A 55,583-nucleotide genomic window follows, 5' to 3' on the forward strand; every position below is an offset into this window, starting at 1 on the left:
GGCGCGGCCCGCCGCCTCCGTCGTCACCGGCCTCGCGCGGAAGGACCTCCGGGTTGCCTCAGCACAAGAACACGCATACGTCACCCGACGCGCCGGGGGGTGGACCCGACGGCGGGGCGGTGGGTACCGAGACTCCGGGGGCGAAGGGTCATGGGACGGACTCGGAGGGCGGGGTGGGTACTGGTAGTGGTACCAGTACCGCCGATGCCAGTGTCGGTACTAGTACTGGGAGCACCGACGCCACTGCCGATGCCAGTACCAGTACTGGGCGCGCCGATACCAGGACCGTAACCCCATCGGCCCCTGACAGGGGCGCCGGAGAGAAGGCCGGCCCTGAGGACACCCCCGCCAAGCCCTCCCGCTTCGCCCGCCTGACCCGCTGGCAGGCGGAACACCCCCAGGCTGCCCGCGTCCTCTCCCGGACCATCACCGTCCTCGCCGCGATCCTGGTCGTCTGCAGCCTGGTGATGCCCGCGACCATCGTCGACCTCGGCCCCGCCAAGTTCTTCCGGCTGCCCGGGGAGGCGATCGTCGGCGCGGCCATCCTGCTGGCGCTGCCCAGGAAGCCAAGGGTCGTGCTCGCCGCGGCCAGCGGTGTCGCGCTCGCCGCGCTGACGGTGCTGAACTGGCTCGACATGGGCTTCAAGCAGTACCTCGGCCGGACCTTCAACCTGGTGCTGGACTGGAGCCTGTTGGGCGACGCCCAGTCGTACCTGGAGGACTCGCTCGGCCGGACGGCCACCCTCGCCGCGACCGCCGGGGTGATCGTCCTCGTACTGCTGTTGTTCGCCGCGTCGGCCTACGCCGTCGTACGCCTGAGCAACGTCCTCGCCCGGCACTCGGCCACCGCGACCCGGGGGACCCTGATCGCGGGCGTCGTCTGGATCACCTGCTCCTCCTTCGGTGTGCAGCTCGCGGGTGTGCCGCTCGCCGCCGACAGCGCCGCCGTCACCCTGCAGAGCCAGACCGAGCGGGTGTCGGACACGCTGAAGGACGAGGCCGAGTTCCAGAAGGTCGCCAAGGTGGACGCGTTCGGCGCGACCCCGCCCGACCAGCTCGTGCCGGACCTGCGCGGCAAGGACATGATCTTCACGTTCATCGAGAGCTACGGCCGCAGCGCGATCGAGGATCCGATCATGGCGCCCGGCGTGGACAAGACCCTCGCCGTCCGCACCGAGGCGCTGAAGAAGGCGGGTTACCACGCCAAGAGCGGCTGGCTGACCTCCGCGACGTACGGCGGCAGCAGTTGGCTCGGCCACTCCACCAGCCTGTCCGGCCTGTGGGTGAGCAACCAGCAGCGCTACCGCACGGTGATGGCGAGCGACCACCTCAGCCTGACCAAGGTGTTCAAGAAGTCCGGCGCCTGGAACACGGTCGGCGTGATGCCGGGCGTGCAGAAGGCGTGGCCCGAACAGAGCTTCTTCGGGCTGGACAAGGTCTACAACGCCTTCGAACTCGGCTACAAGGGACCGAAGTTCAGTTGGTCCACGATGCCGGACCAGTACACCCTGGAGCAGTTCCAGCAGCGGGTGCACGGCAAGAAGCACGACAAGCCGATGATGTCGGAGGTCATCCTGACCTCCAGCCACCAGCCCTGGGGCCCGATCCCGAAGATGGTCGGCTGGGACGAGCTGGGCGACGGCTCGGTCTTCAAGGGCATCGAGGCGGCGGGCAACAAGCCGGCCGACGTGATCGCGGACACCACCAAGTCCCGCCAGGAGTACGGCAAGTCGATCCAGTACTCGGTCACCGCGCTCACCGAGTGGCTGGAGCGCTACGGCACCAAGGACACTGTGCTGGTCTTCCTCGGCGACCACCAGCCCATCGCCCGCGTCAGCGGCAACCACGCCAGCAGGGACGTACCGGTCTCGATCGTCGCCAAGGACCCGAAGGTGCTGGACAAGATCGGTGACTGGGGCTGGTCGGACGGCCTGCGGCCCGCGCACGACGCGCCGGTGTGGAAGATGAACCTCTTCCGCGACCGCTTCCTGACCGCGTACGGCTCGACTCCGCACCCGAAGAAGGGCTGACCCCTAGGGGTCTCAAAAGCACAGGGCCGGTCCCTTAGGGGCCGGCCCTGGTGCCTGTTCAGCCGCCGGAGGTGTCCAGCTCGGCGTCCTCGCTGACGCCCGCGCAGTCGTACGGGTCCTTCAGCCAGCCGTCCGGCAGGACCACCCGGTTGTTGCCGGAGGTGCGCCCGCGCGGGCCGTCGGCGCCGATGGGCCACGCCTGGTCGAGGTCCAGCTCGTCCAGGCCGGCGCGCAGCTCCTCCAGCGAGGAGGTGATGGCGAGCCGCTTGCGCATCTCGGAGCCGACCGCGAAGCCCTTGAGGTACCAGGCGACGTGCTTGCGGAAGTCGATGACACCGCGCGCCTCGTCGCCGAGCCACTCGCCCAGCAGCGTGGCGTGCCGGACCATCACGTCGGCGACCTGGCGCAGCACCGGCCGCTGGAAGTCGTCGCGGCCCTCGAAGGCGGCGACCAGGTCGGCGAAGAGCCAGGGCCGGCCGAGGCAGCCGCGGCCGACGACCACGCCGTCGCAGCCGGTCTCGCGGACCATGCGCAGCGCGTCGTCGGCGGACCAGATGTCGCCGTTGCCGAGCACCGGGATCTCCGGGACGTGCTCCTTCAGCCGGGCGATGGCGCTCCAGTCGGCGGTGCCGCCGTAGTGCTGGGCGGCGGTGCGGCCGTGCAGGGCGATGGCGGTGACGCCCTCCTCGACGGCGATGCGGCCGGCGTCGAGGTAGGTGATGTGGTCGTCGTCGATGCCCTTGCGCATCTTCATGGTGACCGGCAGGTCGCCCGCGCCGGAGACGGCCTCGCGCAGGATGGCCCGCAGCAGATTCCGCTTGTACGGCAGCGCGGAGCCGCCTCCCTTACGGGTCACCTTGGGGACCGGGCAGCCGAAGTTCAGGTCGATGTGGTCGGCCAGGCCCTCTTCCGCGATCATGCGGACGGCCTTGCCGACGGTCGCCGGGTCGACGCCGTACAACTGGATCGAGCGCGGCTTCTCGGTCTCGTCGAATCGGATGAGCTGCATGGTCTTCTCGTTGCGCTCGACCAGCGCCCGGGTGGTGATCATCTCGCTGACGAACAGCCCCTTGCCCCCGCTGAACTCCCGGCACAGGGTGCGGAAGGGGGCGTTGGTGATCCCGGCCATGGGTGCGAGCACGACGGGCGGCACCACGGCGTGCGGGCCGATGGACAGCGGCTGGGTCATCAGGGGGCTCCGGGACGGATGTACGGCAAGGGCGTCGTCCATTGTCCCTCACCTCACCGGTGCCCCTCCCCCTACGGGACAGATCTTGTACGGGTACGGGTACGGGTAAGGATCATGTAGGGGTCATTAGTTAGCCGCACTATCGAAGCGCGTACGATGGGACGCATGCCCGAGCTGAGTCACCGGCGGCGGATGCTGGTGCTCTCGATCTGCTGCATGAGCCTGCTGATCGTGAGCCTGGACAACACCGCCCTGAACGTCGCGCTGCCCTCGATGCAGCGCGAGCTGCACGCCACCACCTCCGGTCTCCAGTGGGCGATCGACGCCTACACGCTGGTGCTGGCCTCGCTGCTGATGCTGGCCGGGTCCACGGCGGACCGGATCGGCCGCAAACGGGTCTTCATGGCAGGACTGGTGATCTTCACCGCCGGTTCCCTGCTGTGCTCGCTCGCGCCGAACCTGGAACTCCTCGTGGTGTTCCGCATGGTCCAGGCGGTCGGCGGCTCGATGCTCAACCCGGTCGCCATGTCGATCATCACCAACACCTTCACCGACCCGCGCGAACGGGCGCGGGCGATCGGCGTCTGGGGCGCGGTGGTCGGCATCTCCATGGCCGCCGGTCCGCTGGCGGGCGGGCTGCTGGTGGAGTCGGTCGGCTGGCGCTCGATCTTCTGGGTCAACCTGCCGGTCGGCCTCGCCGCGCTGCTGCTCACCCTGCGCTTCGTCCCCGAGTCCCGCGCGCCCCGGCCGCGCCGCCCGGACCCGGTCGGCCAGGTGCTGGTGATCGCCCTCTTCGGCTCGCTGACCTACGCGATCATCGAGGCGCCGGACGCGAGCCTCGCCCAGGTGCTCCCCTTCGCCGCCGTGGCCGTCGCCGCCCTGCTGGCCCTCCTGATCTACGAGCCCCGGCGCGCCGAACCCCTCATCGACCTGCGCTTCTTCCATTCGGCGCCGTTCAGCGGGGCGACCGGGATAGCGGTGAGCGCCTTTGCCGCGCTGGGCGGGTTCCTCTTCCTGTCCACGCTGTACCTGCAGAACGTACGCGGTCTCGACGCCCTGCACGCCGGCCTGTGGATGCTGCCCATGGCGGTGCCGACCCTGCTGTGCGCCCCGCTGTCCGGACGGCTGGTCGGCAGCCGGGGGCCGCGACTGCCCCTGCTGATCGCGGGCGCGGCGATGACCGTGAGCGGTCTGCTCTTCGCCCTCTTCGAGGCCGAGACCTCCAACGTCACCCTCTTCCTCGGCTACGTCCTCTTCGGCATCGGCTTCGGCTTCGTCAACGCCCCCATCACCAACACCGCCGTCTCCGGCATGCCCCGCGCCCAGGCGGGCGTCGCGGCGGCGGTCGCCTCCACCAGCCGCCAGCTCGGCCAGACCCTCGGCGTCGCCGTCATCGGCGCGGTCCTGGCCGCGGGCATCGGCTCCTCTCCCTATCGCGACACCTTCGTCTCCGCCGCCCGCCCCGGCTGGTGGATTCTCGCCGCCTGCGGCGCCGCCGTCCTGATCCTCGGCCTCCTGACCAGCGGCCGCTGGGCCCACCGGACAGCGGAGCGGACGGCCGAGCGGCTGGAGACGGCGGAGGTCCGGCAGCCCGTGGGTACGTCCGGCTGATCGCCCCGACTCAGCCCTCCAGCGCCATCGCGTGCAGCTTCTCCAGGCGTTCTCGGGACTCCTCGTTCTTGGGCGGGTAGATCACCATGCGGGGGCCCTGGTCCGGGGAGAGCCAGAGGTCGGTGTGTTCCAGGGTGAGGTGGCCCACGTGGCGGTTGAGGAACTCCTTGGTCTTGGAGCGGCTGCCGACCACCTCGTAGCGCTCCCAGTGTTCGCGGAACTCGGGGTATGCCTGGAGGCGTTTGAGGAGCATCTTCCAGGCGGGTTCGCCGAGGTGACCGGCGAGCGAGGCGCGCAGGCGGGCCGCCATCAGCCGCAGGGCCTCGTCGAGGTGGACGATGGAGGAACGCCACTCGGGATTCGAGTAGGCGAGGAGGACGCAGTTGCGGTCCTCGGGCGGGATCGCGTCCATGTCGCACAGCAGCCGGGCGTAGGTGCGGTTGTAGGCCAGGATGTCGTACCGGCTGTTCTGCACCGCCGCCGGGAACGGCTCCATCTGGCGCAGGGTCGCGCGCAGCGCCGGGGTGATGCTGGGGCAGATCGCGGCGGGCGTCGGGTCGGCGGCCCCGGCCAGTTGGAAGAGGTGGGCGCGCTCGCTGGGGTCCAGCATCAGGGTGCGCGCGAGGGCGTCGAGGACCTGTACGGACACCTGGATGTTGCGGGCCTGTTCGAGCCAGGTGTACCAGGTCACGCCCACCGCGGAGAGCTGCGCGACCTCCTCCCGGCGCAGACCCGGCGTACGCCGCCGGGCCCCGCGCGGCATCCCCACCTGCTCGGGGGTGATCCGCTCACGGCGGCTGCGCAGGAACGCGGCCAGCTCGTGGCGCCGGATCTCCGCGCCCTTCACCTCGGGGGCGGCGCTTTCCTGGGCCAAGGTCGTCATGGTTCCAGGGTGCCTCCGCCCGGACACCGTTGCCAGGTACTCCTGCCACCAGGATGAGCGCCCGCCACTACCAGGCTCCGGGCGGGCCAAGGGCCGTCCCAGGGCATTGGCGGGTACTTCCGGTACCAGGATCGGCACACTCTGGTACCCGTCTGAGGGCGGGCGCACGCTCGGTGGCATGACCGAGACCACCCTCTCCACCGCGCCGTCCGTACGCGCTCCGGCGGCGGCGCCCTCCCTGAGCGGGGCGGGCCTGGTGACCGTCCTGCTGGCCGCCTCGCTCCCCCTGGTCGACTTCTTCATCGTCAACGTCGCCCTCCCCGCCATCGGCAGCGACCTCTCCGCGAGCGAGGCGCTGCTGGAGCTGGTCGTGGCCGGATACGGCGTCACGTACGCCGTCCTGCTCGTGCTCGGCGGACGCCTCGGTGACCTGTTCGGTCGGCGCCGGCTGTTCATCGGCGGCATGGCCGCCTTCGGGCTGACCTCGCTGGCGTGCGGGCTCGCCCCGGACGCGTGGACCCTGGTCGCGGCGCGGGCCGCGCAGGGCGCGTCGGCCGCGCTGATGCTGCCGCAGGTGCTCGCCACCATCCAGTCCACGACCACCGGTGGCCGCCGTGCCCACGCGATGAGCCTGTACGGGGCGACGGCCGGCCTGTCCATGGTGGTCGGCCAGATACTCGGCGGTGTCCTGGTCGCTGCGGACATCGCCGGCACCGGCTGGCGCTCCATCTTCCTGGTGAACGTGCCCGTGGTCGTGCTCGGCCTGATCCTCGCCGTCCGCCACGTCCCCGACACCCGCGCCCGGCACCCCGAGCCGGTCGACGTCCCCGGCACCGTGCTGCTGGCCGTGGCCCTGCTGGCGCTGCTCGCCCCGCTGACCGAGGGCCGCGCGACGGGCTGGCCGCTGTGGACGTGGGTCTCGCTCGCCGTGTTCCCGGTGGCGGGATGGGCGTTCTGGAGGGTGGAACGGCGCCTGGACCGGCTGGGCCGCACCCCGCTGCTGCCGCCGAGTCTGTTCGCCACCCCGTCGCTGCGACGGGGGCTGCTGATCGTGGTGCCGTTCTGCCTGGGATTCAGTGGGTTCATGTTCGTCATCGCGCTGGGCCTCCAACAGGGCGCGGGTCTGGGTCCGGTACGTGCGGGTCTGGCGCTGGCGCCGATGGCGGTCTCCTTCCTCCTCGTCTCGCTGGCCGGACCCCGGCTGATCGCCCGCTTCGGTACGCGGGTGGTGGGCGCCGGGGCGGTGCTCCAGGGGGTGGGCGTACTGCTGATCGTGCTGGCGGTGTGGCGGGACTGGCCCGGCCTGGGGCTCGCCGGCCTGCTGCCCGGCGCCGCCGTCGCCGGAGCGGGCCAGGCGCTCCAGCTCCCCAATGTGCTGCGGATCGTGCTCTCCGAGGTCCCGGCCGCCCGTGCCGGGGTGGGCAGCGGGGTACTGACGACGACCCAGCAGGCGTCGTTCGCCCTGGGCGTGGCCACCTTGGGCGCCCTCTTCCTCACCCTGGTCCCGCACCTCGGGATGCGGGACGCCCTGCTGATCGCCCTGGCCACCCAGCTCACGGCGATCCTCGCCACCGGTCTGCTGAGCCTCCGGCTGCCCCGCGAGGTGGGTTGAGCCGGGACCCTGTGATAGTTCCCACCCGGACTTCCGCCCCTCGCCCCGCCCCGCGTGCCGCACACTCCGGGCATGACCGACAACAGAATCGGCACCAGCGTGCGCCGATGGGACCGGCACGGCCGGGAACACGTCGTACGGGTGGAGCGGGCCGGACTCCAGCGGACCTTCGGCTGCGGCACCTGCGGCTGGAGCCGGGGCACCCGGCACCTGCCCTGGACACCGACGGACGAGCAACCGGCGACGGAGCACCTGGCCGAGGCCCATCAGGCGACCCTGGACCCCGCCCGGCGATGAATTCACGGCGCCATGGGAGTCGTACCCCATGACACCCGCGCCGACCGGAAGGCGAGCCCCATGACCGCACTGCACGACACCCTGCGCCGGCACGTGGACGACGGGAGCCTGCCCGGCGTGGTCGGCCTCGTCGCCCGGGGGGACGAGGTGGAGGCGGTGGCCGTCGGGCACACGGACACCGGCCGGACCGTGCCGCTGGAGCGGGACTCGCTGTTCCGGCTCGCCTCCGTCACCAAGCCCGTGACCGCCGCCGCGCTGCTGATGCTCGTCGACGAGGGGCTGGTCGGGCTGGACGACCCGGTGTCGCGCTGGCTGCCCGAGCTGGCCGCGCCGATGGTGGTGCGGACGCCCGCGTCGCCGGTGGACGACCTGGTGCCGGTCGAGCGGCCCATCACCGTGGAACACGTGCTCAGTTCCCGGTGCGGGTGGGGGTTCCCGTCGGACTTCTCGCTGCCCGCCGTGGCCCCGCTGTTCGAGCTGCAGCGCGGCGGGTTCGCCCCGCACGCGGTGCCCGCCATGGACGAGCTGCTGGCCGAGTTCGCCAAGGTGCCGCTCCTCCACCAGCCCGGTGAATCCTGGCTCTACAACACCTCCTCCGATCTTCAGGGCGCCCTGATCGCACGGGCGACGGGCCAGTCACTGCCGGATTTCCTGGCCGAGCGGATCTTCGAGCCACTCGATATGAAGGACACGGGCTTCTCGGTACCGGAACGGGATCTGCACCGGCTGCCCACCGCCTACCAGCCCGACCCCGACGGCACCTTGAAGGTGGCCGAGACCTTCAACGACGGCTGGGACCGGCTGCCCGCCTTCCCCTCCGGCGCCGGCGGCCTGGTCTCCACCGCCGACGACTATCTGGCCTTCGCACGCATGCTGCTGGCCGGAGGTGAAGCGGCCGGTGAGGGCGGTGGCCGCAGGCTGCTCTCGCCGGAGTCCGTCGCCCGGATGACCAGCGACCAGCTCACCCCGGCCCAGCGGGAGAGCAGCCCGCTCTTCCTGGAGGGCCAGGGCTGGGGCTATGGCGGCTCGGTCGACATCGACCGCACCGAACCGTGGCACGTGCCCGGCCGCTACGGCTGGGTCGGCGGCACCGGCACCGCGGCCCATCTGGTCCCGGCAACCGGCAAGGTGACCGTCCTGCTCACGCAGGTCGCCATGACCGGCCCGACCCCGCCCGCGGTGGTGCGCGACTTCTGGCGGGTCACCGCCTGACCGGAATCACGGGCCGAAGCCGGTCACCGCCTGACCCGGCTCACGGCCTGGCGGGTGCGCCCAGCCCGCGTATCAGCAGGTCGACGATCATCTTGAAGTCCTCCTCGATACCGGGCTGCTGCCACTCACGTGCGTAACAGGGGTCGTGGAAACGGGCGGTGGCCTGGAAGACGGCGCGGGCCTCGGCGGCCGGGTCCGCGGCGCGGAAGGTGCCGGACTCGGCGCCGTCCTCGATGATCCGGGCGAGCTGAGCGGTGAGGTCGGTGATGTGCTCGCCGACCGTCGCCCCGCTCTCCTCGGCCAGCACGCTGTAGGTGGCGAAGAGTTCGGGATCGTCACCCGCCTTGTGCCGCTTGGCCTCGAACAGGGTGGCGAGCCAGTCCCGCAGCCGCTCCTCGACGGGGGTCTCCTCCCCGGCGATGACCGCGAGCCGCTCCGAGGTGCGGTCCAGCCAGCGCTTGGTGACCGCCTCGCGCAGTGCTGCCTTGGTGCGGAAGTGGCGGTAGACGCTGCCGTGGCTGACGCCGAGAGCGCGGGCCACGTCGACCACGGTGGCCTTGGCCGGGCCGTGGCGGCGCAGCACCTCCTCCGTTGCCTCGAGGATGCGCTCGGCGGTCAGGGTCTCGGTCGCTGCCATGCCTAGACCGTACCCGGCGCGCCGGTCACCGGTTCCTGCTCATCGCTCGCTGTCCAGCATGGCCATCTGCGCGGGGGCGTACCGCTCGCCGGCCGCCGCGTCGGCCGGGACGGCCTCCTCGATGGCGGCGAGGTCGGCCGCGTCCAGGGTGATGTCCAGCGCACCCAGCGCCTCGGACAGCCGCTCGCGGGTCCGGGAGCCGATGACCGGCACGATGTCGGAGCCCTGGGCGAGGACCCAGGCGATGGCGATCTGGGCGACCGTGGCCCCCTTCTGTTCCGCGATCTTGCGGAGGGAGTCGACCAGGCTCAGGTTGTGCCGGAAGTTCTCACCCTGGAAGCGGGGCGAGAAGGCGCGGAAGTCGGTGGCGGCGAAGTCGCGGTCGGCGGAGATGTGGTTGGAGAGCAGGCCGCGGGAGAGCACGCCGTACGCCGTGACGCCGATGCCCAGCTCGCGCAGGGTGGGGAGGATCTCCCGCTCGATGCCGCGCGAGATCAGCGCGTACTCGATCTGGAGGTCGGAGATCGGTGCGGTGGCGGCGGCCCGGCGGATGGTCTCGGGGCCGACCTCGCTGAGGCCGATGTGCTTCACCCATCCCTTCTCCACCAGTTCCGCCACCGCGCCGACCGTCTCCTCGATCGGGACGTCCGGGTCGAGGCGGGAGGGGCGGTAGATGTCGATGTGGTCCACGCCGAGGCGCTGGAGGGAGTAGGCGGCGAAGGTCTTCACCGCGGCGGGCCGGCCGTCGAAGCCGAGCCAGGCGCCGTCCGGGTCGCGCAGGGCGCCGAACTTCACGCTCAGCACCGCGTTGTCACGGAGGTGGGCCGGGGCGGTGCGCAGGGCTTCGCCGACCAGCATTTCGTTGTGACCCATGGCGTAGAAGTCGCCGGTGTCGATGAGGGTGACGCCTGCTTCCAGAGCGGCGTGCACCGTGTGAATGGCCTCCGGGCGGTCCGCTTCTCCGTACATGCCCGACATACCCATGCAGCCGAGACCGAGGGCGGAGACCTGGGGGCCGGTGGTTCCGAGATTTCGCGTAGGGATCGTCATGCGTCCAGCCTGGCACGTGGACTGACAGAATTCAATATCTGTCAGTTGTTAGTTGTCAGCGGATTGCGGGTAGACCCCCTCCAGACACGAAAAAGCCCACCCTCCGACCCGGGGGACCGGGCAGGAGGGTGGGGGGGAATGCGAAGGTCAGGCGCCGATCAGACGGGCGGCGAGGTAGCCCTCGATCTGGTCGAGGGAAACCCGCTCCTGCTTCATGGTGTCGCGCTCGCGCACGGTCACCGCGTTGTCCTCGAGCGTGTCGAAGTCGACCGTCACGCAGAAGGGGGTACCGATCTCGTCCTGACGGCGGTAGCGGCGGCCGATGGCGCCGGCGTCGTCGAAGTCGATGTTCCAGTTCTGGCGCAGCGCCTGGGCGAGACCCTTGGCCTTCGGAGACAGCTCGGGGTTGCGGGAGAGCGGGAGCACCGCGACCTTGACCGGCGCGAGGCGGTGGTCGAGGCGGAGCACGACGCGCTTCTCCATCTTGCCCTTGGCGTTGGGCGCCTCGTCCTCGGTGTAGGCGTCCAGGAGGAAGGCCAGCATGGTGCGGCCGACACCGGCGGCGGGCTCGATGACGTAGGGGGTCCAGCGCTCGCCGGCCTCCTGGTCGAAGTAGGAGAGGTCCTGGCCGGACGCCTTGGCGTGCGCGCCGAGGTCGTAGTCCGTGCGGTTGGCGACACCCTCCAGCTCGCCCCACTCCGAGCCGCCGAACGAGAAGCGGTACTCGATGTCGGCGGTGCGCTTGGAGTAGTGGGAGAGCTTCTCCTTCGGGTGCTCGAACCAGCGCATGTTCTCCTCGCGCAGGCCGAGGTTGGTGTACCAGTTCCAGCGCTGCTGCATCCAGTACTCCTGCCACTCCTCGTCCTCGCCCGGCTTGACGAAGAACTCCATCTCCATCTGCTCGAACTCGCGGGTCCGGAAGATGAAGTTGCCGGGCGTGATCTCGTTGCGGAAGGACTTGCCCATCTGGGCGATGCCGAAGGGCGGCTTGCGGCGCGAAGTGGTCTGCACCTGGGCGAAGTTGGTGAAGATGCCCTGGGCGGTCTCGGGACGCAGGTAGGCGACGGAGCCGGAGTCCTGGGTCGGGCCGAGGTGGGTGGAGAGCAGGCCGGAGAACTGCTTGGGCTCGGTGAAGGTGCCCTTGTTGCCGCAGTTCGGGCAGTTGAGGTCGGCCAGGCCGTTCGCCGGGGCGTGGCCCTTCTTCTCCTCGTACGCCTCTTCCAGGTGGTCCGCGCGGAACCGCTTGTGACACGAGGTGCACTCGGTCAGCGGGTCCGTGAAGGTGGCGACGTGACCGGAGGCGACCCAGACCTCGGGGGCCAGGATGACGGACGAGTCGATACCGACCACGTCCTCGCGCGACGTCACCATGTAGCGCCACCACTGACGCTTGATGTTCTCCTTGAGCTCGACACCCAGCGGTCCGTAGTCCCAGGCGGCACGCTGTCCGCCGTAGATCTCACTGCAGGGGAAAACGAAGCCACGGCGCTTGCTCAGGCTGACGATGGTGTCGATCTTGTCGGCGGCCACGGTGCTCTCTTCATTACGACGACGGGCGTTGAAGCGAGATGCTTCCAGCGAATGATTCAGGTTACCGGCGCATGCTCCCCCACGGCCAAATCGGCCCCCGTCGGCCCCCCTCCCGAAGCCGTCGAAGCCCGCCCTAACCCTTACCAAGCCGACCCGGAGACTCCGCGTCGCGAGCTCCGGACGGTCAGCTTGTTGACAATCGTTTCCAACTTTGTTGAAAATGACTGTCATGAACGTACGACGACGCCTCATATCCGGGTCCGCGATAGCGGCCGTCACCGCGCTGGGCCTGGGGACGCTGTCCGCCTGCTCGGACAGCAGCGCCGCATCGGGGGGCACGGGGAAGTTCGACGTCGTCGCCTCCTTCTATCCGATGACCTACCTCGCGGAGCGGATCGGCGGGGACCACGTGCACGTGACCACCCTCACCTCGCCCGGCCAGGAGCCGCACGACCTGGAGATCAGCCCGCAGCAGATAGGCGGCCTGGAGCGGTCCGACGCCGTCCTCTATCTGAAGGGGCTCCAGCCGTCGGTGGACAAGGCGGTGGACCAGTCGCCGGTGCGGACGAAGATCGACGCGGCCACGCTGACCACGCTGGAGGAGCACGGCACCGAGGTCGGGGGCCATGCCGCCGAGCACGAGGACGAGCACGAGGGCCACGACCACGAGGGGGAGGACGGCAAGGACCCGCACATCTGGCTCGACCCGGTGCGGTACGCCGAGGTCGCCCAGGGGGTCGGCCGGGCCTTCGAGAAGGCGGACCCGGACCACGCGGCGGACTACAAGAAGAACACCGCGGCCCTGGTGAAGCAGTTGGACGAGCTGAACACGGACTTCAAGGAGGGGCTGGCGCACACCCGGTCCAAGGTCTTCATCACGACCCACGCGGCCTTCGGTTACCTCGCGGAGCGGTACGGGCTCACCGAGGAGGCGATCAGCGGGCTGGACCCCGAGTCCGAGCCGAGCGGGGCCCGGGTGCGGGAGCTGCAGAAGCTGGCCAAGGCCGACGGGGTGTCCACGGTGTTCTACGAGACGCTGGTCAGCGACAAGACGGCGAAGACCGTCGCCGGGGACGCGGGCCTCAAGACGGACGTGCTCGATCCGATCGAGGGCATCACGAAGAAGTCGCGCGGGCAGGACTACCTCGCCGTCCAGCGGGCCAACTTCAAGGCCCTGCAGAGCGCGCTGGGGTCCAAGTGACCAGCGTGGAGCGGGAGTCGGCGCCTGTGCTGACCCTGCGGGACGTGCGGGCCGAGCTGGGCGGGCGGCCGGTGCTGCGGGGCATCGACCTGAGCGTGCGGCCCGGTGAGGTCGTGGCGCTGCTGGGGGCCAACGGTTCGGGTAAGTCCACGGCCGTGCGGACCGCGATCGGGCAGGTGCCGGCCACCTCCGGTGCCATCGAGCTGTTCGGGACGCCGTTGCGGTCCTTCCGGGAGTGGGCCCGCGTCGGCTACGTCCCGCAGCGCACCTCGGCCGCAGGGGGCGTGCCGGCCACGGTGTCCGAGATCGTGTCGTCGGGGCGGCTGGCGCGGACCCGCTTCGGGTTCTTCCGCAAGGCGGACCGGGAGGCGGTGGAGCGGGCGCTGGAGCTGGTCGGCATGGCGGACCGGGCCAAGGACTCGGTGACGGCGCTCTCGGGAGGCCAGCACCAGCGGGTGCTGATCGCCCGGGCGCTGGTGTCCGAGCCGGAGCTTTTGATCATGGATGAGCCGATGGCGGGCGTCGACCTCGCCAGCCAGGAGGTGCTGGCGGCGACCCTGCGCGAGCAGGTGGGCGCCGGGGCGACCGTTCTGCTGGTGCTGCATGAACTCGGGCCGCTGGAGCCGTTGATCGACCGTGCGGTGGTGCTGCGGGACGGCTGTGTGCTGCACGACGGGCCGCCGCCGAAGGCCGTAGGCCAGCACGCCCTGCCCGGCCACGACCACGTGCATCCGCACGAGGGCGCCGAACCGATCCGTACGGGACTGCTGAGCTGATGGACTTCCTGAACTACGCCTTCATGCAGCGGGCGCTGCTCGCGGCCGTCCTGGTCGGCGTCATCGCGCCGGCGATCGGCATCTACCTCGTGCAGCGCCGCCAGCCTCTGATGGGTGACGGCATCGGGCACGTGGCGATGACCGGTGTCGGGCTCGGCTTCCTGCTGAACTCGTCGCCGGTGTGGATGGCGACGCTCGTCTCCGTGGCGGGGTCGGTGCTGATGGAGCTGATCCGGTGGTACGGCAGGACGCGGGGTGACATCGCGCTGGCCATGCTGTTCTACGGCGGTATGGCGGGCGGGGTGCTCTTCGTCAACCTCGCGCCGGGTGGGTCCAATGCCAACCTCACGTCGTATCTCTTCGGCTCGCTGTCCACGGTGGCGCCGGCCGACGTGACCGCGATCCTCGTGCTCGGGGCGGCGGTGGTCGCGGTGACGCTGGGGCTGCGGCGGCAGTTGTTCGCCGTCAGTCAGGACGAGGAGTTCGCGCGGGTCACGGGATTGCCGGTACGCGCGCTGAACCTGCTCGTGGCGGTCACGGCGGCGGTCACCGTCACCGTGGCGATGCGTGTCGTCGGCCTGATCCTGGTGTCGGCGCTCATGGTGGTCCCGGTGGCCGCCGCCCAACAACTGACCCGCAGCTTCGCGGCGACGTTCGCGATAGCGGTGGCCCTGGGCGTCACGGTGTCCATCGGCGGCACGATCACCTCGTTCTACGAGGACGTCCCGCCGGGCGCCACGATCGTCCTCCTCACCATCGCCGCCTTTGCCCTCATGACCGCCGTCGCCACCCCGTTGGCCCGCCGCCGCGCCCGAGCGAGCCGGCCCACCGGAGACCCCGTGGAATGCGCGATCCCGGCGACGCGGCAGGCGGGGGACGAGGTCGGCGTCTGACTCCGGTTCCCGTCACACGCCGGGGCCCTAGCGGCGGGGCCTGGCCTCCCAGAGCCCGGACCGGCCGCAACCCGCCAGCCATGCAGACGCTCTCGGCGCCGGGTGCGGGGACCCGACGGGCACCCCTGGCTCACCACAACCCCGGCCGAGCGCCACTCCCCCACTACGCGACCGGCCGAAGGCAAGCCCGGCGAGCCGATCTCAAGGGGGCTAAAGAGCCGACCCCCGCGACAGGCCCCCACGGGCAGCCCCGGCCGAGCCCGCGATCCACCCCACCCGGGCTCGGCCCAAGCCCCCCGAACCGCCGGAGGCGCTTTCGCGTCTGACCGTCGGGGGTAACGGCTGGCACAATGGGCCGGTCAGAGGCGCAGATGTGAGGAGGCACCCGGTGACGACCGCTGGACCGCCCGTGAAGGGCCGGGCGACGAAGCAGCGCGCGGCGGTGGCGGCGGCCCTCGACGAGGTCGACGAGTTCCGCAGCGCGCAGGATCTCCACGACATGCTCAAGCACAAGGGCGACTCGGTCGGGCTCACCACCGTCTACCGCACCCTCCAGTCCCTGGCCGAGGCCGGTGAGGTCGACGTGCTGCGCACCTCGGACGGGGAGTCGGTCTACCGCCGCTGTTCCACGGGCGAGCACCATCACCACCTGGTCTGCCGCACCTGCGGCAAGGCCGTCGAGGTGGAGGGCCCCGCCGTGGAGAAGTGGGCCGAGGCCATCGCCTCCGAACACGGCTACGTGAACGTCGCCCACACGGTGGAGATCTTCGGCACCTGCGCTGACTGCGCGGCGGCGCCCCGCTGAGCAGGCGGCATCTCCAGCGGACCACGCTCCCCGGCCGGGCCAGGCCCCCAGCCCCGCCGAGCCTTCCGACCTCCACCCACCACCCCGCGCGACCCCTGGGCTACCGCCAGGCACGCCACGGCCAGACTCAGCAGCGCGTGATGTTTCGGTCCAAGATCCCGCGCAGCCGGTCCACAGAAGCCCGGTCCGGCAGGCCGTGCTTGGGGAGGACCGTGAAGCCGGTGGCGTTGGGGTCCGCGCTGAGGAGGACGAAGAGGCGGGGGGTCTCCAGGTAGCGAGGGAGGGCCGCCCAGGTGAGGGACGACGAGCTGGTGTCGTTGGCCAGCGTGAGACCGCCCTCGGTCACGGTGACCCGGAACACGCCCTGCGCGTCGCTGAGCCGCTGAAGCTGACGCCCCGTCAGCCAGGGCGACAGCAGCAGCACGGCCACGGCGAGGAGCAGCCCCACCGTCCAGCCCACCGGAGGACTCTCGCCCCGGGCGACGAACAGCGCGGCCCAGGCCACGAAGCCGACCCCCACCACGTAGGGCGCCCAGCGCTGGAGCCACCCCAGCCGGCCGACCTTGTGCCGCGCCCGCAGTGCGGCGGTGAAGTCCGCGGCCACCGGCCGGTACATCAGCTCCACCGTGTCCCCGGCCGCGTCCGGCATTACATCGCCGACGGATTCCCCGCCCATGACGATCCCTCCCCAATTCCATGATCGTGAAGAGGGATCGTAAGGGGACACGGGCGATCAGGACGACGCCGAGTCGTCGCCCTTCATCGCCGCCTCCATCGCCAGCAGCTCCTCATTAGGGACCGCGCCCCCGAACCGGCGGTCACGCGAGGCGAATTCGACGCATGCCCGCCACAGGTCGCGGCGGTCGAAGTCGGGCCAGAGGACGTCCTGGAAGACCATTTCCGCGTAGGCGCTCTGCCAGAGCAGGTAGTTGGAGGTGCGCTGTTCGCCGCTGGGGCGGAGGAAGAGGTCGACGTCGGGCATGTCGGGGTAGTACAGGTACTTCTGGACGGTCTTCTCGGTGACCTTGGCGGGGTCCAGGCGGCCGGCCTTGACGTCCTCGGCGATGGCCTGGGCGGCGTCGGCGATCTCGGCGCGGCCGCCGTAGTTCATGCAGAAGTACAGGGTGAGGAGGTCGTTGTCCTTGGTCTGCTCCTGCGCGACCTGGAGTTCCTTCGCCACCGACTTCCACAGCTTGGGCATGCGCCCGACCCACCGCACCCGGATGCCCAGCGCGTCGAGCTGGTCGCGGGACTTGCGGATGAAGTCGCGGTTGAAGTTCATGAGGAAGCGGACCTCGTCGGGCGAGCGCTTCCAGTTCTCGGTGGAGAAGGCGTAGAGCGAGATGTTGCGGACGCCCGCCTCGATCGCCCCCTGGAGCACGTCGAGCACCTGCTCGGCGCCCACCTTGTGCCCCTCGGTACGCGGCAGTCCCCGCTCCTTGGCCCAGCGCCCGTTGCCGTCCATGACGATCGCCACGTGCTCGGGGACCAGCTCACCGGGAAGCTTCGGCGCGCGGGCGCCGGACGGGTGCGGTTCCGGCGCCTGGTACTCCCGGCGCCGGCCCCCCAGAAATCCGCGTACGACCATGCTTCTCGTCTCCTCAGCCGTGCTTGCTGCTTACTTCTCTACGTAGCGCAGGGAGCGCAGTCCCCGTTCCAGATGCCAGTGCAGGTAGGCCGACACCAGGCCGCTCCCCTCGCGGACGTGCCGCGCCTCGGCCGCGTCCGCGGTCTCCCAGTCTCCCGTAAGCAGCGCGCCCAGCAGCATCAGGGTCTGCGGGGAGGGGACCACGCTGCCCGGCACCCGGCAGTCCACGCACACGGAGCCGCCCGAGGCGACGGAGAAGAACCGGTTCGGCCCCGGCATCCCGCACCGGGCGCAGTCGCCGAAGGTCGGCGCGTAGCCGTTGACGGCGAGCGAGCGGAGCAGGAAGGCGTCCAGGACCAGGTTGGAGGCGTGCTCGCCGCGCGCGAGGGTGCGCAGGCCGCCGACCAGGAGCAAATACTGCTGTACGGCGGGCTCGCCCTCGTGGTCGGTGAACCGTTCGGCCGTCTCCAGCATGGCCGTGCCGGCGGTGTAGCGGGAGTAGTCGGTGACGATGCCGCCGCCGTACGGGGCGATCGTCTCGCTCTGGGTGCACAGCGGCAGCCCGCGCCCGATCAGCTCGCTGCCGCGCGCGAAGAACTGCACGTCGACGTGGGAGAACGGCTCCAGCCGGGCCCCGAACTTGGACTTCGTGCGCCGTACCCCGCGTGCCACCGCCCGCACCCGGCCGTGGCCTCGGGTCAGCAGGGTGATGATCCGGTCCGCCTCGCCCAGCTTCTGGGTGCGCAGCACGATGCCGTCGTCGCGGAACAGACTCATGCCGTCCATTCTCGCCCACGCCCGGACCCGCGAAGGCGGCACTCCGGTTATCCGCCCCCGGCTGTGACCGGCCCCACGCCCGGCTCTACGATCCCGCTGGACGTGACGCATGTGTGCGCACGGGCCGCCTGTGGGCGGCAAGGGGAGAGGCTGGACATGAGAACAGAGGCAGGCGGCGCGCGGGCGCCGCGGGGGAGACGGGCCAGGATATGGCTCGCCGCCGGGACCGTGCTGGTGGCGGGGACGGGCACGGTCGTCGCCCTGCGCGCCACCTCGGACACCGGCACGGCGGCCGGGGGGCCGCAGGTGGTGCACACCTCGGTGGACTCGCTGGACCTGACCGGTTCGGCGGGCGAGCGCACGCTCGCGGCCCGCTCGACCAAGGCGTTCCGGATGCTGGCGGTGAGCTGGCAGGACCCGGGTGTCCGCCTCGACGGGACGGTACGGGTCCGCACCCGGTCCTCCGCGACCGGCACATGGTCCGACTGGCAGGCGCTCGGCGCCGGTGACGCGCAGCCCGACCCCGCCGAGCGCGACCGGGCCGGAGTGCGCGGCGGCACCGCCCCGCTGTGGGCCGGGCCCTCCGACGGTGTGCAGGTGAAGGCGGACGGCAAGGCGCTCCCGAAGGGCCTGACCGTCGACCTGGTGGACCCCGGCAAGGGCGGCGCCACCACCCCCGCCATGGACTCGGCCGCCTACGCGATGCCCGGTGACGGCGAGGAGACCCCGACCGACCAGCCGACGGACCCCGAGACGGCCTCCACGCCGGAGCAGACCCCCTCGGACACCCCGACGGAGACGACGCCCGCGCCCACCGACTCCCCGACGGAGACACCGGCCGAGGAAACGCCCACCCCCACCGTCGAGCCCTCCCAGAGCACCGACGCCGGGACGACCGCCCCCGCCTCGCCCACCGCACCCACCTCGACGGCACCGCCCACCAGTGCGTCGCCCACCGCGCCGGGCTACCTGCCCTCGCTGTCGGCCGCCTACCCCTCGTGCGCGAGCGCCTCGGCCGTGCCGCAGACGATGCCGAGCCCGCTGCCCGCGCAGCCCCCGGCGACGAAGGTGCCCGCTCCCCCGTTCGTCACGCGGGCCGGCTGGGGCGCGGACGAGTGCGCGCGGGACACCGGTTACCCGGACTACGGCCGCACGGTGAAGGCGGTGTTCGTCCACCACACCGACACCACCAACGCCTACTCCTGCGCCGACTCGCCCTCGATCGTGCGCAGCCTGTACGCGCTGCATCTGCACCAGGGCTGGCGCGACCTCGGCTACAACTTCCTGGTCGACAAGTGCGGCACGATCTTCGAGGGCCGGTTCGGGGGCGCCTCGATGCCGGTGACCGGCGCGCAGACCTACGGGTTCAACACGGACTCCATGGGCATCGCCGCGATCGGCACGTACACCGACCTCAGCGGTGGTGACTCCAAGGCGAGCACCATCGTCGGTGCGACGCCGAGCCAGGCCATGGTGACCGCGATCTCCCGGATCGCCGCGTGGAAGCTCGGCATGTCGGGGGTCAGCCCGACCGGTACCAGCTCCCTGACCGAGGGCGCCAAGGACAGTTACGGCTTCACGTTCGGCAAGGCGTACACCCTGAACGCCGTCTCCGGGCACCGCAACGGCTTCGCCACCGACTGCCCCGGCAACCAGCTCTACGCCAAGCTCGACACCGTCCGCTCCTACGCGGCCGGTCCCCCGGCCGGGGTCGGGGTCACCAGCGTGGATTCCGCGCTCGGCGCGGTGCGTTCGGGCACCGGGTACGTCACCGGCACCACGGCGACCGTGCGCTGGTCGACGTCGACGCCCACCTCGCTGCTCTCGGGCGCGGAGGTCCTCGTGGACGGCACCTCCGTGGCGAAGGTCGCGGGCACGGCCACGTCTGCCTCGGTCAAGCTGACCTCGGGCCGGCACACCGTCCAGGTGCGGGCGGCCCACGTCTCGGGCAAGACCGCCACCTCGGCAGCGGTCACGGTGACCGCCGACACCACGCGGCCCACCTACCCGACCGCGCCGACCGCGCAGTTGGGCAAGGGCACGGTCAACACGGCGGCCGTGCCGGTGACGGTGACCTGGAAGGCGGCCGACGACAACGGGCTGCGTTCGCAGGCCGCCACCTCGCCGACCGCGAAGACCCTGACGGCGACCTCCACGAGCTGGGCCGCCACCGCCAAGTCGGCGACGGCGACCAAGTTCGGCCTCACCGCCACCGACCTGGCCGGCAACACGGCGACCGCCTCGGTCACCCGGACGGCCACCCTGCTCCAGGAGAGTTCGGCGAAGGCCACCGGCACCTGGAGCAAGCGGGCGAGCAGCAGCTACCTGGGCGGCTACTCCGCCAGCTCCGGCACCAAGAACGCCTCGCTGACCTGGACCTTCAAGGGCCGTTCGGTCGCGTGGATCGCCTCGCGCGCGAGCACCTCGGGCGCGGTGAAGATCTACGTCGACGGCACCCTGCAGACCACCGTCGACCTCAAGTCGGCCACCACGGCCTACCGCCAGGCGATGTGGACCAAGACCTGGAGCAGCGCGGCCCAGCACACCCTGAAGATCGTGGTCGTCGGCACGTCGGGTCGTCCGACGGTCACCACGGACGGCATCGCGGTCCTCAACTGAGCTGATCGCTCTGGCCGGCGGCCTCCCCGGACTCCGGTCCGGTGGAGGCCGCTTTCCGTCGCGGCCCTCAGGGCACCTCGCCTCTGCTGCGGGCATTCGCGTACGCCGTCGCCGCGCTGATCCGCTCCGCGGGCGTCGCCTCCCGCACGCGGTCCGGCGGTACGTCCCACTCCCGGCCGCCACCGAGCGGTCTGAGCTGCACATACGGTCCCTGGTGTCCCATGACCACCCCCACTCTGTTCGTCCCCGTGTCCAAGGCGTACGAGCCCAGCGGCGGTCGCACCGCGTTCATCGCAGCGCCGCTACGAGCTGCGCGGCCGTCTGCACCGAGCACCGCCCCAGCTCCACCAAAGGGATCGGGGCCTCGCAGGCCAACGAGATGGGATCGAGCCCGAGCGAAGGCAACTTGATCCCGACCTTCTCCAATGCGGTCCGCAATTCCTCGAGGGTTCGCTCCGCTTCCTCGACCCGGTCCGCTGAATCCTGTGTGTTCACTGTCCGCATCACTTCCCTTCCGTCACGTTCTTCACGCTTCGTGTCCTCACGGTGACGCTCCACAACTAGACTCGGAAGGGGGCTGAGCCCTACAAGCGCGTGGCAGCACAAGGGGGTTGGCAGTGGCCAACGGTTCACGTCAGGCGGTCTGGGAGTTCTTCGGCACGGAGCTGAAGCGTCGCCGCGAGGAGGCGGGACTCACTCAAACGGAGTTGGGGGCGAAGGTTTTCGTCTCCGGCGGGTACATCGGCCAGTTCGAGCAGGCGATCAGGAAGCCGCAGTTGGATGTGGCCCAGCGGATCGACCAGGTGCTGCAAACCGACGGTATTTTCGAGCGGCTGTGCAGAAAGCTGATCGATGACCCCAGGTATGCGGATTACTTCGCGGGCGTTGTCGACCTGGAGCAGTTGGCGACAACGATCTGCGAGTTCGAGCCGACCGTCGTGCCGGGGCTTCTCCAGACGCCCGGTTACGCACGCGCCCTGATCCTGGCGACGCATCCCTTTGCCGCCGACGAGTTCATCGCCGAGAGAGTGACCGCCCGAGTGGAGCGCTCAGCCATCCTCAAGGACGCAGCACGCCCGAGGTATTGGGCGATCGTCCACGAGGGTGCGCTGCGCACCGCCGTCGGTGGGGCAACGGTCGCCGCGGAGGCGCTGGACCACTTGGCAGAGCTGTCCCGGCAGCGGAGGGTGCTGTTGCAGGTCTTCCCGTTCGAGGCAGGTGCCCCCGCCAACAACGGCTCGTTGCGGCTCATGGAGTTCAACGACGCGCCGCCCGTCGCCTATACAGAGACCTCGTTTTCGGGGACCTTGGTCGACGACCCGGCCGTGGTGAAGAGGGCACAGGGCGCATACGATCTGCTCAGGGGCGCTGCGCTGTCGCCGGAGATGTCCCTGGACCTGATCGAATCGGCGGCTGAGGACCACAGACGATGCGCGAGTTCGACCTGACCAACGCCCGCTGGCACAAGAGCAGCTACAGCAACGGCGACGGCGGCAACTGCGTCGAGGTCGCTACCGGAGTCCCCGGCACTGTCCCCGTACGGGACAGCAAGCTCAAGGACAGCCCCGTAATCCGTCTCAGCCCCTCCGCCTGGGCCGACTTCCTTCGACGCTCAAGCCAAGGGCTCGCTCAGTTCGATCGCCCTTAGCGCCGCCGCCAACGCACCCTCGTCGCCCACGTCCAGTGCCGTGTCCGTCAGTTTGATGACGTGTTCGTCGCCGTGGGCCAGGGCTCGCTCGGAGAGTTCCTCGGGGGCGAGGGGGCCCGGCAGGGCGTAAGGGGCCGGCTCGGCGGGGGCGTACATCGCTGTGACCGCCGCCGACGCCGTCCACGCGGCGCGCATGCTCGGGACCCACAGGTCTCTCGGGAGCGCGGGCAGGGTGCGGAGCACCGCGTTGGGGGCCGTCGCCGCGTGCACCAGCATCGTGGGCTCGCCGTGGGCGTGGGTCGCGTAGCGGTGGGTGGCGGCCCGGACGAGTTCGGTGAGGTGGCGATGGGCCTCAGCCGGGTCGGTCACCCCCGCCGCCCAGACGGGCAGACCGGTGACGCGATCCAAGCGCGCGGGAAAGCCGCCGTCCCGTACCGCGATGGGCCGTACCGCCTCCAGCGCGGCGGCGGCGCTGGACGCACCGGGCAGCGGGGTGAGCCCGGTGACGGGCCGGTGCCGAGCGGCCCAGTAACCCAGCCCGTGCGCAAGCTCGTTCAGCCGTGGCCCGGTCTCCCCCGCCAGCAGTGTCCGCACCGCGTGCCCCACCCGGATCACCGGATGCGTGGACCCCCCGTACATGCCGGGCAGCAGCCTGGGCCACCACTCCGCCAGTACCTCACGCCACCCCCGCTCCCCCACCTCCCCCTGGAAGTACCCGACCCAGTCGGCGACCCGCCGCGCATCCCCCAGCGCGGACGCCCAGTTGGCGTCGGTCACCCGCTCCACCCCGGCCGGGAACTCCTCCAGCTTCCGGGCGTACCGGCCCACCCACCGGTGCACGCCCGCCCCTTGCCCCCTCGCGACCAGTGCTTCCACGGCCATGGGCGCGTGGTTGGTGAGCCGGCCCATCCGCTCCGGCCCCGCCCCGTGCAGCCGCTCCCACGCCTCGTCCAGCACCCCGGTCTCATCCATACCGGGACGGTAGAACGGGGTGCGGGGGTGGCGTAACGGGCGGAAGTCCTAGGCCGGGACCTAGGTCAGGCCCTCCCGAAGAACAGGCTGCCCGGCGCGTCGGGGTCGTTCGACAGGTAGTGCTCACGGATGGCGCGGATGAACTCCTGGCGGGAGATCGCGCCGTCCCCGTCCGTGTCCAGCATGGTGAACGACTCCATCGCTTCAGGCGCCTGGCTCCCCCAAACGTCCCGCAGGAAGCGCTCGAACTCGGCCTTGTTGATCTCGTTGTCCCCGTCCACGTCGAGGATGTCGAAGATGGCGTGGCCGCCGCCCTCCGTCACGTTGAGCCGGCTGGTGTCGATGACGGCGAGGCGGTTGGCGGTGACGAACTGCTCCTTCGTGAGCCGGTCGCCGTCGACCCCCGCGTGCCGCAGCAGTTCCAGCCAGTAGATCTGGCAGAACGTCTGGATCGCCCTGGCCCGCCGGTCGTCCTTGTCGAGCTGGTACGCGTGGATGTACCGGTCGCCGAGCCGCTGGTAGTCCGACCAGTCCAGGTATCCGTCGGCGTTGGTGTCGAGAGCGTCGAACGAGCGCTCAAGCTTGACGGAGATGACGTCCTGCGCGGTGGTGGTCATGCTTCCAAGTCCTCCATGATCTCGCCCTGATGGCACCTCCAGCATGCGGGCGAAACACCCCTTAGGCATAGCAAAGTCCGCATATGCCACCCGATTCAGTGATCACCGGGGAGTTCGCGTTCGTAGCGCGCCAGGGTGCTGCGGGCGCCCACGGTGTCCGAGTGCCCGCTGCCCAGCACCCGGTCGAGATCGGCCACCGCCCGCCGCAGGAGCGTGACGGCTTCTGCCCTCCGCCCGGCCCTCCAGTAGGCCACGGCGATATTGGCGCGGGCCGTCAAGGTCTCGGGGTGGTCGGGGCCCATCCGCCGCTCCCTGTCGGCAACGACCTGCTCAAGCAGCTCGGCGGCCTCCTCCACGAGCCCGATCTGCCAGCAGTAATAAGCAACGTTGGTACGAACGCTGAGACTTTGGGGATGCTCGCCTCCCAGCAGCCGCTCGCAGTCGCTGCTCACGTGTGCGAGCAACTTGGCGGCCTCCTCCACAAGGCCGGCCTGCCAGTAGCAATGGACGAGGTTGTGGCGTGCGTCCATGGTGTCGGGATGCTCGGCCCCCAGCAGCCGCTCGCTGTCGGCAATCACACGCCTCTGAAGACTCACGGCCTCCCAGGCCCGCCCCGCTTCTCGATAGGACGTAGCCAAGTTGTGTCGAGCCGTCAGGGTGTGGACGTGCTCTTCCCCGAACTGTCGCTCACAATCGGTCACCAGCCGCTCGAACAGGCCGACAACTTCTTCGGCGCGGCCCGTCTTGCCGTATGAGATCGCGAGGTTGTTCCGGACACCGAGGGTGAGAGGGTGCATGTCTCCCACCAGCCGTTGGCAATCGGCGAGCACCCGCTCCTGAAGGCCGACCGCCTCCTGGACCCGCCAGGCGTTCGCGCAGGCAGAGGCCAGAGAGCTTCGAACTGTCAGGGTCTGAAGGTGCTCATGGCCCAGCCGCCGCTCACACTCAGCGGCCAGTCTCTGCCAGTAGGCGAGCGCGGGCGCTACCAGCCCCGCGTTGCTGAGACTGTCACCGGCGCGGCCGAGAACCGGATGGGCCTGGGAGTCCCAGAGGCAGTCGGACGCGTGGGCGGCGAGGGCGTCCGTGTTGGCGCGCAGGGTGGCGGCGAAGTCGGGATGGAACTCATCCGGGTTGGGCCAGATCTCCATGAGGGCGTCCGCCGCCGCGGTGACCAGCGCCGGTAGCCGCGCCTGGGGAATCCCCTCCCGTACCGCCCGTGCCGTCAATGCGTGGATGCGGACCGCGCGCGGTTCCGATCGGGTGTCGCAGGTGATCAAGGCATAGCGGTGGAGGAGGCGGAGGGTCTTGTGGGCCTGGGCCGGAGAAGCTCCCTCGGGGGCGAGGCAGTTGAGCAAGGCCGGGGCCGACCAGAGGGCGTGGGGGTGGCCGGCCGGGTCCAGGAGGGCCACCAGGCGAAGTGCCGTCGTGGCGAAGCCCGTTGTGTCCGCCGCCCGGGCGGCCTCCAGGGACAGCAGGAGGGTCGTGGTGATCTGGCGGCCGTAGCCCTCGGTGTCGGCCGACTCGGGGAGGGCCTGCTCCAGGGATGTGCGGTGGTCCGTGAACAGGGCGAGGTACGCCGTACAGGTCAGTTCCTCGTTGATCATGTACGCCGTGGCGTGGCTCAGGGCGAGGGGTAAGTGACCGAGCGCGGAGGCGAGTTCGGCGGCGTGGGCGTCCAGCAGATGGCCCATGCCCTCGCCCGCCAACCGCGCCTCCATGAACGCGTGCGCCTCCTCCGGGGTGTACACGTCGATGTCGATCCGGGTCCGGCCGCCGCCCGTCATCCGCGCGTCCTTCAGCCGGGTTGTAGCGAGCACCCAGCCCGACCCCGTACGGCTCGCGGGCCACCACGAGGTGAGGACGGCCGGGTCGGTCACGTCGTCCAGCACCACCAGCCAGCGGCGGGAGGTGGTCGCCAGCCACTCCAGGAACAGGCGGGCGTCCGCCTCGGGGTCACCGCCCGCGATGCCCAGCCGGGCGGCGGCCTGCGCGTACTGCGTGATGACCTGCTGGGCCTCCGTCGCGGCCGCCCACACCACGAGGTCGTACCCCTCGGCCACGGCCTCGGAGGCGCAGGCGGCGGCGAGTTGGGTCTTGCCGACACCCCCGCCGCCGGAGAGGACCTGGGTCAGGACGACCGTCCCGCCCTTCGCCCGCGCCCCCTCCACCCGCTCGCGCAGCTCACGCCGGGGCTGGAAGGCGGACGCCAGGGCCGGTACGGGCCCGATCTCCACCGGCCACGCCACGGCCGCCGCCGGGCCGGCCGGGGCCTCGTGGAAGTGGATGTTGGCGACCCGGCTGTTCTCCCCGAGCGCGCTCCCCTCGATGCTGCCCCCGGCGCCGACGCCCCCGCGACCGACGCTCACGTGGCCGGGAGCGGCCGTCGGCCCCGGCTCGGCACGTGACCCGTCGCGGCGCCCCCACTGCCGCCCAGGGGGCGTCATCGCGGACCGCCGGTGTGCTCCGTCCCGCCCACGCCACTCCCCCGTCCGCCCCGAACTCCCCTGTCCTGCACCCCACATACAGCCTGTAAAACGTAGCGCCGCCGACCTGGCTGCGTGAACATGTTCCTGTCGACCGAGGACGGGGGCATCTGATGGCGCGGATATGGACATGGGTGACCGCCGTGGTGGCCGGCGCGGCCACCCTCGGGCTGGTCCTCGTCGCCGTACTGGCCGACCTGGACACTGCCGGTCAGGCCGCGAGCGTCGTGGGCGCGGTCGTGGCGCTGGCCGCGCTGGTGGTCTCGGTCCTCGCACTCGGCGGGACGGCGCCCGGACGCCGGGTCCGCGCCGGACGGGGCGCCGTCGCCGCCGGAGGCAACATCACCGGCTCCGCCCTGGGCACCAACTCCAAGGTCACCGGCCCCCACACCCCGCCCACCCCCGCCCGCCGCCCCCACGACGACGTACACGCCTCCCGCGACGCCATCGCCACCGGCGGCGACATCACCGACAGCGCCCTGGGCGAGGGCAGCGAACGGTAGGCCCGCCGAGGAATTAGGCCGCGGGCGCCCGGCGCTGGTCGAGGCGGGTGCCGGTCCAGTCTGGGGTCAGGTTTACCGGGGGGTGTCTGTCGAGGCCGGTGGAGGCGGCGCTCTGGGCGATGTCGGCGGGCTCCACGTGGCCGTTGAGGCCGGTTCGGGGGGTGAGGAGCCAGATGAAGGCGTCGGGGGTGAGGCCGTGCAGGGCGTCCATGAGGCCGTCGACGAGGTCGCCGTCCTGCTCGCGCCACCAGAGCAGCGCGAGGTCGGCGGCCTCCTCGTCGTCCTGCTCGACCAGGCCGTTGCCGGTCCACTCCTCCACGGCCGCGCGCAGACGGTCGTCGCTGTCCTCGTCCCAGCCCAGCTCCCGTACGACCTGGCCGGCCGTGAGCCCCAGCCGGTCCGCGAGGGTCTGCTCGACAGTGGTCATCGTCGTCCTCCAGTTAAGAGACCGCGATGCTCAACGCCGCAGGGGCTCCCGCGTCACGCTCCTCCTGGTCAGGAGGGCATGCGGGCCGCCGTCAGGACCCGTTCGACCACCTCGGCGGGGAGCAGGAGGGCCTCGCCGGCCGTGGTGAGGGCGGTGTGTTCCGCGGGGGTGTAGGGGCCGTCGGCGAGGGCGATGAGGGCGGCGTCCAGGAGGAGGGACTCGCGGCCCGGCGCGGCCAGGTGGGGGGCGAGGGCGGTCAGGGGGGTGCGGGGGTCGCCGCCGTCGAGGGTCATGGCGAGACGTTCCGCCGCGTCCTCCTCGCAGCCCGCCGCGCGGACCGTCTCGGCCGCCGCGTCCAGCGCGGCCCGCGAGCCGGTGCCCCCGGCGACCAGTACGGAGACGGCCACCGCGTGGACGGCTTCGCGGAGCAGGACGGAGAGGCGGCGGGTGGTGGGGTGGTCGAGCGTTTCGACGCCGAAGCGGTGCAGACAGGAGGCGCACTCCACGACCGGCCCGGTCGTCCCGCGCGCCAGCACCGGCACCCCGAGCACGGTGAGACGGGTGCGGCCGGTGAGGCGCTGGTAGTTGCGGTCGCCGCCGCAGCCGGGGCAGAAGAACTCCCCGTCGCCCTGGGGCGTCCAGGCGGTGCGGGAGCCCAGGATGTGGCGCACGAACCCGGTGGCTCGGCCGTCTCGTCCCCGTACTGGCAGCACGTCGCACCTCCGCACGTCACCACGCGGCCCCGTCGCCGCGCTGGCGTGATGTTAGCCACATCACGGAGCCCGAGTCAGCCCTCCGGACGAGACCGGTCCGTGACCTGCGGCGTTCCCTGGCCGGAAGACGACGGTGCCCCGGCCGCCTGGTTGAGCGGCCGGGGCACCGAAGCGCGGGGTGGGGCGGGGTCAGCGGGTCGCGCGGTTCACCGCGGAGACGACCGCCTTCAGCGACGCACGTGTCGTGTTCGCGTCGATGCCGATGCCCCACAGCACCTTGTCGCCGACCGCGCACTCGATGTAGGAGGCGGCCTGCGCGGACGCGCCCTCGCTCATCGTGTGCTCCTGGTAGTCCAGCAGGCGTACGTCCACGCCGACCGACTGCAGCGCGTCGAAGAACGCCGAGATCGGGCCGTTGCCGGTACCGGTCAGCACGGTGTCCACGCCGTCCACCGTCGCCTCCACGGTCAGCGTGTCCACGCCGTCCGTGTCGGTGGTCGACTGGCCGGTACGGACCTGGATACGGCCCCACGGGTTGTCGGGGTTCGGCAGGTACTCGTCCTGGAAGGCGGCCCAGATGTCGCGCGGGGTGATCTCGCCGCCCTCGGCGTCCGTCTTGGCCTGGATGATCTTCGAGAACTCGATCTGCATCCGGCGCGGCAGTTCCAGCTTGTGGTCGTTCTTCAGGACGTACGACACACCGCCCTTGCCGGACTGCGAGTTGACCCGGATCACGGCCTCGTAGGAGCGGCCGACGTCCTTGGGGTCGATGGGCAGGTACGGCACCGCCCACTCCAGCTCGCCCACGCCGACACCCCGCGCGGCCGCGTCGGCCTCCATCGCGTCGAAGCCCTTCTTGATGGCGTCCTGGTGGGAGCCGGAGAAGGACGTGTAGACCAGGTCGCCCACGTAAGGATGGCGCGGGTGGACCTCCATCTGGTTGCAGTACTCCCACGTGCGACGGATCTCGTCGATGTCGGAGAAGTCGATCTGCGGGTCGACGCCCTGCGAGAACAGGTTCATGCCCAGGGTGACCAGGTCGACGTTGCCGGTGCGCTCGCCCTGCCCGAACAGACAGCCCTCGACGCGGTCGGCGCCGGCCATCAGCGCCAGCTCGGCGGCGGCCACGGCGGTGCCCCGGTCGTTGTGAGGGTGCACGGACAGGACGACGTGCTCGCGGCGGGAGAGGTTGCGGTGCATCCACTCGAACCGGTCGGCGTGCGTGGACGGGGTCGAACGCTCCACGGTGGCGGGCAGGTTGAGGATGATCTCGCGGCCGGGACCGGGCTGGTAGACGTCCATCACCGCCTCGCAGACCTCCAGCGCGAAGTCCAGCTCGGTGTCGGTGAAGATCTCCGGGCTGTACTGGTACCCGAACTCGGTCTCGGGGCCCAGCAGCTTCTCCGCGTACTCCACGACCAGACGCGTGCCGTCGACGGCGATCTGCTTGATGTCCTCCTTGGAGCCCCGGAAGACCACCCGGCGGAAGACGGGCGCGGTGGCGTTGTACAGGTGGACGGTGGCGCGGCGGGCACCCTTCAGGGACTCCACGGTGCGCTCGATCAGGTCCTCGCGGGCCTGGGTGAGGACGGAGATCGTCACGTCCTCGGGGATCGCGCCCTCTTCCTCGATGATCGAGCGTACGAAGTCGAAGTCGGTCTGGCCGGAGGCGGGGAAGCCGACCTCGATCTCCTTGTAGCCCATCTTGACGAGCTGGTCGAACATCCGGCGCTTGCGCTCGGGCGACATCGGGTCGATCAGCGCCTGGTTGCCGTCGCGCAGGTCGGTGGAGAGCCAGCGGGGGGCCGCGGTGACGCGCTTGCCGGGCCAGGTGCGGTCGGGGATGTCGACCTGCTCGTACTGGCCGTAGCGCTGGAAGGGCATGGGGCTGGGCTGCTGGCGGTTCGCCATGATCGCGTGGGCTCCTCGGAAAGTCCTTGGGACGGCCGACGACGCAACGCCAATAGCACCGCGGGGAGGGAGTCGGCCTTGCTTACAGGCCCTCGCCGCGGCAGCTAAGGAGAAGCAGCCCGAAACGCATGATGCTGTGCAGCCTAGCCGAGGCCCGCCGGGCTCGCGGGGGCGTATCAGCATGCGGAACCGGGACGGGTGACGCGGGTCCCTGTTGAGGGTTCATACCACTCAGTGACGGGGAGTGACGAGAGATATCACGGTATTTCATCCATCACGGTTACAGCTAGTGACTTTGACATCGCCCGGTGCGACCATTTATTGGCATGACGACCAACGGGGGCCATGAGCCCGTCTTCTGCACGATCGTGCCGCCGCACCTCCTCGACAAGCTCGCGCGCGACGCCGACCCGGCGCTGTCCGGCCCGGCCCGCCGCTCCCTGGAGCGGGACGCGCTGGAGCGCACCCGGCGCCGGCTGACCACCGTGATCGGCGGCCAGGCCGCCGCCGCTGCCGCCGCGCCCGCCGACGGCGACCAGCCGGACCGCACGATCTTCGACGCCGGGCACAAACAGGACCTCCCCGGCAAGAAGGTCCGCGCCGAGGGCTCCGAACCGGGCTCCGACGCCACGGTCAACCGGGCCTACGCGGGCCTGGGCGCCACCTTCGAGCTGTATCTGAAGGTGTACGGCCGCCACTCCATCGACGGCCAGGGCCTCCCGCTCAACGCCACGGTCCACTTCGACAAGGACTACGACAACGCGTTCTGGAACGGCGAGCAGATGGTGTTCGGCGACGGGGACGGCGAAATCTTCCTCGACTTCACCATCCCGGTCGACGTCATCGGGCACGAACTCACCCACGGCGTCACGCAGTACACCGCCAACCTCGCCTACTTCGGCCAGTCCGGCGCGCTCAACGAGTCGCTGTCCGACGTGTTCGGCTCGCTGATCAAGCAGTACACGCTCCGTCAGACCGCCGCCGACGCGGACTGGCTGATCGGCGCCGGCCTGCTCGCCCCGCGCGTCCAGGGCCAGGCCCTGCGCTCGATGAAGGCACCGGGCACCGCCTACGACGACGACGTGCTCGGCAAGGACCCCCAGCCCGCCGACATGCAGCACTACGTGCACACCGGCCGGGACAACGGCGGCGTCCACATCAACTCCGGCATCCCGAACCACGCCTTCTACATCGCGGCCACCGCGATCGGCGGCTACGCCTGGGAGAAGACCGGCCAGATCTGGTACGACGTGCTGACCGGCGGTGACCTCAAGGAGGACGCCCAGTTCGCGGACTTCGCCACGCTGACCGTGAAGGCCGCCCGCGAGCGGTTCGGCGCGGGCGCGGAACTCCAGGCGGTGGAGAAGGCGTGGGAGGAAGTGGGGGTGGAGACGCTGTAGCCGCCGTGCCGGACACTGGGGCCATGCGTATCCAAGTACGGCGTACGGGCGGCTTCGCGGGCATCGAGCGGCAGGCGGAGGTGGACACCTCCGGGCGCCCCGACGCGGCGGAGTGGCGCACCCTGGCCGACCAGGCCGTGGCCGCCGCGCCGGGCACCCCGGTACCGGGTGTCCCGGACGGCTTCCACTACGAGATCACGGTGGACGGCCACACCGTCCACGCGGCCGACCCCCGGCTGACCGAGGCGCAGCGGGAGTTGGTGTCGCGGGTATTGAAGGAAGGTGCTTAGGCGGACTGTTCGTCCAGGAACTCCTCCCAGGTGCGCTTGCCGGTGTCCGCGCCGGTGAGGGTCAGGTTGTCGCCCGCGCGGTAGGCACGGCCGGCCTTGCCGGGGATGCGGACCGGCAGCATCGGGCGCCGCTTGCCACGGGTGTGGAGGTAGCTCCGGCCCAGCTCGCCGAGGCCGTACACCCGGGGTCCGGCGAGGTCGGGGACGAGTCCGGCGGGGGCGCCGAGGGTGAGGTCGGCCAGGCGGGCGGCCACGTCGCGGGAGTCGACCGGCTGGAGGTGCAGGCCGCCCGGTACGGGGAAGACGGGCAGCCTGGCCATCGACTCGACCATTTTCAGGGTGAGTTCGTGGAACTGGGCCGCCCGCAGCGTGGTCCACGGGATTCCGGAGCCGGCGACGGCCTGCTCGGCGGCCAGCTTCGACCTGAGCCAGGCGAGCGCGACCCGGTCGGCGCCGATGACGGAGATGTACACCAGGTGCCGGACCCGGGCTGCCTGTGCAGCGCGGACCAGGTTCGCGGTGGCGGTGTCGTCGCCCTTGGGGCCGCCCGCGAGGTGGAGCACGGTGCCGATGCCGTCCAGGGCGGTGTCGAGTCCGGTGCCGGTGAGGAGGTCGACGCGCACGTGGTCCGGGCCGTCCCCGCCCGTGCGGCTGAGGACGCGTACCTCGCGGCCCGCCTCCCGCAACAGGGGGACGACTTGGCGGCCGAGCGTGCCGGTGCCACCGGTGACCAGAACGGCTGAGGTGCTGGAGGTCATGACTGCTCCCAGTTTCGCGGGAACCGGAAAGCTTGCGTCCGGGCCCCTTCGGCGGGTGTTCTACTTCGGTGACACCCCGCGCGGAGGGAATGTGACAGGTGGGCGACGGCACTTGGTCGGCGGAACTCTTCGAGGAGCACCGGGCGCGGCTGCGCGCGGTGGCGTACCGGATGCTGGGGTCGCTGAGCGAGGCCGACGACGCCGTGCAGGAGACCTGGCTGCGGGCCGACCGGGCGGGCGCCGACGGGGTGGAGAACGTCGCCGGGTGGCTGACGACCATCCTCGGGCGGGTGTGCCTGAACCTGCTGCGCGCCCGTGACCGCCGGCGCGAGGACCCGCTGGAGTCCCGGCCCGCCGATCCGGTCGCCCACGGTGCCCCCGAGGACGAGGCAGTGCTCGCCGACTCGGTCGGGGTGGCCCTGCTGGTGGTGCTGGACCGGCTCGCCCCGGCGGAGCGGCTGGCGTTCGTGCTGCACGACCTGTTCGCGGTGCCGTTCGACGACCTGGCCCCACTGCTGGAGCGTTCCCCGGCCGCCGTACGGCAGTTGGCGAGCCGGGCGCGGCGCCGGGTCAAGGGCGACGGCCCGCCGCCGGAGGGTGATCCGGTGCGGCGGCGCCGTGCGGTGGAGGCGTTCCTCGCGGCCACGCGGGGCGGGGACTTCGGCGCGCTGGTGGGGCTGCTCCACCCGGACGTGGTGCTGCACGCCGACCGGTTCGTGGTGCCGACCCCGGAGCCGATCACCGCTCGGGGTGCCGACACGGTCGCGCGGGGCGCGATGGCGGCCACCGGCCGGGCCCGGTTCACCGGTCCCGCCCTGCTGGACGGCTCGCTGGGTCTGGTCATGGCCCCGCACGGGCGCCTGGCCCTGGTCCTCGCCTTCACCTTCGCGGCGGACGGCCGGATCACCGGGATCGAGGTCGTCGCGGACCGGGAGCGGCTGGCCGCACTGGAGATCGCGCCGTTGGAGGACTGACGCGGGCGTTGACGCGGCGGGGGCCGGATGCGGATGATCCGGCCCATGGTGACGGACGCGCACGGCCCTCTCCCCCGCTTCCCCGACGGATTCCTGTGGGGGGTGTCGACCTCCGCGCACCAGATCGAGGGCGCCGCCGACCTGCGCGAACCCTCCGTCTGGGACGTGTTCACCGCCGAGCCCGGCCGGGTGAAGGACGGCTCCACCGCCGCCGTGGCCTGCGACCACTACCACCGCTACCCGGAGGACGTGGCCCTGCTGGCCGGCCTCGGCGTGGACGCGTACCGCTTCTCGGTCTCCTGGCCGCGTGTGAACTCCCCCGGCGGGCTCGACTTCTACGACCGGCTGGTGGACGCGCTGTGCGAGGCCGGGGTCCAGCCGGTGCCGACGCTGTTCCACTGGGATCTGCCGGCCGGGCTCGACTGGCTGGACCGGGACACCGCGTACCGGTTCGCGGACCACGTCTCCGGTGTCGCGGACCGCCTCGGGGACCGCGTACCGCGCTGGATCACCCTCAACGAGCCCGCCGAACACACCCTGTTGGGCCACGCGCTGGGCACCCACGCCCCCGGCAAGGCCCTGCTGTTCGACGCGCTCCCGGCCGCCCACCACCAGCTCCTCGCGCACGGCCTGGCGGTACGGGCGCTGCGCGCGGCCGGGGTGACGAACATCGGCATCGCCAACTCCCACTCCCCCGTGGAGCCCGCCTCCGCCGACCCGGCGGACGTGGAGGCGGCCGTCTTCTACGACCTGCTCCTCAACCGCCTCTTCGCCGAACCCGTCCTGCTGGGCCAATTCCCGGACGGCACGGCCGCGTTGATGCCCGAGGGCGCCGAGGACGACCTGCGGATCATCGCGGAGCCGCTGGACTGGTACGGGATCAACTACTACGCCCCGGCGCGCGTGGGCGCCCCGCAGGAGAAGCCCACCGAGTTCGGCGGAGTGGCGCTGCCCGCCGAACTCCCCTTCTCACTGCGGGAGTTCGAGGGCGTCCCGGTGACCGACTTCGGCTGGCCGGTCGTCCCCGAGGCGCTGACCGGCCTGCTGACCGGGCTCCGCGACCGCTACGGCGACCGGCTCCCGCCCCTCGTCATCACCGAGAACGGCTGCTCGTACGAGGGGCTGGACGATCAGGACCGCATCGCCTACCTGGACGGCCATGTCCGCGCGGTGCACGCCGCGCTCGCCGAAGGGGTCGACCTGCGCGGCTACTTCGTGTGGTCCCTGCTGGACAACTTCGAGTGGGCCGAGGGCTACGCCCGCCGCTTCGGCCTGGTGGACGTGGACTTCGCCACGCTGCGGCGCACCCCGAAGGCGTCGTACCACTGGTACCGGGACCTGCTGCGGGCGCAGCGGGGCTGAACGGTCAGCAGGCGGGGCTCAGAAGCCGAGCTTGCGGAGCTGCTTGGGGTCGCGTTGCCAGTCCTTGGCGACCTTCACGTGCAGGTCGAGGAAGACGGGCGTGCCGAGCAGGGCCTCGATCTGCTTGCGGGACTTGATGCCCACGTCCTTCAGCCGCTTGCCCTTGGGGCCGATGATGATCCCCTTCTGGCTGGGCCGCTCGATGTAGACGTTGGCGTGGATGTCGAGCAGGGGGCGGTCGGCCGGGCGGTCCTCGCGCGGGAGCATCTCCTCCACGACGACGGCGATGGAGTGCGGCAGCTCGTCGCGCACGCCCTCCAGCGCGGCCTCGCGGATCAGCTCCGCGATCATGACCTGCTCGGGCTCGTCGGTGAGGTCGCCCTCGGGGTAGAGCGCGGGGCCCTCGGGGAGCAGCGGCACGATCAGGTCGGCCAGCAGGCCCACCTGCTTGCCGGCGGTCGCGGAGACCGGCACGATCTCGGCCCACTCGAAGCCCAGCTCCTTGCCGAGCTGGTCGATGGCGATGAGCTGCTCGGCGAGGGTCTTGGAGTCGACCAGGTCGGTCTTGGTGACGATGGCGACCTTGGGGGTCTTCTTGATCCCGGCCAGCTCCTTGGCGATGAAGCGGTCGCCGGGGCCGATCTTCTCGTTCGCCGGGAGGCAGAAGCCGATCACGTCGACCTCGGCCCAGGTGGTGCGCACCACGTCGTTGAGCCGCTCGCCGAGCAGGGTGCGCGGCTTGTGGAGGCCGGGGGTGTCGACCAGGATCAACTGGGCGTCCTCCCGGTGCACGATGCCGCGCACGGTGTGCCGGGTGGTCTGCGGCTGGTCGGCGGTGATGGCCACCTTCTGCCCGACCAGAGCGTTCGTGAGGGTGGACTTGCCCGCGTTGGGACGGCCCACGAAGCACGCGAAGCCTGCGCGGTGGGCATTCTCGCCCGACCGCTCGGATGACTGGGTACGAACGCTCATGCCGACCATTCTCCCTGATCCGCGAGCCCGTGCCGCACGGGCGTCCGCCACACGCCTGCGACCGGCCTCTCAGAGCGCCGGGAGGGGCCGAAACACCCTGGAAACGCCCCTGTAGGCGGCCGGAAACGCGCACCCGTGACCCTCTGACGAGCCCGCTCCCCCGGATCACTGGAGACGCCCGTGACCCTCGCCGCCGCGCACGCGGACACCGGTGACACCGCCTGGCTGCTCGCCGCCACCGCCCTGGTGCTGCTGATGACACCGGGCCTGGCCCTGTTCTACGGCGGCATGGTCCGCGCGAAGAGCGTCCTCAACATGCTGATGATGAGCTTCGTGTCCATCGCCCTGGTCACCGTGGTGTGGCTGGCGGCCGGCTACTCCCTCGCCTTCACCGGTGACCTCGGCGGCGGTCTGCTGGGCGGGCTGGAGAACGCGGGGATGGCCGGGGTGGGCCCGGCCAGTCTGCACGGCACGGTCCCCACGCTCCTCTTCGCCACCTTCCAGCTCACCTTCGCGATCATTACGGCCGCCCTGATCAGCGGGGCGGTCGCGGACCGGACCCGGTTCGGGGCGTGGCTGGTGCTGGTGCCGGTGTGGACGCTGCTCGTATACGTTCCGGTCACGCACTGGGTGTGGGGGCCGGGCGGGTGGATCGGCGCGAAGCTGGGGGCGCTGGACTTCGCGGGCGGCCTGCCGGTGGAGATCACGTCCGGGGCGTCGGGGCTGGCGCTGTGCCTGGTCGTCGGACCCCGGCTGGGCTTCCGGCGCGACGCCATGCGGCCGCACAGCCTCCCCATGGTGATGCTCGGTGCCGGGCTGCTGTGGTTCGGCTGGTTCGGCTTCAACGCGGGGTCCGCGCTCGGCGCGAACGGGCTCGCCGCGGCCGCCTTCCTCAACACCCTGGCCGCGGGCTGCACCGGTCTGCTGGGCTGGCTCCTGGTCGAGCAGAAGCGGGACGGCCATCCCACCACCCTGGGCGCGGCCTCCGGCGCGGTCGCTGGGCTGGTCGCCATCACCCCGTCCTGCGGGACGGTCTCCCTGCTGGGCGCGCTGGCGGTCGGTCTGGCCGCGGGTGTCGTCTGCTCGTACGCGGTGAGCTGGAAATTCAAGCTCAACTACGACGACTCCCTGGACGTCGTCGGCGTCCACCTCGTCGGCGGGGTGATCGGCACCCTGCTGATCGGCCTGTTCGCGGACAAGGCCATGACCGGCGGCCCGGAGGGCCTGCTGTACGGCGGCGGGCTCGCCCTGCTGGGCCGCCAGCTCGTCGCGGTCCTCGCGGTCGCCGGGTACGCCTTCGCGGTGACGTACGGGCTCGGCAAGGTGCTGGACCGCACGCTGGGCCTGCGCGCGAGCGAGGACGAGGAGCGCACCGGCCTCGACCTTACGGTGCACGCCGAGACGGCCTACGATCACGGGGTCCTGGGCCATGGCGCCCCTGTCCGGAAAGCCGAGAGCCCCGCATGAAGCTCATCACCGCCGTAGTGAAGCCGTACCGCCTGGACGAGGTGAAGTCCGCCCTCCGCGACCTGGGCATCGACGGCCTCACCGTCACCGAAGCCAGCGGCTACGGCCGCCAACGCGGCCACACCGAGGTCTACCGGGGCGCGGAGTACGTGGTCGACCTCGTCCCCAAGGTCCGCCTTGAGCTGGTCGTGGAGGACGCGGTGGCCGAGCAGGCGATCGACACCATCGTGCAGGCCGCGAGGACCGGCAAGATCGGCGACGGCAAGGTGTGGTCCGTGCCGGTGGAGACGGTGGTACGGGTGAGGACGGGGGAAAGGGGCCCGGACGCGCTCTGACTCCGTCAGCGAACAGTTTCGGGCGCCCTTTCAGCCAAGAGTTTCGGGTGGGCGGGTGGGAGACGGGGGTCCAGGGGGCGGAGCCCCCTGGTACCTCAGCCCGCGGAAACGGTCAGCCGGACAACGCCGTCCGCCCCGGCGAGCAGCACCGGCGTGCCCGCACCGCCGAGGTCGGTCACAGCGGCCAAGTCCTCCGCCGTGACACCCTCCGCCGCGCTGACGACCGCCGCCGCCTCCAAAGACTCCGCTCCGGATGCCACCGCCATGGCGACAGCCGTGCGCAGGGCGCTGAGCTGGAGCGAGGGGAGGGATACCGTGCCGGCCGCGTAGGTGCGGCCCGTGGAGTCGCGTACCGCGGCCCCCTCCGGGACCCCGTTCCGTGCTCGTACCGACCGGGCCAGGGTCACGATCTTGCGGTCCTCGGGATCAAGCTCGTTCTCGCTCATGCCCCGAGCATACGAACCCCGTCGGACTCGTTCGCCAGCCACTCCAGCTTCGCGGCGGTGTCCGCCTCCGGGAGCGGGGTGTGGAGCACGATCAGCAGGTCGGGACGGGCGGGCACCTGCATGGCGGTGGACTCCACGGCCAGCAGCCCGGCACGGGGATGCATCAGCTCCTTGCGGATCTGCCCCTGGTCCTCGATGTCCCGCTCGGCCCACAGCGCGTTGAACTCCGGGCTGACGGAACTCACTTCGGCGAGCACCGCTTGGAACCCCTCGTCCTCGGGGTGCGCCGCGCAGGCCGCCCGGAACTGCGCGACGACCGTACGCGCGTTGGTCTCCCAGCTCAGCGTGCGGCTGCGGAACAGCGGGTCGGCGAAGAAGTCGACCAGGCAGTTGCGAGGGGTGGAGCCCTCCCCCATGCCGAACACCGCGGTCGCCGCCGCGTTGTACATCACGCAGTTGTAGTAGCGGTCCATGATGTGCGCCGGATACGGCATCCAGGTGTCGAGCAACCGCCGCAGCCCGTCGCACATGTCCCGCCGTACCGTGACGAGTTCGGGCGCGGGCGGGTTGAGGCCGGCCAGCAGGTACAGATGCCGCACCTCGGCGTCGCTCAGCCGCAGCACCCGCGAGACCGCGTCGAGCACCTGCGGGGAGACGGAGATGTCCCGCCCCTGCTCCAGCCACTGGTACCAGGAGGCGCTCACCCCGGCCAGCACCGCGACCTCCTCCCGGCGCAGCCCCGGCGTACGGCGCCGGGCCCCGCCGAGCGGGAGTCCGGCCTCCTGCGGGGTGATCCGGGCGCGCCGGGACACCAGGAACTCCCGCAGCTCGGTGCGCCGTTCACTTCTCGGCATGCTCGTCACGCTCGCCGTCGCAGCCACGTCCCCGTCCCCCTCGTCGCCGTGTCTGGTGGTGCCACCACCACCATAAGTTCCGACTCCCCACGTTTCTTCCGGCCGTCGGAAGCTCTTTGCCATGGCGATCGACACCCCAGCCCCCGTAACTCCCCCTACCGGCCCGCCCGTCGGCCCCGTCCGGCTCTCGGCGCGGGACCGGCTCGTCCTGTTCGTGCTGTGCGCGGCCCAGTTCATGGTCGCGCTCGACTTCTCGGTGCTGAACGTGGCGCTGCCCGAGCTGGGCACCGGCCTCGGCATGAGCCGCACGGCGCTGCAGTGGGCGGTCACCGCGTTCGCGCTGCCGTCCGGCGGTTTCCTGCTGCTGTTCGGCCGCGCCGGCGACCTCTTCGGCCGCCGCAAACTGTTCCTGGCCGGGCTCACCCTGTTCGGCGCCGCCTCGGTGCTGGCGGCCCTGGCCTGGGACCCGGCGTCCTTCCTCACCGGCCGCGCCCTCCAGGGGCTCGGCGCTGCGGCGATCGTGCCGACCGGCATGTCCCTGCTGACGACCACCTTCCCCGAGGGCCCGGCCCGCGACCGCGCGCTCGGCATCTCCGGCACGCTGCTGTCGCTGGGCTTCACCACCGGCATGATCGCGGGCGGCGCGCTGACCGACGCCTTCGGCTGGCGTTCCACGATGGCGCTGCTGGCCGTGTTCGCGCTGATCGTGCTGCCGCTCGCGCCGGGACTGCTGCCCGAGTCCCGTACCCCGGAGCGCCCCCGGCTGGACGTGCCGGGCGCGGTCACCGTCACCGCCGGTCTGCTGGCCCTGATCTACGCCCTGTCCACCGCCGCCGCCCAGGGCTTCGGCCGCGCGGACGTGCTGACCGCGCTGGTGGCGGGGCTGGTGCTGTTGACCGCGTTCACCATGATCGAGTCCCGTACGGCCGCGCCGCTGGTCTCGCTGCCGATGCTGCGCCGCCGCACGGTGGCGTGGGGCAACCTGGGCGGGCTGGTCACCTTCTCGATGATGTCGGCCGTGGTGTTCGCGCTGACCCTGTACCTCCAGGAGGTGCTGCGGCTGTCGGCGTTCGAGACCGGCCTGGTCTTCGGGGTGCAGGGCGTGCTGTCGGCGGTGGCGGGCGTCTTCGCGCCGAGGGTGATCGGCCGGTTCGGCGCCCGGCGCACGCTGGCCGGCTCGCTGGCCGGGCAGGGGCTCCTCACCGCCGCCCTGCTGCCGCTGAGCGCCGGGGGCTGGTCGGTCTGGCTGGCCGTGACCGCCGTGTCCCTGGCCAGCATGTGCCACCTCGGCGCGATCATCTCGTACGGCCTCACCATCACCTCCGGGGTCGCGGACGGTGAACAGGGCCTGGCCACCGGGCTGGTGACCTCCACCCAACAGGTCAGCCTCACGCTCGGCGTGCCCCTGCTGGGCGTGCTGGCCACCACCGCCGACGACCTGCTGGCCGGCGTCCACACGGTGACCGGGCTGTCCGCGGCGATCGTGCTCGGCGCGGCCGCCCTGATCGCCCTGGGACTGCGCAAAGCCTGACCTCAGTCCAGGGTCTGGGTGATCGCGCTGCGCGCGGCCGTGTGCTCCACGCGGCCGCGCGCGCCGTTGACCAGCGGCAGATACGGGGCGACATGCCCGCACTCCACGTCGGCGACGACCGGCACGCCCAGCGGGCCGAGCGCGTCGAGCACCGCCTCGTGCTGGGTCAGGGTGGAGCTGTCCGGGGCCCTGGTCCGGCCGACCAGGATCGCGGCGGCCCGGTCGAAGAACCCGGCGAGCCGCATGCCGTGCAGGTTCCGGCAGATGCTGAACGCGCTGTCCTCGCAGGCTTCCACGTACACCAACAGCGGCTCACCGGGCGCGAGTTCAGCGGTATCCAGGTACGGCGTCCCCGCGAGGTTGGCCAGGATCTCGACACAGCCGCCGATCAGGCGCCCGGTGACGTCCACGTCCCCGGTGCCGTCCAGCCGGGTCCAGGTGGCCGCCGCGTCCAGGGTCAGGTCGCGGACCTCGGGGTGGCGGGCGTAGTCGTCCCAGCCGCCGGAGCGGTACCGGCCGGGCGGGGTCTGGGTGAACGGCTCGCCCTGCGGCGCCTCCGCGATGTCCAGCCAGGACAGCAGGCCCTCGGGGGGCCCGTAGGGGGTGTCCATGAGGTTGTTGCCGTGCACGGTGGGCAGCCCGGACAGCAGGGTCAGGGGCGCGAGCAGCCCCGAGACGTCGGAGTAGCCGACGACCCAGGCCGGCTCGGCCCGGCCGATCTCCGCGAAGTCCAGCAGCGGCAGCAGGTCGATGCCGGTCTCGCCGCCCCACGGGGGCACCACAGCGCGGATCTCGGGGTCGGTGAGCATCGCGGTGAGTTCGGCGGCGCGTTCGGCGGCCGGGGCGCTGAGGTGGCCGGAGCCGTCCATGCACCGGCCGACCGTCACCTCGTACCCGCGCGCCTCAAGGTCGGCCACGGCCACGTCGAGCCGGCCGCGCAGGGCGTCCGGGACCCCGCTGGAGGGCGAGGTCACGCCGATACGGTCTCCGGGGCGCAGGGGGCGCGGGTAGCGAGGGGTCATGCGGCGGATTCTGACACGGGGTCACCCCGCACCCGTAGGGGATTTACCGCGCCCCGTAGGGGTTTTCAGGGGCGGTCGAGCTTCAGCCGCTCGGCCTTCGGCAGGCCCGCGACGACGAGGTCGTAGGAGTCCTCGACCAGTTCCTTCACCAGGGCGTCGGGCAGGCCGGCGTCCACCGTGACGGTGTTCCAGTGCCGCTTGTTCATGTGATAGCCCGGCACGATCAGGCCCTCGTGGTCGGCGCGGAGGCGCTGGGCGTCCTCCGGGTCGCACTTGAGGTTGACCGTCAGGGGCCGCGCGTCCAGTGCCGCCAGGGCGAACATCTTGCCCAGCACCTTGAAGACCGAGGTGTCCGGGTTGAAGGGGAACTCCTCCTCCACCGCGTTGAAGGACAGGCAGAGGGCGCGCAGCTCCTGGGGCTTCATTCCGTGCTCTCCTCCCGCGCCGGGACCCCGGCGGGCTCGACCAGTACCGTCACGATCTTGTTCCGGCGACCGGCGGCGGCCTCGGCGGTCAGCTTCAGCCGTCGCTCGTCGGGCAGTTCGACCTCGGCGCTCGCGCCGGCGATGGGCACGCGGCCCAATGCCTTCGCGAGCAGTCCGCCTACGGTTTCCACGTCCTCGTCGTCGTACTCCTCCAGCCCGTACAACTCGCCGAGGTCGGTGATGTCCAGGCGGGCGGTGACCCGGTGGCGGCCCTCGCCGAGGTCCTCCACGGGCGGGAGTTCACGGTCGTACTCGTCGGTGATCTCGCCGACGATCTCCTCCAGGATGTCCTCGATGGTGACGATCCCAGCCGTGCCGCCGTACTCGTCGATGACGACGGCGACGTGGTTGCGCTCCTTCTGCATCTCGCGCAGCAGGTCGCCCGCGTTCTTGGTGTCCGGGACGAAGACGGCGGGGCGCATCGCGGTGGAGACCAGGTCGTTCTCGGCGTCGCGGTTGATGTGCGTCTTGCGGACCAGGTCCTTCAGATACACGATGCCGACGATGTCGTCCTCGCTCTCCCCGGTCACCGGGATGCGGGAGAACCCGGATCGCAGGGCGAGGGTGAGGGCCTGGCGGATGGTCTTGTACCGCTCGATGACGACCAGGTCGGTGCGCGGGACCATCACCTCGCGGACCAGGGTGTCGCCCAGCTCGAAGACGGAGTGCACCATGCGGCGCTCCTCGTCCTCGATGAGCGACTCCTGCTCGGCGAGGTCGACCATGGCGCGCAGCTCCGCCTCGGAGGCGAAGGGGCCGCGCCGGAAGCCCTTGCCGGGGGTGAGCGCGTTGCCGATGAGGATCAGCAGCGAGGGCACCGGGCCCATGACGCGGGCCAGCGGCAGCAGCACGTAGGCGGCCGCGGTGGCGGTGGACAGGGGGTGCTGGCGGCCGATGGTGCGGGGGGAGACGCCGACGGCGACGTACGACACCAGCACCATCACCGCGATGGCGACCAGCAGGGCCTGCCAGGTGGCGTCGAAGGCGCGCAGGCAGGCGTAGGTGACGAGGGCGGCGGCGGCCATCTCGCAGGCGACGCGGACCAGCAGGGCCACGTTGAGATAGCGGGTGGGGTCGGCGGCGACCTGCGCCAGCTTGGCGCTGCCCCGGCGGCCGGACTTGACGGCCTCCTCGGCGCGGAAGCTGGAGACGCGGGCGATGCCCGCCTCGGCGCAGGCGGCGAGCCAGGCCACGACGATCAGCGCGACCGCGCCGATCACGATCTGCGGACTCATTCGGTTACCGGCCGCCCTACGAGACGGTCGGCGCCGGGGACGGCCCGGTCAGGCCGCGCTCGGCCCGCCAGCCGTCGACGATGGCGGCCTGGAGCCCGAACATCTCGGCCTTCTCGTCCGGCTCCTCGTGGTCGTAGCCGAGGAGGTGCAGGACGCCGTGGACGGTGAGGAGCTGGAGTTCCTCGTCCATGGAGTGCTGGGTGGGCGCGTCCTTGCCCTGCTGGGCCGCGACCTCCGGGCACAGGACGATGTCACCGAGGAGGCCCTGCGGGGGCTCCTCGTCGTCCTTGCCCGGCGGGCGCAGCTCGTCCATCGGGAACGACATGACGTCCGTCGGTCCCGGCAGGTCCATCCACTGGATGTGTAGCTGCTCCATGGCGTCGGCGTCCACGACGATCACCGACAGTTCGGAGAGCGGGTGGATGCGCATCCGGGCGAGCGCGTAGCGGGCGATGTCGAGCACCGCCTGCTCGTCCACCTCGGTGCCGGATTCGTTGTTGACGTCGATCGACATGGTCGTGCTGGTCTACTTCCCCTTGGAGCCCTTGGCGCCGGCCTTGCCCGTGGCCTCGTGGCTGTCGTACTTCTCGTACGCGTCGACGATACGGCCCACCAGCTTGTGCCGGACGACGTCCTGGGAGGAGAGCCGGGAGAAGTGGACGTCCTCGACGCCCTCCAGGATGTCCTGCACCTGGCGCAGACCGCTCTTGGTGCCGCCGGGGAGGTCGACCTGGGTGACGTCACCGGTGATGACGATCTTCGAGTCGAAGCCGAGGCGGGTCAGGAACATCTTCATCTGCTCGGGGCTCGTGTTCTGGGCCTCGTCCAGGATGATGAAGGCGTCGTTCAAGGTGCGGCCACGCATGTACGCCAGCGGGGCGACCTCGATCGTGCCCGCCGCCATCAGGCGGGGGATCGAGTCGGGGTCGAGCATGTCGTGCAGGGCGTCGTAGAGCGGGCGCAGGTACGGGTCGATCTTCTCGTACAGGGTTCCCGGGAGGAAGCCGAGGCGTTCGCCGGCCTCGACCGCGGGGCGGGTCAGGATGATGCGGTTGACCTGCTTGGACTGGAGCGCCTGTACGGCCTTCGCCATGGCGAGGTAGGTCTTGCCGGTACCGGCGGGGCCGATGCCGAAGACGATGGTGTGCTTGTCGATGGCGTCGACGTAGCGCTTCTGGTTCAGGGTCTTGGGGCGGATCGTGCGGCCGCGTGAGGACAGGATGTTCTGTGTCAGCACCTCGGCCGGGGTCTCGGGGCCGTCGCTGGTCCCGTTGTCGCTCGCCTTGAGCATGGCGATCGAGCGTTCCACGGCGTCCTCCGTCATCGGCTGCCCGGTGCGGAGCACCAGCATCATCTCGTCGAACACGCGCTGGATCAGGGCGACTTCCGCCGGGTCGCCGACCGCGCTGATCTCGTTGCCCCGGACGTGGATGTCGGCCGCCGGGAAAGCCTTCTCGATCACGCGCAGGAGGGAGTCGCCGGAGCCCAGCACGGTCACCATCGGGTGCTGTGCGGGAACGCTGATCCGTGCTCTCGCCTGGTCCTGCGCGGAGGTGTGAGCTGTCGGTGTCTGAGTCATGGGCCGGCGCTGATGGCCTGCGATTCCTCCTCATCCCGGCCGCCCCCTACAGCGACCTCGGCCCCTCCAGCCTACGCCGCTCCCCCGTCAACCCCGCAGCGGTTTTCACCCACAGGGGTGGCGGGTGGTGCCTGCGGGGCCCGCCCTTACGTGTTGCGGCCGAAGCCGATCGTCGGGACTGCTCGGCGGAGGGGCCAGGGGCGGTCGAGGTGGGTGGGGATCAGGGGGTCGAGGAAGGCGTAGCGGCGTAGGGCCGCCGGGTTCTGGGTGTCGAGGGACTGGACCCGGCGCCACCAGGCGCCGATCTCGGACCAGCCGGGGGCGGAGAGGGAGCCGCCGAATTCCTGGACGGAGAGGGCGGCGGTGAGGCCGGCGAGGGCGAGGCGGTCGGCGAGGGGCCAGCCGGCGAGGGTGCCGGTGACGAAGCCGGCCACGAAGACGTCCCCCGCGCCGGTGGGATCGAGGGCCTCCACCGCGATGGCGGGCACCTCGGCGGTCTCGCCGGTACGCCGGTCCACCGCGTACGCGCCCTCCGCGCCGAGGGTGACGACCGCGACCGGTACGTGCTCGGTGAGGGCGTGCGCGGCCGCCTTGGGGCAGGTGGAGCCGGTGTAGCGCATCGCCTCCTCCGCGTTGGGCAGGAACGCCTCGCAGTGCTCCAGGTCGGCCAGCCCGGCCAGGTCCCAGGCACCGGTGTCGTCCCAGCCGACGTCGGCGAAGATCCGGGTGCCCTTACGGGCGGCCTGCGCGATCCAGGGCGCCCGGCGCCCCGGCATGAGCGAGGCGACGGCGGCACGGGCGGGCGGCGGGCAGTCCGGCGCGGGCTCCTCCGGGGGCGGCTCGTGGCCGTGGGAGATCATCGTGCGCTCCCCCTCGTACGCCATGGAGACGGTGACCGGCGAGTGCCAGCCGGGCACCGTGCGCGAGGGGGTGAGGTCGATGCCCTCGCCCCGCGCGAGCGCGTCCCAGCAGTACTCCCCGTAGTGGTCGTCCCCGAAGGCCGCCGCCAGCGAGGTCCGCAGGCCGAGGCGGGCCAGCGCGGCGGCCATGTTGGCGACTCCGCCGGGGCTGGAGCCCATTCCGCGCGCCCAGGACTCGGTACCGCGCACGGGGGCGGTGTCCAGGCCGGTGAAAACGATGTCGAGGAAGACGGTGCCGGTGAGATAGACGTCCCAGGGCGGATCGCCGGGGGCGCGCAGCGCGGCGAGCGGGTCGACCTGGGCCTGGTGGCGCGCTGCCCGGGTGAGGTGCTCCGGGTCGCCTCCGGTTTCCTCTCCGGCGATCGCGTGGGACGGCATCAGTGCGGGCTCCCTGACGTGGTACGGATCTGGCCAGTGTGCACCACTGACCGACCGGTGACCGAGGGTTCGGCGGCCGGAATCCGATGGTTACGGGGGCTCGCGGGGGCTCGGCGTGCGTCGAGCGGGGTTCCCCGGAGCCCGCCGCGACAGCCGGGGCCGGGCCCCTGAGGGAGCGCGCGTGATCCGTGTCCGTCGCGGGGGGCGCCGGTTACCAGCGCGGCACTGTCGGGATCTGCCAGCCGGGGTCCGCGACCCGCATCGCCGCGCTGTCGTCGCGGTCGCGGAAGGTGCCGTCGTCGTGGACCCAGCGGTGGTGGAGGCGGGCGAGGGCGTCGTGGTCGAGGTCAATGCCGAGGCCGGGGCGGTCGGAGACGGTGACGTGGCCGGCGGTGAACGGTACGCGCTCGGTGAGGATGTCCTCGGTCTGCCACGGGTAGTGGGAGTCGCAGGCGTGGTGGAGGTTCGGCACGGTGGCCGCGACCTGGGTCATCGCGGCGAGGCTGATGCCGAGGTGGGTGTTGGAGTGCATGGACACCCCGACCCCGAAGGCGGCGCAGATCGCCGCGAGGTGCCCGGTGTTGCGCAGCCCGCCCCAGTAGTGGTGGTCGGAGAGCACCACCTGCACGGCGTCCCGGCCGAACGCCTCCTTGATCTCCCCGAACGTGGTCACGCACATGTTGGTCGCCAGCGGCACCCCGGTCCGCGCGGCCACCTCGGCCATCGCGTCGGTGCCCAGCACCGGGTCCTCCAAGTACTCCAGCAGGTCGGCCAGTTCGTCCGCCACCTTCAGCGCGGTCGCGACCGACCACGCCCCGTTGGGATCGAGCCGCAGCGGCCGCCCGGGGAACGCCTCCGCGAGGGCCCGTACCGCCGCGACCTCCTCCTCCGGCGCGAAGACCCCGCCCTTGAGCTTGAAGGAGGAGAACCCGTGCCGCTCCGACAGCGCGCGGGCCTGCGCGACCACCCCGGCCGGGTCGAGCGCGGCACCCCACTCGTCCGCGTCCGCTCCGGGATGCGCGGCCCACTTGTAGAAGAGGTAGGCGCTGTACTCGACGGAGTCCCGCAGCTTCCCGCCCAGCAGCGCGTGCACGGGCAGCCCGAGCGCCCGCCCCTGCGCGTCCAGGCAGGCGACCTCGAAGGCGGAGAGCACGGACAGCCGGAGCTTGTCGGCGCTCTGCACCCCGCGCAGCCCGCCCGCGTCGACCGCGCCCCGCACCCGGCTCTCGTCCACCGCGAGGTCCAGGGAGAACAGCGCGTTCACATCCGTGACCGAGCGCCCGACGAGCCGGTCGGCCAGCGGGCGGGCCAGCTCCAGGTACTTGGTGTCGCCGTACGTCTCCCCCAGCCCCGTCGTCCCGCCCGCCGTGACCACCTCCACGATCAGCCGCGGGGTGTACGGCTGGTGCACGCCCTGGGTGTTGAGCAGCGGCGGGTCGGCCACCAGGACCGGGGTCAGCCGCACCTCGGTGACGGTCAGCTCCGGGATCACAGGGCGGCTCCCACGAGGTCGAGTCCGGCGGCGAGCAGGTCCTTCAGCGCGGCGAGGTCGGCGGCCGAGGGGTCGGCCAGGGGCGCCCGTACGGGTCCCACGCGCGCGCCCCTGAGCCGGGCGGCGGCCTTGACCAGGGAGACGGCGTATCCGGGGGCCCGGTCGCGGAGTTCGACGAAGGGGACGTAGAAGCCGCGCAGCAGCAGGTCGGCCGTGTCGTCGTCCCCGGCGCGCAGCGCGGTGCGGAAGGCGCCGGCGATCTCGGGGGCGAAGGCGTGCACGGCGGAGGAGTACGCGGGCACGCCGACGGCGGTGTAGGCGCGGGCCTGGACCTCGGCGGTGGCGGCGCCGTTGAAGAACAGGAACCCCTCGGGCGCGGCCAGGGTGAGCCGCTGGAGCCGGTCGAGGTCGCTGTGCCCGTCCTTGAGCCCGATGACGTTGGGGATGCGGGCGATGTGCCGCAACGAGTCGACGGTGTACGCGACTTGGTCCCGCTGGTAGGCGATGAGCGGAAGCCGGGTGCGGGCGGCGAGCCGGGTGAGCTGGGCGACGAGCCCGTCCTGCGGGGCGGCGACGAGGTAGTGCGGCAGCACCAGCAGGGCGTCCACCCCGGCCTCCTCCGCGATCCGGGCGAAGCGCGCGGCCTGCGCCCAGCCGTAGCCGGTGCCGGCGACGACGGGGACCCGTCCGGCCGCCTCCTCGACGGCGACGGTGACGACCTGGCGGTACTCGTCCTCGTCCAGGGAGAAGAACTCCCCGGTGCCGCAGGCGGGGAAGAGGGCGCCGGGGGCGGCGGCGAGGCGGTCGGCCACATGGGCGCGGCAGCCCTCGCGGTCGAGGGTGCCGTCCTCGTGGAAGGCGGTGAGCGGGAAGGAGAGCACGCCCGCTGCCATCCCCTCCCGCAGCCGCCGGGCCACGTCCTGCGGAGCGCCGCTCACCCGCACCATCTCCTCTTGTGAATGCCGTCCATGTATGAGAACAGAGGCTAGATACACCCATCAGGGCCGTCAATGGGGTGAGCCGTCCACGGACGGAGGGAGCGACCGGGAGCGAGTGGAAGCAGGCGGGCGCGGAGCGGGGGCGCGCAGCAAAGAGCCCCACCCCGCTGGGAAGCGGGATGGGGCTCTGTTCGGAGCGCCGGGCAGGCCTTGCACCTGCATTTCCCCGCAGGAAGCGGGGCGTCTTTCCTTGGACCACCAACGCACTGTCCGCCACCGGGAGTTACGGCGACCGCGACGTGCACAACCATAGCGCATCCCGGAGTTCTGTGCGATCACCGTCCGAGCGTTCGAGCGCGAAATCAATCGTGCCTACCCGTCGCCGCACGGACCAAACGTGATAGTGATCTGAATCACATCGGCCCGGCTTCTTCTCGAAACCGCGTGCTTGATACAACTTGCTCGCGCGCTCCCGTCGAACAGACGGCCGTCGCCCTTCCCCCCTCTTTCACTCCCCGTCGAGCTGTCGCTCACGCCTGCCCTGGGAACGCCCGTGTTCGCCCCCCGCTCCATGCCCTGGCCCCTCGTCGCCCTTTTCACGGCCGGGTACCTCGCCTCGTATCTGCTGCCGACCACGGTCGGCCGTCTCGACAGCGCGCTGCCGCTGTCCGCCACCCAGGCCGGCGCCATCGGCAGTGCCCTGCTGCTGAGTTCGGCCTCGGCCGGGTTCACGCTCGCCGCCCGCGTGGACCGGTTCGGCGCCCGCGCGCTCGCCCGGCTGGGCATCGTCCTGGCCGTCCTCGGCTACGGTTCGGCCGCCCTCACCGGCTCCGTGCCCGCCGTGGTGCTGGGCGCGGTCGTCGGCGGGTTCGGCTCCGGCACGATGACGGCGGTCGCCGCGAGCGGCATCGCCGCCGGACGCGATCCGCACCGGGCCACCACGTCCGGGCTGCTCGTGGTCTCGGCGCTGGCAGGCGCGCTCTATCTGACGATCCCGCGTCTCGGTCCAGGGCACGGGCTGCCGCTCGGCGCGGTCGCGCTGACCGCGCTCGCGGTGTGGCCGTTCACCGGCCAACTGCCCGCCCGTACCGCCCCGGCGGCCGGCTCCGACGGCATACGCCGGCCGCTCCCCCACCGCCGGGCCGGGCTGCTGCTGGCCGCGACGATGCCCTGCTGGTCGCTGGCGCAGAACGCGCTGTGGGGCGTCAGCGGGCGCATCGGCCTCGGGCAGGCGCACCTCACCGAGATCACGGTCGGCGCGGTGTTCGCCATAGCGCTGGGCGCCGGTCTGCTGGGCGTGGTCGGCGCGGGCGCCCTCGGCCCCCGGCTGGGCCGCGCGCTGCCGATCGGTCTCGGTACGGCGCTGATCGCGGGCTGCATCGCGCTCAGCGCCTCCGCGACCGACCTGCCGTCCTTCGCGCTGGGCGAGATCGCGTGGAACCTCTGCTACCCGGTGGTGCTGTCCTACGTGATCAGCCTGGCCGCCGCGCTCGACAGCCGCGGCCGCTGGGCGGTCCTGGTCGGCTCCGCCGCCTCGCTGGGCACCGCCGCCGGACCGCTGACCGGCAGCCTGCTGTCCGCCCGCGCGGGGTTCCCGGCGATGGGCGAGGTGCTGGCGGCGATACTGCTGCTGGCGGCGGTGCCGATGACCGCGGTCGCCCTGCGCACGGCTCCGCGCCGCCTGCGGGTGGTGGAGATCCCGATCGCGGCCGCCCCGCGCCCCGAGGTGTCCCTCCGGGACTTGGTCCCGGTCGGCGAGGTCCCGCCGGCTCCGTTCAAGGAGATCCTGGTCGGCGGGGCCACCGTCCGGGATCTGTCCGCCAAGGGCATCCCCGTCGTACAGATCCCCTTCACCGACACCTCCGGCGCGACCGTCCCCGCGTGACTACGCCCGCTCGCGCGGGAATTCGTACGCCTCGACCTCCGCCAGGTACCGCGCCCGGCGGGGTTCGTCGTCCTCCAGGAAGGAGGCGAGGAAGGAGTTGCGGGCCAGCTCGCGCAGCCGGTCCTCGGTGAGGCCGAGGGTCTGCTGGACGGCGGTGAAGTTGTCGCCCGCGTAGCCGCCGAAGTAGGCGGGGTCGTCGGAGTTCACCGTGCACATCAGCCCCGCCTCCAGCATCGCCGGCAGCGGGTGGTCGGCCAGCGTGTCGATGGTGCGCAGGCGGACGTTGGACAGCGGGCACAGCGTCAGCGGGACGCGCTCCCGGACCAGCCGCTCGACCAGCGCCGGGTCCTCCACGCAGCGCAGCCCGTGGTCGATCCGCTCCACCCCGAGCAGATCCAGGGCCTGGACGACGTACTCCGGCGGCCCCTCCTCACCGGCGTGCGCGACCCGGCGCAGGCCGAGCGCGGCGGCGGCGGCGTAGACCTCGCGGAACTTCACCGGCGGGTGGCCCACCTCGGCGGAGTCCAGTCCGACACCGGTGATCCGGTCCAGGTACGGCCCCGCGGCGTCCAGCGTGGCGAGCGCCGACTCGGCGGACTCGTCGCGCAGGAAGCACATGATCAGCTTGGTGGAGACGCCGTGGGTCTCCTCGCTGCGGCCCAGCGCCCGCCACAGCCCCTCGATCACGGTCCCCATCTCCACCCCGCGCGCGAGGTGGGCCTGCGGGTCGAAGAAGATCTCCGCGTGCCGCACACCCTGCGCGGCGGCGCGGGCCAGGTAGGCGTCGGCCAGCTCCTCGAAGTCCCGCTCGGTGCGCAGGACGGCCATCAGCTCGTAGTACAGGTTCAGGAACGACTGGAGGTCCTCGAACCGGTACGCGTGGCGCAGGGCCTCGGTGTCGGCGTAGGGCAGCTCGACGCCATTGCGCTCGGCCAGACGGAACGCAAGCTCCGGCTCCAGTGTGCCTTCGATGTGCAGGTGCAGTTCAGCTTTGGGGAGGGGCATCGAAGTATCGTACGCCCGCGTCCGGACGGTCAGCCGCGCTTGGGGAGCGGCACGCGGTCCAGGTCGCGGGCCACGGTCAGCTCGCCCTCGAAGCCGGCGGCGCGGGCTTGGCGCTCGAACTCGGCGGGGGATGAAGGACCCGAGTAGCGCTGGCTGAAGTGGGTGAGGACGAGGTGCCGCACCCCGGCGTCCCGCGCCACGGTCGCGGCCTGCCCGGCGGTCAGGTGGCCGTGCTCCTCGGCGAGCGTCACGTCCTCGTCCAGGAAGGTGGACTCGATGACGAGGAGGTCGCAGCCGTCGGCGAGGGCGTGCACACCGGGGCAGAGCCGGGTGTCCATGACGAACGCGAACCGCTGTCCGCGCCGCATCTCGCTGACCTCGGCCAGCTCGACCCCGCCCAGCGAGCCCTCCCGCTGGATACGGCCCACATCGGGGCCCGCGATGCCGTGCGCGGCGAGGCGGTCGGGCAGCATGCGGAGCCGGTCGGGCTCGACCAGCCGGTAGCCGTAGGACTCCACCGGGTGGGAGAGGCCGTACGCCTCCAGGGTGTAGGAGGGGGTGGTGGCGAGGGGGCCGTCGGTGTCGACCGGTGCCTCGGTGAGGTCGGCCGTCTCCCGGTAGGCGGTGGCGTACCGGAGGCGGTCGAAGAAGCGCTGGCCGGAGCGGGGGTAGTGCGCGGTGACCGGGTGCGGCACCCGGTCCAGGTTGATCCGCTGGATCACGCCGGCCAGGCCCAGGCTGTGGTCGCCGTGGAAGTGGGTGACGCAGATGCGGTTCAGGTCGTGCGCGGCGACCCCGGCGCGGAGCATCTGGCGCTGGGTGCCCTCGCCGGGGTCGAAGAGGATGCCCTCGCCGTCCCAGCGGAGCAGGTAGCCGTTGTGGTTGCGGTGCCGGGTGGGGACCTGGCTGGCGGTGCCGAGGACGACCAACTCGCGTACGGACATGGGGTTATCCGGGGGGCCAGTTCAGGCCGCGGCCGCCCAGGACGTGGGCGTGGGCGTGCCAGACGGTCTGTCCGGCGCCGGTGCCTGTGTTGAAGACGGTGCGGTAGCTCTCCAACTGTTCGCCTTCGGCGACTCCGCGGGTCTCTGCGAGTACGTCTGCGGCTACCTGCGGTGCTTCGGCGGCGAGTTCTGCGGCGTTTTTGTAGTGGGCCTTGGGGATCACGAGGATGTGGGTCGGGGCTTGGGGGTTGATGTCCCTGAAGGCGAGGGTGGTGTCGGTTTCCCTCACCACGTCTGCGGGGATTTTGCCCGCGATGATGTTGCAGAAGAGGCAGTCTTCTTGGGGTTCGCCTGCCATTTCGTCCCGCTCACTTTCGCCGGTGATCTTTGCCTTCGGCATCCTAGTCGTTCGGGTGCGGCGTGCGTTGTGGTTGCTCGCGCAGTTCCCCGCGCCCCTTAAGTCGGCAAGCCTGGCGGGGTTTTTGCGGGCTGTCTCTCCAGTGCTTCCAGGGCCAGGTCTATTGCCTTGTTCAGTTGGGGGTCCTCGGACCTTGCCCAGTCCTGGGGGCGCATCGGGATTTCTATGTCTGGGTCCACGCCGTGGTTCTCCACGTTCCAGCCTGCGCCTTCCAGCCAGAAGGCGTATTTGGGCTGGGTGATGATCGTGCCGTCGACGAGGGTGTAGCGGCTGTCGATGCCGATTACTCCGCCCCAGGTGCGGGTGCCGACCACGGGGCCGATGCCCAGGGCTCGGATCGCGGCGTTGACGATGTCGCCGTCGGAGCCGGAGAACTCGTCGGCCACCGCGACCACCGGGCCTCGGGGGGCGTCCTGGGGGTAGCTTTCGGGGCGCATGCCTCGGGGGAGGTCCCAGCCGACGATGCGGCGGGCGAGTTTTTCGACGATGAGCTGGGAGGTGTTGCCGCCGCGGTTCTCGCGGACGTCGACGACCAGGCCCTCGCGGGTGACCTCGACGCGCAGGTCGCGGTGGATCTGGGCCCAGCCGGGGGCCTGCATGTCGGGGACGTGGAGGTAGCCGAGGCGGCCGCCGGAGCGTGCGTGGACGTGGGCGCGGCGGCCGGCGACCCAGGCGTGGTAGCGCAGGGCGTCCTCGTCGGCGAGCGGGACGACGACCGCGTGCCGGGGTTCGCCGCCGCCGGCCGGGGCGACGGTCAGCTCGACGGGCTTCCCGGCCGTGCCGAGCAGCAGCGGGCCGGGCCCGGCGACCGGGTCGACCGGGTGGCCGCCGATGGCGAGGAGGGTGTCGCCGGGGCGTACGGCGACACCGGGCGCGGCGAGCGGGGAGCGGGCCTCGGGGTCGGAGGTCTCCGAGGGCAGGACCCGGTCGACGCGCCAACTGCCGTCCTCGTGGCGGGAGATGTCGGCGCCGAGCAGCCCCTGGCGGGCGCCGTCGCCCCAGCTTCCGTGCGGCATGACGTAGGCGTGGGAGGCGCCGAGTTCGCCGTGCACCTCCCAGAGGAGGTCCACGAGGTCGTCGTGGGTGGCGACGCGTTCGAGGACGGGACGGTAGCGGTCCAGGACGCCGTCCCAGTCGACGCCGCCCATGTCGGGGCGCCAGAAGTTGTCCCGCATGAGCCGGCCCGTCTCGTCGTACATCTGCCGCCACTCGGCGACCGGGTCGACGGTGTGCCGGATGCGGCCGAGGTCGACGGTGACGCGGGCGTCGCCGTCCTCGTCGTCGGGGGCGCGGCGGTCGGCGGGGACGACGCGGAGCCTGCCGTCGCTCCACAGCAGGACGCGGCGGCCGTCGCCGCTGACCTCGAACTCGTCGGCGTCGGCGGCCAGGTGCTCCAGCCGGTGCTGGGCGAGGTCGTAGTGCTCCAGCTCGGTCTTGGGGTCGGGGGCGTCCGGGGTGGCGCGGGAGGCGCCGAGGACACCGCGCACCGGGTGGCGCAGCCAGAGCACGCCGTCCTTGGCGGCGCGCAGGTTGCCGTACCGGGCGGCCTCGACGGGGAAGGGCACGATCCGGTCGGCGAGTCCGTCGAGGTCGACGCGGGTCGTGGGGGTGCCCTCGGCGCCGGGGGTCTCGTCCCGGTCGGGGGTGCCGAAGGGGCGGCCGTGGCGCTGCGGGCCGAAGGGGGACGGGGTCGTGGCCGCGAGGGTGATGAGGTGCGGGCGGGCGCCTTCCACGAAGGCCAGGTCGAAGACGTGGGTGTCGAAGACGGGGTCGAAGGCGCGGTTGGAGAGGAAGGCGAGGTGGCGGCCGTCGAGGGTGAAGACCGGCTCGTAGTCGGCGAAGCGCAGCGGGGTGGCCTCGGTGACGGTGAGGTCGGTGGTGGCGGCGAGCCGGATCTGGGAGAGCGGGCGCGGGCCGGGGTGGGCCCAGGCGAGCCAGCCGGAGTCGGGTGAGAAGGCCAGGCCGTGCGGGTCGCCGTGCTCGCTGCGGTCGACCTCGCGGATCTCACCGGTCTCCCGCTCGACCAGCAGCAGCCTGCCGTCGTGGGAGGCGACGGCGGCGCGGGTGCCGTCCGGGGACATGGCGAGTTCGAGGACGCGGCCCAGTTGTCCGGCGGCGAGCCTGCGCGGGGCGGTGCCGGGGGCGAGGCCGGTGGCGGGGGCGAACTCCAGCGCGTCGTCGCCCTCGGCGTCGGTCACCCACACCACCCACTCCTCGCCGCCCGCGCGGAAGGTGCGCGGCAGCCGGGCCCGTACGCCGGGCTCGGCGGCGAGGGCGCGGGCCGGTCCGGCGCGGTGGGTGACCCAGTGGACGGTGCCGCGCACGGCGACCGCGCTGCCGCGCCCGGTGTGGTCGGGGGTGGCGGAGTCCAGCCAGCGGGCGGCGTCCAGGACGAAGGGCTGGAGGTCGGTACGGGGGCCGCCGAGCCGGATGCCGGGCCGGCGCGGTTCGGCGCCGTCGAGGTCGTCCAGCACCCAGAGCTGCCCGGCGCTGACGTACACGACACGGGTGCCGTCGCTCGCGGCGTGCCGGGCGTAGAAGCCGCCGAGCGGGGTGTGGCGGCGCAGGTCGGAGCCGTCGGCGAGGGAGGAGTAGAGGGCGCCGGTGCCCTCGTGGTCGGAGAGGAAGGCGAGGCGGTCGCCGACCCAGGAGGGGTACTCCAGGTTGCCGTCCAGCTCCTCGTGCAGCCGGACGAACTCGCCGTCGCCGTCCCGGTCGATCCACAGCTTGCCCGCGGTGCCGCCCCGGTAGCGCTTCCACGCGGAGGCGTCCCGGTTCATCGTGGCGGACAGCAGCACGGTGTGCGGGCCGTGGGCGACGGCGCCGACGGGACCGTACGGGAGGGTGGTGGCCGGGCCGCCGTCGAGCGGGACGGCATGGGCCCAGCTATGGCGGGTGCTGTGCCGTCC

At 71.7% G+C, this 55,583-nt stretch carries 52 protein-coding genes (1 of these 52 only partly in view); 21 read left to right on the top strand and 31 right to left on the bottom strand.

Annotated elements, in window-relative coordinates:
• Positions 1 to 467: 467 nt before the first annotated feature.
• Positions 468 to 2,030, top strand: a complete 1,563-nt coding sequence (locus E5083_RS13200; protein WP_135785832.1) for a sulfatase-like hydrolase/transferase — start codon at positions 468 to 470, stop codon at positions 2,028 to 2,030.
• Between the two features lie 58 nt (positions 2,031 to 2,088).
• On the opposite strand, the gene dusB is transcribed toward E5083_RS13200, so the two are convergent.
• Entirely contained in the window at positions 2,089 to 3,219 is a 1,131-nt protein-coding gene (gene dusB, locus E5083_RS13205) for a tRNA dihydrouridine synthase DusB (RefSeq protein ID WP_135785833.1), read from the bottom strand.
• Between the two features lie 165 nt (positions 3,220 to 3,384).
• Here dusB and E5083_RS13210 point away from each other — a divergent pair, with 165 nt between their 5' ends.
• Positions 3,385 to 4,830: an MFS transporter gene (locus E5083_RS13210; protein WP_135785834.1), complete on the top strand. Its 1,446-nt coding sequence runs from the start codon at positions 3,385 to 3,387 to the stop codon at positions 4,828 to 4,830.
• A 10-nt stretch (positions 4,831 to 4,840) separates the two neighbouring features.
• Here the strand turns inward: E5083_RS13210 and E5083_RS13215 are convergent, their stop codons facing one another.
• Entirely contained in the window at positions 4,841 to 5,713 is an 873-nt protein-coding gene (locus E5083_RS13215) for a helix-turn-helix transcriptional regulator (protein ID WP_135785835.1), read from the bottom strand.
• A gap of 178 nt (positions 5,714 to 5,891) precedes the next feature.
• On the opposite strand from E5083_RS13215, the gene E5083_RS13220 reads away from it, so the two are divergent.
• The 3 genes from E5083_RS13220 (at position 5,892) to E5083_RS13230 (ending at position 8,834) form a co-directional block, all read left to right on the top strand.
• A complete protein-coding gene (locus tag E5083_RS13220; RefSeq protein ID WP_135785836.1) occupies positions 5,892 to 7,325 on the top strand; it encodes an MFS transporter in 1,434 nt (477 codons plus the stop codon).
• 72 nt (positions 7,326 to 7,397) lie between these two features.
• Positions 7,398 to 7,622 carry a hypothetical protein gene (locus E5083_RS13225; RefSeq protein ID WP_135785837.1) on the top strand — a complete coding sequence of 75 codons (225 nt, stop codon included), beginning with the start codon at positions 7,398 to 7,400 and terminating at the stop codon, positions 7,620 to 7,622.
• Positions 7,623 to 7,682: 60 nt separating this feature from the next.
• Positions 7,683 to 8,834: a serine hydrolase domain-containing protein gene (locus E5083_RS13230; RefSeq protein ID WP_135785838.1), complete on the top strand. Its 1,152-nt coding sequence runs from the start codon at positions 7,683 to 7,685 to the stop codon at positions 8,832 to 8,834.
• Positions 8,835 to 8,874: 40 nt separating this feature from the next.
• Here the strand turns inward: E5083_RS13230 and E5083_RS13235 are convergent, their stop codons facing one another.
• The 3 genes from E5083_RS13235 to E5083_RS13245 all read right to left on the bottom strand — a co-directional run bounded on the left by E5083_RS13235 (position 8,875) and on the right by E5083_RS13245 (position 12,051).
• The gene (locus E5083_RS13235; protein WP_135785839.1) at positions 8,875 to 9,471 is read right to left on the bottom strand and encodes a TetR/AcrR family transcriptional regulator; all 597 of its coding nucleotides are present in this window, start codon (positions 9,469 to 9,471) and stop codon (positions 8,875 to 8,877) included.
• Positions 9,472 to 9,510: 39 nt separating this feature from the next.
• The gene (locus E5083_RS13240; RefSeq protein WP_135785840.1) at positions 9,511 to 10,521 is read right to left on the bottom strand and encodes an aldo/keto reductase; all 1,011 of its coding nucleotides are present in this window, start codon (positions 10,519 to 10,521) and stop codon (positions 9,511 to 9,513) included.
• A 147-nt stretch (positions 10,522 to 10,668) separates the two neighbouring features.
• Positions 10,669 to 12,051 (bottom strand): glycine--tRNA ligase, encoded by a 1,383-nt coding sequence (locus tag E5083_RS13245; protein ID WP_086692524.1) that lies wholly within the window; start codon positions 12,049 to 12,051, stop codon positions 10,669 to 10,671.
• A 229-nt stretch (positions 12,052 to 12,280) separates the two neighbouring features.
• On the opposite strand from E5083_RS13245, the gene E5083_RS13250 reads away from it, so the two are divergent.
• The 4 genes from E5083_RS13250 (at position 12,281) to E5083_RS13265 (ending at position 15,726) form a co-directional block, all read left to right on the top strand.
• A complete protein-coding gene (locus tag E5083_RS13250; RefSeq protein WP_135785841.1) occupies positions 12,281 to 13,252 on the top strand; it encodes a metal ABC transporter substrate-binding protein in 972 nt (323 codons plus the stop codon).
• On the top strand, positions 13,249 to 14,028 hold the full coding sequence (locus tag E5083_RS13255) for a metal ABC transporter ATP-binding protein (RefSeq protein WP_135785842.1): 780 nt from the start codon (positions 13,249 to 13,251) through the stop codon (positions 14,026 to 14,028). Before E5083_RS13250 ends, E5083_RS13255 begins: the two co-directional genes overlap by 4 nt.
• Positions 14,028 to 14,921, top strand: a complete 894-nt coding sequence (locus E5083_RS13260; protein WP_135785843.1) for a metal ABC transporter permease — start codon at positions 14,028 to 14,030, stop codon at positions 14,919 to 14,921. Before E5083_RS13255 ends, E5083_RS13260 begins: the two co-directional genes overlap by 1 nt.
• 388 nt (positions 14,922 to 15,309) lie before the next feature.
• A complete protein-coding gene (locus E5083_RS13265; RefSeq protein ID WP_135785844.1) occupies positions 15,310 to 15,726 on the top strand; it encodes a Fur family transcriptional regulator in 417 nt (138 codons plus the stop codon).
• Between the two features lie 127 nt (positions 15,727 to 15,853).
• On the opposite strand, the gene E5083_RS13270 is transcribed toward E5083_RS13265, so the two are convergent.
• The 3 genes from E5083_RS13270 to recO are packed head-to-tail and all read right to left on the bottom strand — an operon-like array spanning position 15,854 to position 18,091.
• Positions 15,854 to 16,402, bottom strand: a complete 549-nt coding sequence (locus E5083_RS13270) for a YcxB family protein (protein WP_135785845.1) — start codon at positions 16,400 to 16,402, stop codon at positions 15,854 to 15,856.
• A gap of 57 nt (positions 16,403 to 16,459) precedes the next feature.
• Positions 16,460 to 17,314 (bottom strand): isoprenyl transferase, encoded by an 855-nt coding sequence (locus tag E5083_RS13275; protein WP_135785846.1) that lies wholly within the window; start codon positions 17,312 to 17,314, stop codon positions 16,460 to 16,462.
• Positions 17,315 to 17,344: 30 nt separating this feature from the next.
• A complete protein-coding gene (recO, locus tag E5083_RS13280) occupies positions 17,345 to 18,091 on the bottom strand; it encodes a DNA repair protein RecO (protein WP_031179636.1) in 747 nt (248 codons plus the stop codon).
• 156 nt (positions 18,092 to 18,247) lie between these two features.
• Here recO and E5083_RS13285 point away from each other — a divergent pair, with 156 nt between their 5' ends.
• On the top strand, positions 18,248 to 20,710 hold the full coding sequence (locus E5083_RS13285) for an N-acetylmuramoyl-L-alanine amidase (RefSeq protein WP_135785847.1): 2,463 nt from the start codon (positions 18,248 to 18,250) through the stop codon (positions 20,708 to 20,710).
• A gap of 67 nt (positions 20,711 to 20,777) precedes the next feature.
• Here E5083_RS13285 and E5083_RS13290 read toward each other — a convergent pair whose 3' ends face one another.
• Entirely contained in the window at positions 20,778 to 20,993 is a 216-nt protein-coding gene (locus E5083_RS13290) for a hypothetical protein (protein WP_135786000.1), read from the bottom strand.
• Positions 20,994 to 21,327: 334 nt separating this feature from the next.
• On the opposite strand from E5083_RS13290, the gene E5083_RS13300 reads away from it, so the two are divergent.
• Positions 21,328 to 22,158, top strand: a complete 831-nt coding sequence (locus tag E5083_RS13300; protein ID WP_135785849.1) for a helix-turn-helix domain-containing protein — start codon at positions 21,328 to 21,330, stop codon at positions 22,156 to 22,158.
• Positions 22,140 to 22,358, top strand: coding sequence for a DUF397 domain-containing protein (locus tag E5083_RS13305; RefSeq protein WP_135785850.1), 219 nt, complete (start codon positions 22,140 to 22,142; stop codon positions 22,356 to 22,358). The genes E5083_RS13300 and E5083_RS13305 overlap by 19 nt, the downstream gene beginning before the upstream one ends.
• On the opposite strand, the gene E5083_RS13310 is transcribed toward E5083_RS13305, so the two are convergent.
• The 3 genes from E5083_RS13310 to E5083_RS13320 form a co-directional block, all read right to left on the bottom strand.
• Positions 22,323 to 23,330 carry a questin oxidase family protein gene (locus E5083_RS13310; RefSeq protein ID WP_135785851.1) on the bottom strand — a complete coding sequence of 336 codons (1,008 nt, stop codon included), beginning with the start codon at positions 23,328 to 23,330 and terminating at the stop codon, positions 22,323 to 22,325. The two genes, E5083_RS13305 and E5083_RS13310, sit on opposite strands and share 36 nt — an antisense overlap.
• Before the next feature lie 65 nt (positions 23,331 to 23,395).
• Entirely contained in the window at positions 23,396 to 23,947 is a 552-nt protein-coding gene (locus E5083_RS13315) for an EF-hand domain-containing protein (protein ID WP_135785852.1), read from the bottom strand.
• A 95-nt stretch (positions 23,948 to 24,042) separates the two neighbouring features.
• On the bottom strand, positions 24,043 to 26,313 hold the full coding sequence (locus E5083_RS13320) for a tetratricopeptide repeat protein (protein WP_244317489.1): 2,271 nt from the start codon (positions 26,311 to 26,313) through the stop codon (positions 24,043 to 24,045).
• 230 nt (positions 26,314 to 26,543) lie between these two features.
• On the opposite strand from E5083_RS13320, the gene E5083_RS13325 reads away from it, so the two are divergent.
• Positions 26,544 to 26,933: a hypothetical protein gene (locus E5083_RS13325; protein WP_135785854.1), complete on the top strand. Its 390-nt coding sequence runs from the start codon at positions 26,544 to 26,546 to the stop codon at positions 26,931 to 26,933.
• Between the two features lie 13 nt (positions 26,934 to 26,946).
• Here the strand turns inward: E5083_RS13325 and E5083_RS13330 are convergent, their stop codons facing one another.
• The 3 genes from E5083_RS13330 to leuA all read right to left on the bottom strand — a co-directional run bounded on the left by E5083_RS13330 (position 26,947) and on the right by leuA (position 29,984).
• A complete protein-coding gene (locus tag E5083_RS13330) occupies positions 26,947 to 27,360 on the bottom strand; it encodes a DUF3052 domain-containing protein (protein ID WP_135785855.1) in 414 nt (137 codons plus the stop codon).
• 68 nt (positions 27,361 to 27,428) lie between these two features.
• A complete protein-coding gene (locus E5083_RS13335) occupies positions 27,429 to 28,073 on the bottom strand; it encodes a TerB family tellurite resistance protein (RefSeq protein WP_135785856.1) in 645 nt (214 codons plus the stop codon).
• 189 nt (positions 28,074 to 28,262) lie between these two features.
• A complete protein-coding gene (leuA, locus tag E5083_RS13340; protein WP_135785857.1) occupies positions 28,263 to 29,984 on the bottom strand; it encodes a 2-isopropylmalate synthase in 1,722 nt (573 codons plus the stop codon).
• A 326-nt stretch (positions 29,985 to 30,310) separates the two neighbouring features.
• On the opposite strand from leuA, the gene E5083_RS13350 reads away from it, so the two are divergent.
• Together E5083_RS13350 and E5083_RS13355 are read left to right on the top strand one after the other, a co-directional pair.
• Entirely contained in the window at positions 30,311 to 31,384 is a 1,074-nt protein-coding gene (locus E5083_RS13350; RefSeq protein ID WP_135785858.1) for a M4 family metallopeptidase, read from the top strand.
• Between the two features lie 23 nt (positions 31,385 to 31,407).
• Positions 31,408 to 31,674 carry a protealysin inhibitor emfourin gene (locus tag E5083_RS13355; RefSeq protein WP_135785859.1) on the top strand — a complete coding sequence of 89 codons (267 nt, stop codon included), beginning with the start codon at positions 31,408 to 31,410 and terminating at the stop codon, positions 31,672 to 31,674.
• On the opposite strand, the gene E5083_RS13360 is transcribed toward E5083_RS13355, so the two are convergent.
• The gene (locus tag E5083_RS13360; RefSeq protein WP_135785860.1) at positions 31,671 to 32,432 is read right to left on the bottom strand and encodes an SDR family oxidoreductase; all 762 of its coding nucleotides are present in this window, start codon (positions 32,430 to 32,432) and stop codon (positions 31,671 to 31,673) included. The two genes, E5083_RS13355 and E5083_RS13360, sit on opposite strands and share 4 nt — an antisense overlap.
• 98 nt (positions 32,433 to 32,530) lie before the next feature.
• Between E5083_RS13360 and E5083_RS13365 the strand changes: the two genes are divergently transcribed.
• Positions 32,531 to 33,406, top strand: coding sequence for a sigma-70 family RNA polymerase sigma factor (locus E5083_RS13365; protein WP_135785861.1), 876 nt, complete (start codon positions 32,531 to 32,533; stop codon positions 33,404 to 33,406).
• A gap of 33 nt (positions 33,407 to 33,439) precedes the next feature.
• On the top strand, positions 33,440 to 34,768 hold the full coding sequence (locus E5083_RS13370; protein ID WP_167513530.1) for a GH1 family beta-glucosidase: 1,329 nt from the start codon (positions 33,440 to 33,442) through the stop codon (positions 34,766 to 34,768).
• A gap of 18 nt (positions 34,769 to 34,786) precedes the next feature.
• On the opposite strand, the gene era is transcribed toward E5083_RS13370, so the two are convergent.
• Positions 34,787 to 35,740, bottom strand: a complete 954-nt coding sequence (era, locus tag E5083_RS13375; protein ID WP_135785863.1) for a GTPase Era — start codon at positions 35,738 to 35,740, stop codon at positions 34,787 to 34,789.
• Between the two features lie 180 nt (positions 35,741 to 35,920).
• Here era and E5083_RS13380 point away from each other — a divergent pair, with 180 nt between their 5' ends.
• The gene (locus E5083_RS13380; protein ID WP_135785864.1) at positions 35,921 to 37,207 is read left to right on the top strand and encodes an ammonium transporter; all 1,287 of its coding nucleotides are present in this window, start codon (positions 35,921 to 35,923) and stop codon (positions 37,205 to 37,207) included.
• Positions 37,204 to 37,542 carry a P-II family nitrogen regulator gene (locus E5083_RS13385; protein WP_135785865.1) on the top strand — a complete coding sequence of 113 codons (339 nt, stop codon included), beginning with the start codon at positions 37,204 to 37,206 and terminating at the stop codon, positions 37,540 to 37,542. Before E5083_RS13380 ends, E5083_RS13385 begins: the two co-directional genes overlap by 4 nt.
• 95 nt (positions 37,543 to 37,637) lie before the next feature.
• On the opposite strand, the gene E5083_RS13390 is transcribed toward E5083_RS13385, so the two are convergent.
• Complete coding sequence (locus E5083_RS13390; protein ID WP_135785866.1) at positions 37,638 to 37,988, bottom strand: cytidine deaminase; 351 nt, start codon at positions 37,986 to 37,988, stop codon at positions 37,638 to 37,640.
• Complete coding sequence (locus E5083_RS13395) at positions 37,985 to 38,842, bottom strand: helix-turn-helix transcriptional regulator (protein WP_135785867.1); 858 nt, start codon at positions 38,840 to 38,842, stop codon at positions 37,985 to 37,987. The genes E5083_RS13390 and E5083_RS13395 overlap by 4 nt, the downstream gene beginning before the upstream one ends.
• Positions 38,843 to 38,963: 121 nt before the next feature.
• Here E5083_RS13395 and E5083_RS13400 point away from each other — a divergent pair, with 121 nt between their 5' ends.
• Positions 38,964 to 40,373, top strand: a complete 1,410-nt coding sequence (locus tag E5083_RS13400; protein ID WP_135785868.1) for an MFS transporter — start codon at positions 38,964 to 38,966, stop codon at positions 40,371 to 40,373.
• A 2-nt stretch (positions 40,374 to 40,375) separates the two neighbouring features.
• Here the strand turns inward: E5083_RS13400 and E5083_RS13405 are convergent, their stop codons facing one another.
• The 8 genes from E5083_RS13405 to E5083_RS13440 form a co-directional block, all read right to left on the bottom strand.
• A complete protein-coding gene (locus tag E5083_RS13405; protein ID WP_135785869.1) occupies positions 40,376 to 41,395 on the bottom strand; it encodes a S66 family peptidase in 1,020 nt (339 codons plus the stop codon).
• 65 nt (positions 41,396 to 41,460) lie between these two features.
• The gene (locus tag E5083_RS13410) at positions 41,461 to 41,820 is read right to left on the bottom strand and encodes an MmcQ/YjbR family DNA-binding protein (RefSeq protein WP_135785870.1); all 360 of its coding nucleotides are present in this window, start codon (positions 41,818 to 41,820) and stop codon (positions 41,461 to 41,463) included.
• Positions 41,817 to 43,115 (bottom strand): hemolysin family protein, encoded by a 1,299-nt coding sequence (locus E5083_RS13415; RefSeq protein ID WP_135785871.1) that lies wholly within the window; start codon positions 43,113 to 43,115, stop codon positions 41,817 to 41,819. The genes E5083_RS13410 and E5083_RS13415 overlap by 4 nt, the downstream gene beginning before the upstream one ends.
• Positions 43,116 to 43,131: 16 nt before the next feature.
• Entirely contained in the window at positions 43,132 to 43,629 is a 498-nt protein-coding gene (gene ybeY / locus E5083_RS13420) for an rRNA maturation RNase YbeY (RefSeq protein ID WP_030814839.1), read from the bottom strand.
• A 12-nt stretch (positions 43,630 to 43,641) separates the two neighbouring features.
• Positions 43,642 to 44,694 (bottom strand): PhoH family protein, encoded by a 1,053-nt coding sequence (locus E5083_RS13425; protein ID WP_135785872.1) that lies wholly within the window; start codon positions 44,692 to 44,694, stop codon positions 43,642 to 43,644.
• A 146-nt stretch (positions 44,695 to 44,840) separates the two neighbouring features.
• Positions 44,841 to 45,995: a carbohydrate kinase family protein gene (locus E5083_RS13430; RefSeq protein ID WP_425276722.1), complete on the bottom strand. Its 1,155-nt coding sequence runs from the start codon at positions 45,993 to 45,995 to the stop codon at positions 44,841 to 44,843.
• 208 nt (positions 45,996 to 46,203) lie between these two features.
• Positions 46,204 to 47,484, bottom strand: coding sequence for a glucarate dehydratase family protein (locus tag E5083_RS13435; RefSeq protein WP_135785874.1), 1,281 nt, complete (start codon positions 47,482 to 47,484; stop codon positions 46,204 to 46,206).
• A complete protein-coding gene (locus E5083_RS13440; RefSeq protein ID WP_135785875.1) occupies positions 47,481 to 48,431 on the bottom strand; it encodes a 5-dehydro-4-deoxyglucarate dehydratase in 951 nt (316 codons plus the stop codon). Before E5083_RS13440 ends, E5083_RS13435 begins: the two co-directional genes overlap by 4 nt.
• 544 nt (positions 48,432 to 48,975) lie before the next feature.
• Between E5083_RS13440 and E5083_RS13445 the strand changes: the two genes are divergently transcribed.
• Positions 48,976 to 50,307, top strand: a complete 1,332-nt coding sequence (locus E5083_RS13445; RefSeq protein WP_244317490.1) for an MFS transporter — start codon at positions 48,976 to 48,978, stop codon at positions 50,305 to 50,307.
• Here the strand turns inward: E5083_RS13445 and E5083_RS13450 are convergent, their stop codons facing one another.
• From E5083_RS13450 to E5083_RS13465, 4 genes are all read right to left on the bottom strand, one after another.
• On the bottom strand, positions 50,308 to 51,312 hold the full coding sequence (locus E5083_RS13450) for an adenosine deaminase (RefSeq protein WP_135785876.1): 1,005 nt from the start codon (positions 51,310 to 51,312) through the stop codon (positions 50,308 to 50,310).
• A gap of 29 nt (positions 51,313 to 51,341) precedes the next feature.
• Positions 51,342 to 52,256: a ribonuclease Z gene (locus E5083_RS13455; protein WP_135785877.1), complete on the bottom strand. Its 915-nt coding sequence runs from the start codon at positions 52,254 to 52,256 to the stop codon at positions 51,342 to 51,344.
• A gap of 4 nt (positions 52,257 to 52,260) precedes the next feature.
• Positions 52,261 to 52,614: a histidine triad nucleotide-binding protein gene (locus E5083_RS13460; protein ID WP_135786001.1), complete on the bottom strand. Its 354-nt coding sequence runs from the start codon at positions 52,612 to 52,614 to the stop codon at positions 52,261 to 52,263.
• A 98-nt stretch (positions 52,615 to 52,712) separates the two neighbouring features.
• Positions 52,713 to 55,583, bottom strand: the 3' portion of a protein-coding gene (locus E5083_RS13465; protein WP_135785878.1) for a S41 family peptidase. The gene runs 342 nt beyond the window's last position; the window shows 2,871 of its 3,213 coding nt (coding positions 343-3,213); its start codon lies off the right edge, out of view; its stop codon occupies positions 52,713 to 52,715.

This window comes from Streptomyces bauhiniae, assembly GCF_004784475.1.
GTDB lineage: Bacteria > Actinomycetota > Actinomycetes > Streptomycetales > Streptomycetaceae > Streptomyces > Streptomyces seoulensis.

Excerpts from the sequence above, each read along its gene's own strand:
- E5083_RS13200 (WP_135785832.1), top strand. The coding sequence starts at position 468 with ATGCCCGCGACCATCGTCGACCTCGGCCCCGCCAAGTTCTTCCGGCTG.
- dusB (WP_135785833.1), bottom strand. The coding sequence starts at position 3,219 with ATGACCCAGCCGCTGTCCATCGGCCCGCACGCCGTGGTGCCGCCCGTC.
- E5083_RS13210 (WP_135785834.1), top strand. The coding sequence starts at position 3,385 with ATGCCCGAGCTGAGTCACCGGCGGCGGATGCTGGTGCTCTCGATCTGC.
- E5083_RS13215 (WP_135785835.1), bottom strand. The coding sequence starts at position 5,713 with ATGACGACCTTGGCCCAGGAAAGCGCCGCCCCCGAGGTGAAGGGCGCG.
- E5083_RS13220 (WP_135785836.1), top strand. The coding sequence starts at position 5,892 with ATGACCGAGACCACCCTCTCCACCGCGCCGTCCGTACGCGCTCCGGCG.
- E5083_RS13225 (WP_135785837.1), top strand. The coding sequence starts at position 7,398 with ATGACCGACAACAGAATCGGCACCAGCGTGCGCCGATGGGACCGGCAC.
- E5083_RS13230 (WP_135785838.1), top strand. The coding sequence starts at position 7,683 with ATGACCGCACTGCACGACACCCTGCGCCGGCACGTGGACGACGGGAGC.
- E5083_RS13235 (WP_135785839.1), bottom strand. The coding sequence starts at position 9,471 with ATGGCAGCGACCGAGACCCTGACCGCCGAGCGCATCCTCGAGGCAACG.
- E5083_RS13240 (WP_135785840.1), bottom strand. The coding sequence starts at position 10,521 with ATGACGATCCCTACGCGAAATCTCGGAACCACCGGCCCCCAGGTCTCC.
- E5083_RS13250 (WP_135785841.1), top strand. The coding sequence starts at position 12,281 with ATGAACGTACGACGACGCCTCATATCCGGGTCCGCGATAGCGGCCGTC.
- E5083_RS13260 (WP_135785843.1), top strand. The coding sequence starts at position 14,028 with ATGGACTTCCTGAACTACGCCTTCATGCAGCGGGCGCTGCTCGCGGCC.
- E5083_RS13270 (WP_135785845.1), bottom strand. The coding sequence starts at position 16,402 with ATGGGCGGGGAATCCGTCGGCGATGTAATGCCGGACGCGGCCGGGGAC.
- E5083_RS13275 (WP_135785846.1), bottom strand. The coding sequence starts at position 17,314 with ATGGTCGTACGCGGATTTCTGGGGGGCCGGCGCCGGGAGTACCAGGCG.
- recO (WP_031179636.1), bottom strand. The coding sequence starts at position 18,091 with ATGAGTCTGTTCCGCGACGACGGCATCGTGCTGCGCACCCAGAAGCTG.
- E5083_RS13285 (WP_135785847.1), top strand. The coding sequence starts at position 18,248 with ATGAGAACAGAGGCAGGCGGCGCGCGGGCGCCGCGGGGGAGACGGGCC.
- E5083_RS13305 (WP_135785850.1), top strand. The coding sequence starts at position 22,140 with ATGCGCGAGTTCGACCTGACCAACGCCCGCTGGCACAAGAGCAGCTAC.
- E5083_RS13310 (WP_135785851.1), bottom strand. The coding sequence starts at position 23,330 with ATGGATGAGACCGGGGTGCTGGACGAGGCGTGGGAGCGGCTGCACGGG.
- E5083_RS13315 (WP_135785852.1), bottom strand. The coding sequence starts at position 23,947 with ATGACCACCACCGCGCAGGACGTCATCTCCGTCAAGCTTGAGCGCTCG.
- E5083_RS13325 (WP_135785854.1), top strand. The coding sequence starts at position 26,544 with ATGGCGCGGATATGGACATGGGTGACCGCCGTGGTGGCCGGCGCGGCC.
- E5083_RS13330 (WP_135785855.1), bottom strand. The coding sequence starts at position 27,360 with ATGACCACTGTCGAGCAGACCCTCGCGGACCGGCTGGGGCTCACGGCC.
- leuA (WP_135785857.1), bottom strand. The coding sequence starts at position 29,984 with ATGGCGAACCGCCAGCAGCCCAGCCCCATGCCCTTCCAGCGCTACGGC.
- E5083_RS13350 (WP_135785858.1), top strand. The coding sequence starts at position 30,311 with ATGACGACCAACGGGGGCCATGAGCCCGTCTTCTGCACGATCGTGCCG.
- E5083_RS13355 (WP_135785859.1), top strand. The coding sequence starts at position 31,408 with ATGCGTATCCAAGTACGGCGTACGGGCGGCTTCGCGGGCATCGAGCGG.
- E5083_RS13360 (WP_135785860.1), bottom strand. The coding sequence starts at position 32,432 with ATGACCTCCAGCACCTCAGCCGTTCTGGTCACCGGTGGCACCGGCACG.
- E5083_RS13370 (WP_167513530.1), top strand. The coding sequence starts at position 33,440 with ATGATCCGGCCCATGGTGACGGACGCGCACGGCCCTCTCCCCCGCTTC.
- era (WP_135785863.1), bottom strand. The coding sequence starts at position 35,740 with ATGAGCGTTCGTACCCAGTCATCCGAGCGGTCGGGCGAGAATGCCCAC.
- E5083_RS13385 (WP_135785865.1), top strand. The coding sequence starts at position 37,204 with ATGAAGCTCATCACCGCCGTAGTGAAGCCGTACCGCCTGGACGAGGTG.
- E5083_RS13390 (WP_135785866.1), bottom strand. The coding sequence starts at position 37,988 with ATGAGCGAGAACGAGCTTGATCCCGAGGACCGCAAGATCGTGACCCTG.
- E5083_RS13395 (WP_135785867.1), bottom strand. The coding sequence starts at position 38,842 with ATGCCGAGAAGTGAACGGCGCACCGAGCTGCGGGAGTTCCTGGTGTCC.
- E5083_RS13400 (WP_135785868.1), top strand. The coding sequence starts at position 38,964 with ATGGCGATCGACACCCCAGCCCCCGTAACTCCCCCTACCGGCCCGCCC.
- E5083_RS13405 (WP_135785869.1), bottom strand. The coding sequence starts at position 41,395 with ATGACCCCTCGCTACCCGCGCCCCCTGCGCCCCGGAGACCGTATCGGC.
- E5083_RS13410 (WP_135785870.1), bottom strand. The coding sequence starts at position 41,820 with ATGAAGCCCCAGGAGCTGCGCGCCCTCTGCCTGTCCTTCAACGCGGTG.
- E5083_RS13415 (WP_135785871.1), bottom strand. The coding sequence starts at position 43,115 with ATGAGTCCGCAGATCGTGATCGGCGCGGTCGCGCTGATCGTCGTGGCC.
- ybeY (WP_030814839.1), bottom strand. The coding sequence starts at position 43,629 with ATGTCGATCGACGTCAACAACGAATCCGGCACCGAGGTGGACGAGCAG.
- E5083_RS13425 (WP_135785872.1), bottom strand. The coding sequence starts at position 44,694 with ATGACTCAGACACCGACAGCTCACACCTCCGCGCAGGACCAGGCGAGA.
- E5083_RS13440 (WP_135785875.1), bottom strand. The coding sequence starts at position 48,431 with ATGGTGCGGGTGAGCGGCGCTCCGCAGGACGTGGCCCGGCGGCTGCGG.
- E5083_RS13450 (WP_135785876.1), bottom strand. The coding sequence starts at position 51,312 with ATGCCCCTCCCCAAAGCTGAACTGCACCTGCACATCGAAGGCACACTG.
- E5083_RS13455 (WP_135785877.1), bottom strand. The coding sequence starts at position 52,256 with ATGTCCGTACGCGAGTTGGTCGTCCTCGGCACCGCCAGCCAGGTCCCC.
- E5083_RS13460 (WP_135786001.1), bottom strand. The coding sequence starts at position 52,614 with ATGGCAGGCGAACCCCAAGAAGACTGCCTCTTCTGCAACATCATCGCG.